The following is a 56,379-nucleotide window of genomic DNA, read 5'->3' on the forward strand; positions in this document are numbered from 1 at the left end:
CGTGCGCGCCCTGCTCGATGATCCCGGCCATTCCGATCGCCCGCCGCTCGAAATCGGCGGATGAATCTCACGGATCTCTCACCTTCATGAATAGCAAACGTATCCTGGCGGCCCTCGTGGTCGCGATTGCCGCGACGATCGGCGGTTTCTACGCGGGCCACTACTTCACCGGCGTCGATACCGAAGCCGCCACGCCGAACACCGGCGCAGTCGATCAGTTGTGGAAGATCACGCCGCCCGCCGCCGCCGGCACGTCGCGGCCGCTCGCGGCCTTCAAGGGCAAGCCGGTCGTCGTCAATTTCTGGGCGTCGTGGTGCGGCCCGTGCGTCAAGGAAATGCCGACGCTCTCGGCCATCCAGCGCGAGTATCAGAAAAAAGGCATCACGTTCATTGGCCTCGGCGTGGACAGCGAAAAGAACGTCAACGACTTCCTGAAGAAAGTCCCGGTCGACTATCCCGTCTACGTCACGGGATTCGGCGGCGCGGATCTTGCGCGGAGTTTCGGCAACAACGCGGGCGGGCTGCCATTTACCGTCGTCATCGACGCAAAAGGCGCCGTTCGGTCGACAAAACTCGGCGAAGTCAACGAAGCGGAGCTGAAGCGCACGCTCGACGCGCTGTAAAAAATCACCGCTGATTGGCGCGTGTTTTGCATAAGTAAGCAGCAACTTAGCGTGCTTTTGCGGGAACTTCGTCCTACAGGCGTGACAATGGCGGTAAATTGTCCCGTCGCGTTTTCGACGTCCGCACGGTAAAACTAGACAAAATTCTCTAAACGGCGCTAAAGTGCGCCGAATTCCGCACAACCCGAAGCGACCATGATCATTCCGCCGGTGCCGAAAGGCCATGCAGCCGAAGTAGCCGATAGCCGCGCAAGCGGCCCCGGCTGCCGCGCCGCGTGCGATGTGACTGCTCGCGTGCCGTTCGGGCGCGCGCTTCAAAGCGATCACGCGGAAACGTTCACGCTGAACGCTTCCGACGTGCCGATCGACTCCGCCGATTTTGTCGCCGGCGCATGGACGGGCGCATCGATGCGCCGCGCGCATGCGTACGCCGCACGGCTGGCCGCGCCGGCTCGCGGCTGACAGTCAGAACACCCACAAATCAAGTCAAGCACCGGGCAGTCCCGGTCTCCAAGTATTGAAAGGGGATTTTTCGATGGACCTTCGTAAACTGAAAACGCTGATCGACCTCGTCTCGGAATCCGGCATCTCTGAGCTGGAAGTGACGGAGGGCGAAGGCAAGGTTCGCATCGTCAAGAACGCAGCACCGGTCTACATGCAGGCGCCGCAGCAGTACGCGCCGCAAGCCTCGGCTCCGGTCGCGCCGAGCATTTCCGCCGGCGTCGATGCCGGCGCGGGCGCGCCCGCGACGCCCGCCTCCGCTGCGCCGCAAGGCCACATCGTGACCTCGCCGATGGTCGGCTCGTTCTACCGCGCGCCGTCGCCGGGTGCGGACCCGTTCGTCCAGGTCGGCGATACGGTGAAGGAAGGTCAGACGATCTGCATCATCGAAGCGATGAAGCTCCTGAACGAGATCGAAGCCGACAAGTCCGGCGTCGTGAAGGAAATCCTCGTCGAGAACGGTCAGGCGGTCGAATACGGCCAGCCGCTCTTCGTGATCGGCGACTAAGCGCGTCGGGCCGTGCGCCGGACGCGTCGCTCCGGTCCGCCCGGCTTCACCGCGCCGGCGCACGCCATCCGGAAAACAGCCGGACGCGCGCGCCGCCGATTCGAATCCCGAGGGCCGCTCGCGCGTGCCCGTTGATGAGCCGACCCACAGCCATGTTTGAAAAAATCCTTATTGCGAACCGCGGCGAAATCGCGCTTCGCATCCAGCGCGCGTGCCGCGAACTGGGCGTCAAGACCGTCGTCGTCTATTCGGAAGCCGACAAGGAAGCCAAGTACGTGAAGCTCGCCGACGAAGCCGTGTGTATCGGACCGGCGCCGTCGAACCTGTCGTATCTGAACATGCCGGCGCTCATCAGCGCCGCCGAAGTCACCGACGCCGAAGCGATCCATCCCGGCTACGGTTTCCTTTCCGAGAACGCCGACTTCGCCGAGCGCGTCGAGCAATCGGGCTTCACGTTCATCGGGCCGCGCCCCGAAACCATTCGCCTGATGGGCGACAAGGTCACCGCCAAGCAGACGATGATCAAGACCGGCGTGCCGTGCGTGCCGGGCTCGGAAGGCGCGTTGCCCGACGATCCGAAGGAGATCGTGAAGATTGCGCGCGCGGTCGGCTATCCCGTCATCATCAAGGCGGCGGGCGGCGGCGGCGGACGCGGCATGCGCGTCGTGCATACGGAAGCGGCGCTCGTGAACGCGGTCAACATGACGCGCGAAGAAGCGGGCCGCGCGTTCGGCAATCCGCAGGTCTACATGGAGAAATTCCTGGAGAACCCGCGGCATATCGAAATTCAGGTGCTGTCGGATTCGTTCCGCAACGCCATCTGGCTCGGCGAGCGCGATTGCTCCATGCAGCGCCGCCACCAGAAAGTGATCGAGGAAGCGCCGGCGCCGGGCATCGCGCGGCGGCTGATCGACCGCATTGGCGACCGCTGCGCCGACGCGTGCAAGAAGATGGGCTATCTCGGCGCGGGCACGTTCGAATTCCTGTACGAGAACAACGAGTTCTACTTCATCGAAATGAACACGCGCGTGCAGGTCGAGCATCCGGTGACGGAGCTGATCACGGGCGTCGATATCGTGCAGGAGCAGATTCGCATCGCCGCCGGCGAGAAGCTCGCGTTCCGCCAGAAGGACATCCAGTTCCGCGGCCACGCGATCGAATGCCGCGTCAACGCCGAAGATCCGTTCAAGTTCACGCCGTCGCCGGGGCGCATCACGTCGTGGCACGCGCCGGGCGGGCCAGGCATCCGCGTCGATTCGCACGCGTACAACGGCTATTTCGTTCCGCCGAACTACGATTCGATGATCGGCAAGCTGATCGCGTACGGCGCGACGCGCGAGCAGGCCATCAACCGCATGCGCATCGCGCTGTCGGAAATGGTCGTGGAAGGCATTTCGACGAACATTCCGCTGCATCGCGAATTGATGATCGACGCGAAGTTCGTCGAGGGCGGCACGAGCATCCACTACCTCGAGAACAAGCTGGCCGCGCGCCAGGCGGCGGTCGCCGAAGAGTCCTGAGTTCGATAGAGACACGAGCATGAGTTACCGGGAACTGATCGCCGAGCTGGACCGCGAGCACGCCGAAGCGCTGTCGGATGCGCTGCTTGAAATCGGCGCGCTGTCGGTGTCCGTCGAAGACGCCGACGCCGACACGCCCGACGAGCAGCCGCTCTTCGGCGAGCCCGGCCTCACGCCGGAGCGAAGTGCGTGGAAGCGCTCGCGCGTCGTCGCCCTGCTCGCGGAAGACGCCGATCCCGCCGTGCTGCTCGCCGCAGCCGCCAACGAGATCGGCCTGAACGCGACGCCCGCGTTCAGCGTGCGCGAAGTCGAGGAGCAGGACTGGGTGCGTCTGACGCAGGCGCAGTTCGAGCCGATTCCCATCGGCCAGCGCATCTGGGTCGTGCCGTCGTGGCACGACGCGCCGGATCCGTCCGCGCTCGTGCTCGAACTGGACCCCGGCCTCGCGTTCGGCACGGGCAGCCATCCGACCACGCGTCTCTGCATGGAATGGCTCGAGCAGTCGGTGCAGCCGGGGCAGTCGCTGCTCGACTATGGCTGCGGCTCGGGCATCCTCGCGATCCTCGCGAAAAAGTGCGGCGCCGATCCGGTATTCGGCATCGACATCGACCCGCAGGCGGTCGAGTCCGCGCGCCAGAACAGCGAGCGCAATCGCGCGGAAGTCACCTACGGCCTGCCCGATGAATGTCCCGAAGGCGAGTTCGATATCGTCGTCGCGAACATTCTCTCGAATCCGCTCAAGCTGATGGCCTCGATGCTTGCCGCGAAGGTCAAGCCGGGCGGACGCATCGCGCTGTCGGGCATCCTCGCGCGACAGGCCGACGAGGTCGCGGCCGTGTATGCGCGCTGGATCGATATCGGCGTCTGGCGCGAGCACGAAGGCTGGGTCTGCCTCGCCGGGACGCGGCGCGAAAGCCTTTAGAATAGCGCCATCGTTCACGACGCGGCCGCAAGGCCATTGGCACTTTCATATGGCGCTGGCAACCCGCTGCCCACACTGCGAAACCGTATTCAGGCTCGATCCGCATCTGGTCGCGCCGCATGATGGCCGTGTGCGTTGCGGCCATTGTCAGGAAGTATTCGATGCCGCGCATCATCGCTTCGAGCTTCCCGACGACGCGGCCGCAGCGGGCGAAGCGCAGCACGCCGCCATCATCGACGATGAAGTCGCGGTCGGCCCGTCCACGTTGTCGCCCGGAAATAACGCCGAAGCGGAACCGCCCACGCTCGTCGTGCCCCGCTCGCTCGAACTGGGCAACCGCGCCGCGAGCAAGCCGCCCGCGCCCCCTCCCGCCGACGAAGACGACGATCCCACGCTTCGTGCGAACACGCCGGCATTCGCTGGTGCGTCGTCGCGTCCTGCGCGCAACGATGCCGCCAACGAACCCGCCGTGCAGCCGCCCGCCGACGATCGGCGCAAGCCGTTCGTTCGCGTGAGCCCGCCGCACGACGATCCCGCGAAGCGTCCGCCGCCGCGCCCCGAGCCGCCGCCGACGACGCGCTTCGTGAATCCCGTCGACGATCGAGCGGAACCGTTCATCGGACCGGCTCACGGCAACGCCGATGCACCGCCCGCGCGTCCCGCCCCGCCGCCCGAGCCCGCTCCCGCATGGCGTGACGACGACGAGCCCGGCTTCGGCGCTAGGCCGTCCGCACCCGGCGCGGCCCACGCGCCGAGTGCCAATGAAGCCTTCCCGGTGATGCGCGAACCGCGCCCCGCAGCACAGCGGCCGAGCCCTGGGCGCAAGGGATTGATCGCCGCCGGCTACGTGCTGGTGGTCGTGCTCGCGCTGTTGTTCCTCGTGCAACTCGCGTGGTGGCAGCGCGAAGCGGTCATGGTGTACATGCCCGGCACGCGCGCGCTATACGCCAAGGTCTGCATCGAAACCGGCTGCACGTTCTCGCCGCCGCGCTATATCGCGGGGCTGCAGATCGAAAGCTCGGGGTTGCGTCAGGTCGACGGTCCGCACAAGCTCGAACTCAAGCTGATGCTGCGCAACCGCGCGGACGTCGCGCTCGCGTATCCGGCGCTGGAACTCACGCTGCTCGACGACAAGAACGAGGTCGCCATCCGCCGCGTGCTGTGGCCGCAGGATTACGCGCGACCGGGTACGATATTCGCCATCGGCCTTCCGCCGCAAAGCGCGCAACCGGTCGTCGTGCGGCTCGATACCGGCGACGCCGTCGCCGCGAATTACCGCGTTCAGGTCTTCTATCCGTGATCGCGCATCGGCGTATCGTCGCCGACGCGCACGCGATGCCAAGTGCATTTTCCCGTCAGCATCTGACACCTCTCTGGAGCGCAACATGAGTCAAGTTACCCTCGGCGGCAACCCCATCGAAGTCAGCGGCACGTTCCCGAGCGCAGGACAGCAGGCACCCGAATTCACGCTCGTCGGCACGGACCTCGGCGACATCTCGCTCGCGAGCTTCGCGGGCAAGCGCAAAGTGCTGAACATCGTGCCGAGCCTCGACACGCCGACCTGCGCCACCTCGACGCGCAAGTTCAACGAATCCGCCGGCAAGCTCGACAACACGGTCGTGCTCGTCGTCTCAGGCGATCTGCCGTTCGCGGCCAAGCGCTTCTGCACGACGGAAGGCCTCGCCAACGTGGTGACGGCATCGACATTTCGCGGACGCGATTTTGCGCAGGCGTACGGCGTCGACGTGACGAGCGGCCCGCTCAAAGGACTGACGGCACGCGCGGTCGTCGTGCTCGATGAGAACAACAAGGTGCTGCACTCGGAACTCGTGCCGGAAATCAAGAACGAGCCGAATTACGACGCAGCATTGTCCGCACTGAAGTAATCGCAAGACCGGACCGCCACGGCGGTCCGCATACGGGGCGCGGCAACGCTTCGAATCTGGAAGCATCCGCCGCCGCGCGCCGTATGCGCCTCATCTTCCTCGGCACCTAAACTAAAAGGACGTTCGCCTTGGCTACGCTCATCTGCGGCTCGCTCGCCTACGACAACATCATGACCTTCCAGGGCCGCTTCGGCGACCACATCCTGCCGGATCAGGTGCACATGCTGAACATCAGCTTCCTGGTGCCGACGATGCGGCGCAACTTCGGCGGCTGCGCGGGCAACATCGCGTATGCGCTGAAGCTGCTCGGCGGCGATCCGAAGATCATGGCGACGCTCGGCGAAGCGGACGCGCAGCTCTACATCGACCGGCTCGATGCGCTCGGTTTGTCGAAGGAATACGTGCGCGTGCTGCCCGAGCAGCATTCGGCGCAATGCTTCATTACCACCGATCTCGCGAACAACCAGATCACCGCGTTCCACCCCGGCGCGATGATGGAATCGCACCTCAACCGCGCCGACGAAGCACAGGGCATTTCGCTCGGCATCGTGGCTCCGGACGGCGCCCGCGGCATGCGCGAGCACGCCGACGGCCTGGCGCGCGCGGGCGTTCCTTTTGTCTTCGATCCGGGTCAAGGATTGCCTATTCTTGAAGGTGTAGAGCTTTGTCGCATGATTGAACTTGCCACATACGTGGCGGTCAACGATTACGAAGCCAAGTTGTTGAGCAACAAGACCGGCTGGTCGATCGAAGACATCAAGAGCCGTGTAGATGCGCTCATCGTGACGCGCGGCGAACATGGCGCGCAGATTTATCATGAAGGCGGCGTGCTCGAGGTGCCGGCGGTGAAGGCGCAACAGGTCGTGGATCCGACCGGTTGCGGCGACGCGTTCCGAGGCGGGTTGCTGTACGGCATCGAGAATAAGCTTGGCTGGGAAAAGACGGGGCGTCTCGCGAGTCTGATGGGTGCGTTGAAGATCGAGCATCAAGGCCCGCAAACCTACGCGCCGACGCGCACCGAAATCGAAGAACGGTTCAGGCAGGCGTTTGGAAGCAGCCTGTCGTGACTGCGTGGATGATTGGAGTAAAGGGATGAAAACGGTAAGTCGCATCGTGCTGGCAGCAGCGCTCATCGGCTCAGTCGCGCTGACGGGCTGCGCCTACAACAGCAGTTCGCCCGATGTCTACACGGCGTCGCAGGCGCAGCGCGAAGAAACGGTGCGCATGGCGACCGTCGAAAGCGTGCGCGGCGTGAAGATCAGCTCGAACAACGGGCAGCCGACGGGCCTCGGCGCCATCGGCGGCGGCGCGCTCGGCGGCGTCGCGGCGGGCAGCGCGATCGGCGGCGGCAACGGGTCGATCATCGCGGGAATCATCGGTGGCCTCGCGGGCGCGGTCGCGGGGAATGCGGTCGAGAACAGCGTCGCGACGAAGAACGGGCTGGAAATCACCGTGCGCCTCGACAACGGCGACATGCGCGCGATCACCCAAACGTCGAACGGCGAAGTGTTCCAGGCGGGCGAGCGCGTTCGCCTGCTGTCGAGCGGCGGCGTGACGCGCGTGACGCACTAGGCATCGAGGTATTCAGCCGAAGAATCCGCAGCGAATCTTTGGTGGCTCACAGAAGCGCATGTGTCGAAAGACGCATGCGCTTTTTCTTTGCGATGCGCGTTCAAGCGCGAAGCAGAGTCGCTTCGTTCGCCGAAGCGAAAAACCCGCCGCCGGATTGCCCCGGCGGCGGGTTGAGGCCGGGTAGGCCTACCCGGTCTTAAGGCACATCGAAGTGTGCCGTGGCGATGCGTACCGTTTGTGCCGACGCTTACGGGCGGCTGCCCGTCGGGAACGGCCATGCCGCTGCCGGGTTCAGCGCCGTCTTGACCGCAGCGGCCGGAGCAGCCGGAGCGGGCGTCGAGACGGTCGTTGCCGTCGTTGCAGGAGCGGCAGCCGTCGTCTTCTTTGCAGCAGCAGCCTTCTTGGCCGGAGCCTTCTTTGCAGCAGGCGCGGCCTTCTTCGCTGCGGGAGCAGCCGCAGGAGCGGAAGCCGAAGCGGGAGCAGGCGCAGCGGGCGCAGGAGCGGAAGCGGACTTCGCCGCCGCCTTCTTCGCGGGGGCCTTCTTCGCAGCAGCCTTTTTCGCGGGGGCCTTCTTGGCGGCAGCCTTCTTCGCGGCCGCTTTCTTCGCAGGCGCCTTCTTCGCGGCAGCCTTCTTCGCCGGCGCTTTCTTCGCGGCGGCCTTCTTGGTCGCTACTTTCTTGGTGGCGACCTTCTTCGCTGCGGCTTTCTTAGCGGGCGCCTTCTTCGCTGCGACCTTCTTGGCAGCGGCCTTTTTCGCCGGCGCCTTCTTCGCTGCGACCTTCTTCGCGGCTACTTTCTTGGTGGCCACTTTCTTCGCTGCGGCCTTCTTGGCCGGCGCTGCCTTCTTCGCGGCGACCTTCTTCACTGCGACTTTCTTCGCAGCAACCTTCTTCGTGGCGACCTTCTTCGCTGCTACTTTCTTCGCCGGAGCGGCGGCCTTCTTGGCGGTGACTTTCTTAGCTGCAGCCTTTTTCGCGGCGGGTTTCTTCTTGGCAACTGCCATGGTTTTCTCCTTCAGGTTTTCAGATGAGAGTCAGTTCAAACAACACCCTTCGTCAAAACCCGCTTCCCGCGTGGAGGCTCTCGGGGCACACGCTACGAAGCGGATTATTCATCGGCGTACGCTGATCCCACCTGCTTACGCTAATGAATACGGCAAGGCGCGCCGTGCCCCAAGGCACCGCGCGCCAAATTAAGTCAGCGCAAATACCGCGCGCCGCCCATCGCTTGATCGAGCCAGCGAGCTTGCCGCTGGCGTTTTCCGGGGGGAAGTTTGCCCATCCCTTTGAAGGGAACGCAAAACGCCTGTCTTCAGATCGGACCACTCGGTCCGCCAGTTCAGTAGGCGCACTTTGCATCAGGCGACCGTTCTCCTAAACCTTGTCGGCCAGGCGCGCGTGAGTGTCACGCCGCTGCCGGGCCGTCCCATCGATTTCGTCTGCAACACGTCCTGGGCTTGTTGTTATTCCCAGGTCAGCGCGCCGCCGGTTTGATACTCAATCACGCGTGTCTCGAAGAAGTTGCGTTCCTTCTTCAAGTCGATCATTTCGCTCATCCACGGGAACGGGTTTTCCTCGTTCGGGTAGAGCGGGTCCAGGCCAATCTGCTGGCAACGCCGATTGCAGATGAAGCGCAAGTAGCTCTTGAACATCGACGCATTCAGGCCGAGCACCCCGCGCGGCATGGTGTCTTCAGCGTAGCGATATTCGAGTTCCACCGCTTCCTTGAAGAGCTCGCGGATGTCGGCCTTGAAGTCGGCGGTCCACAGTTGCGGCTCTTCCAGCTTGATCTGGTTGATGAGGTCGATGCCGAAATTGCAGTGCATCGATTCATCGCGGAGGATGTACTGATACTGCTCCGCCGCGCCCGTCATCTTGTTCTGGCGACCCAGCGCCAGAATCTGCGTGAAGCCCACATAGAAGAACAGTCCTTCCATGATGCAGGCGAACACGATCAACGACTTGAGCAATTTCTGGTCCGCTTCCAGCGTGCCCGTGGTAAAGGCCGGGTCGGTCAGCGTCTGGATGAACGGGATGAGGAACTCGTCCTTGTCGCGAATCGACTTGACTTCGTGATACGCGTTGAAGATCTCGCTTTCGTCGAGACCGAGCGATTCGACGATGTACTGATACGCATGCGTGTGGATCGCCTCTTCGAACGCCTGGCGCAGCAGGAACTGGCGGCACTCCGGAGCGGTGATGTGACGATACGTGCCGAGCACGATGTTGTTCGCGGCGAGCGAGTCCGCCGTCACGAAGAAGCCCAGGTTGCGCTTGACGATGCGGCGCTCGTCGTCGGACAGGCCGTTCGGATCTTTCCACAGGGCGATGTCTCGCGACATGTTCACTTCCTGCGGCATCCAGTGGTTCGCGCAGCCGGCGAGGTACTTTTCCCACGCCCACTTGTACTTGAACGGGACCAGCTGATTGACGTCGGTCTTGCCGTTGATGATGCGCTTGTCGGCGACATTGACGCGCGCTTCGCTCTGCGCGGCGATGGCGCCTGCGGAGGGCGTGGCGGCTGCCGGAGGCACGAAGCCATCCGAGAAGATGTTCGTCGAGTTCGACTGAGCAGTCTGATGGGTTGCTTGATGAGCAGCAGCATGCGCCGCTTGCGTACCGAAAGTCGTGCCTTGAGCGTTGCGCAACGGGTTCTGTTGCGAAGCGCTCGAGGGAGCTACGGCAGTGGTCTCGTCATCCCAGTTGAGCATAAATTCTCACCATCAATTTAGATCGGTTTGTACCATCTTTTCATGAGCGATAAAAGAGCTTGCTCATGAAAATTCTCGTTTTCTATCGTTTGAGGTTCAGCGTTGCTACCTGCATACAACACTTGGCTCGAAGCTATGTGTGCGACGCGTGTTGCGAGCATCGATGAGACGAGTGTGAAGCGGTCCTCATCGACTGTCATCGAAGGCTTCGATGCGTGCTTTATTGCGTGCTCTACTGGGTTGCATCGATGCTTCGACAGCCTTGCCGCGCGAGGCTTCGCGGCCGGTGACCGGAATGCTTCGAAGCGAAGGTGCGAACGCAAGAGAAACATGTGTCGACGTGCGGCTCGTGATGATTCGCATGCTTGATCGACGCGGTGACGCTCATGCGACTTCGCTTCGTGATTCATGCGATGTCATCGACGATGAAGCGACATGTCCCACGCGCCATATTCGATTGCCTTCGAGCGCACTCGCACACGTCGCGCGAGTGACTAAAGCACGTCACTTGATTGGCCGCCGCGTGCTTCGAATTCGTTGCCGAAGTTTAGCATCCGCGCGCCGCTTTCTACAAGATATTGTGTCCCTCGTTGCGGCCCCATACAACCTATAGCGTCGATGCGCAAGCACGAAAAAGCATCACTGTCGCAGCGGATCGAGCAGAGAACGCAGATTGTTGTGATCGATCTCGTGCATGAGCGCGAGCAATACGCCGAGCTTGCCTGCAGGAAAACCCTCACGTGCGAACCATGCGAGATAGTGGCCGGGCAAGTCGGCGAGAAGCCGGTCCTTGTACTTGCCGTAGGGCATCGTCTGCGTGACGAGACGTTGCAGGTCTTGCGGGTCCATCGTTGCTTCACTCCTCGTGTATGTTCATCGCATCACATAGCGCGGCGCGCGTGGTCAACATGTGCTCCATATCGGTGCCATAATCGCCGCTCCTCCCGCCATGATGATCGCGCTCCCTGATGCCGCTCGCCGTCAAAGCTTTCATTGCCCCTCTCATCGTCGCGTGTGCGATGTTCATGGAAAGCGTCGACGCGAATGTCATCGTTACTGCGATTCCTGAAATGGCCCGCGCGTTCGGACGCGATCCCGTCACACTCAAGATTGCCGTCACGAGCTATGTGCTCGGCCTCGGCGTGTTCATTCCCATTTGCGGCTGGGTGGCCGACCGCTTCGGCGCACGCGTCGTGTTCCGCACGGCCATCGGCATCTTCGTGGTGGGCTCGCTGCTGTGCGCGGCGTCGACGTCGCTTGGCGCCTTCACCGTCGCGCGTTTCATTCAGGGCGTCGGCGGCGCGATGATGGTACCCGTCGGACGCATCATCATCTTTCGTTCGGTGCGCCGCTCCGAGTTCATTCGCGCGATGAACTACCTGTCGGTGCCCGCAATGCTCGGACCCGCCGCCGGTCCGTTGCTGGGCGGCTTCATCACGACGTATCTGCACTGGCGGCTGATCTTCTTCATCAACATTCCGATCGGCATCGCGGGCATCTACCTGACCAATCGATACATCGCCGACACGCGCGAGGAGCATCCGGGCCGGCTCGACTGGTTCGGCTTCTTTCTTTCGGCGAGCGCGGGCGTGTTGCTGCTGCTCGGGCTGTCGCTGGTCGGCGGCGAGCTGGTGTCGCAGAGCGTCGCCTTCGCGATGTGCGCCGTCGGCGCGCTGATGGTCGTCGTGTACGTCCTTTACGCGCGACGCGCCGAACGTCCGCTGCTCGACTTGCGTTTCTTTCGCGTGCCGACGTTTCAGGCGAGTGTCGGCGGCGGTTCGCTCTTTCGTATCGGGCTTGGCGCCGTGCCGTTTCTTCTGCCGCTGGCGTTGCAGGAAGGGCTTGGCATGACGGCGTTCAAGTCCGGCGCGATCACGTGTGCTTCGGCGTTCGGCGGCATGTTCATGCGATCGCTGGCGTCGCGGGTGCTGCATCGATTTGGCTTCAGGCAGACGCTTTTGTACAACGCGGCGTTGTCGGGGATCGCGATTGCCGCGTGCGGCGCGTTCTTCCCCGGCACGCCGACGTGGGTGATCTGGTCGGTCGTGCTGCTCGGCGGGTTCTTTCCTGCGCTGCAGTTCACTTCGCTCAACTCGCTCGCTTATGCGGAGATCGAGACGCGCGATGTCGGGCGGGCGACGAGTCTTGCCAGCTTCGTGCAGCAGGTATCGCTGGGGCTCGGCGTCACCATCGCGGGGATTACGCTCGAGCTTTCGCAATCGCTCAATGGACATGCGTCGGTGCGATGGTCGGACTTTTGGCCTGCGTTTGCTGTCGTTGGGCTTTTTTCGTTTCTCTCGATGCCGGTTACGGCGCGGCTGGCGCGTGATGCAGGACATGAGATTTCGCGTGGCACGCGGGGATGAACGGGGTTTTTTTGCCGTGCGGCGTTGGGGCGGGTTTGTTTGCTTCGCTCTTCGGGGAATTTGTATTCGCGTCGGTCTATTTGCGTTGCCCCTGTGCGGGGCGGGGGTTACTTTCTTTGCTGCTGCAAAGAAAGTAACCAAAGAAAGCAGCTTTTCGCCCGCACTTCGTTTTCTGATGGTGCACTTCGTAGAACCACGTTGGCACTCAGCTTGAATCAGCCCTGAATCACCTTCCGCGCCCGCTGAGCGCCACGTCCTCCGAGCCCCTCGGCTCGATAACACCATCGGGCACTACCGCCTTCGCAAAAAGAACGACTCCACGCGGCAACGGCACTCAGAGCTGCGCCACGAGCGATAGGTCACGCGCGAGAATCGGCGCGTGGCAAGTCACGTTCGATTCATTGCTGGCGGTGAACTTCTGCTGTCGCGTGGCGCGTTGCGCACCGAAGGTTTTGTCGAGCCCGGGGGCTCGCATGGGGTGGCGCTCAGCGGGCGCGGAAGGTGATTCAAGGCTGGATCAATCTGAGTGCCAATCTGGTTCTACGGAGTGGTCACGCAGTCAGTGCTTCGGGCCCAAAAAGCTGCTTTCTTTGGTTACTTTCTTTGCAGCAGCAAAGAAAGTGACCCCCGCCCCGGGGAGGGGCGTGCTAATAGACCGACGCGACTAAACGAAGAAACGAAAAAAAGAGAAGACCGGCACCGAGTCCACACTCCGACCACGGTAACCGGCCTAACCGCTCCGGGGAGAAGCCCCCGGGGCAGCGCACAGCTGAAAAAAACCTTACTGACAGGCTTCGCACTCGTCGAACCCAGGATCCCCCGGACGCATCATGCAAACCGGCCCATCGGCTTCCGGCGCAGCCGCAACCTGTGCGGCATTGAAACCACCGCCCGCCGCCGAGGCCGAAGAAGCCCCAAAACCGCCGTTAGCACCCGACGACGAAGCACCGCCGTCGCCCGAAGAAGGCACCGCATTGAGCGCACCGTGCGCAACGGTCGACTTCTCGACGTGCGTCGCTGCCATCGTGCGGAGGTAGTACGTCGTCTTCAGGCCACGCAGCCATGCGAGCTTGTAGACCTCGTCCAGCTTCTTGCCCGACGCGCCCGCCATATAGATATTCAGCGACTGCGCCTGATCGATCCACTTCTGACGACGCGACGCCGCCTCGACGAGCCACTTCGGATCGACTTCGAACGCCGTCGCGTAGATCGCGCGCAAGTCCGCCGGAATGCGATCGATGCGCGACAACGTGCCGTCGAAATACTTCAGGTCCGACACCATCACCTCGTCCCACAGGCCGCGCGCCTTCAGGTCACGCACCAGGTAGTCGTTGACCACCGTGAATTCGCCTGACAGATTCGACTTCACATACAGGTTCTGGAACGTCGGCTCGATACACGCCGACACGCCGATGATGTTCGAAATCGTCGCCGTCGGTGCAATCGCCACGCAGTTCGAATTGCGCATGCCGTGCGCCGCGATGCGCGAACGCAGCGCCGACCAGTCCATCGTCTCGGACGTATCCACTTCGACGTAACCGCCACGCGCTTCAGCCAGCAGCTTCAGCGTGTCTTGCGGCAGGATGCCGCGATCCCACAGCGAGCCGCGATACGTCGCGTAACGGCCGCGCTCTTCCGCCAGTTCCGTCGATGCGTAGTACGCGTAGTAGCACACCGCTTCCATCGAACGATCCGCGAACTCCACCGCCTCCTGCGACGCGTACGGCGTGCGCAGCAAGTGCAGACAGTCCTGGAAGCCCATGATGCCCATGCCCACCGGACGATGCTTCAGGTTCGAATTGCGCGCCTTCGCCACCGCGTAATAGTTGATGTCGATCACGTTGTCGAGCATGCGCATCGCCACGCTGATCGTGCGCTTCAACTTCGCGTGATCCAGCGCGAGCGTGCCGTCGGCCTGCTTCGTCAGGTGCGCGACGAGGTTCACGGAGCCGAGGTTACAGACGGCGATTTCCGTGTCGCTCGTGTTCAGCGTGATTTCCGTGCACAGGTTCGACGAGTGGACGACGCCCACGTGCTGCTGCGGCGAACGCACGTTACACGGATCCTTGAACGTGATCCACGGATGACCCGTCTCGAACAGCATGCCCAGCATCTTGCGCCACAGTTGCGCGGCCGGCACCTTCTTGAACAGCTTGATCTCGCCGCGGGCCGCCTTCTCTTCGTAAGCAACGTACGCCTTCTCGAATTCCGCGCCGAACAGGTCGTGCAGATCCGGGCAGGTGGCCGGCGAGAACAGCGTCCAGTCGCCGCCTTCGTGAACGCGCTTCATGAACAGGTCGGGAATCCAGTTCGCCGTGTTCATGTCGTGCGTGCGGCGACGGTCATCGCCCGTGTTCTTGCGCAGCTCGAGAAATTCCTCGATGTCCAGGTGCCACGTCTCCAGGTACGCGCACACCGCGCCCTTGCGCTTGCCGCCCTGATTCACCGCGACGGCCGTGTCGTTCACCACCTTCAGGAACGGAACCACGCCCTGCGACTTGCCGTTCGTGCCCTTGATGTGCGAGCCGAGCGCACGCACGCGCGTCCAGTCGTTGCCGAGGCCGCCCGCGAATTTCGAGAGCAGCGCGTTTTCCTTCAGCGCTTCGTAGATGCCGTCGAGGTCGTCGGCGACGGTCGTCAGGTAGCACGACGACAACTGCGAGCGATGCGTGCCCGAGTTGAACAGCGTCGGCGTCGACGACATGAAGTCGAACGACGACAGCACGTTGTAGAACTCGATGGCGCGCGCTTCGCGGTCGATTTCGTTCAGCGACAGACCCATCGCGACGCGCATGAAGAACGCCTGCGGCAACTCGATGCGCGTGCCGTCGACGTGCAGGAAGTAGCGGTCATACAGCGTCTGCAGGCCGAGATAGCCGAATTGCAGATCGCGGTTCGCGTCGAGCGCGGCGCCCAGGCGCTTGAGGTCGAACTGTTGCAGCTTCTCGTCGAGCAGGCCGGCTTCGACGCCGCGCTTGATGAACTGCGGGAAGTACTCGGTGTAACGCTCGCCCATCTCGGCTTGCGTCACTTCTTCTTCGAGAATCTCGCGGCGGATCGTGTGCAGCAGGATGCGCGACGTGACCTGGCTGTACGCCGGGTCCTTTTCGATCATCGTGCGCGCGGCGAGAATGGCCGAGTCGTAAACCTGCGCCATCGGCACGCCGTCGTACAGATTCTTCACCGTTTCGGCGACGATCGGATCGGCGGAGACGGCATCGCCCAGATTCGCGCAGGCGGACACGATCAGCGCTTTCAGCGCTTCGAGATCGAGCGGACGCGTGACGCCGTTGTCCGTCACATTGATGACGCCGCCGTCATGCGACTGCGCGTTCTGCCCGGCCGAACGCTCTTGCGAACGCTGCTGCGTGCGCTTCTCGCGATACAGCACGTAGGCGCGCGCGACGTTGTGCTCGCCGCCGCGCATCAGCGCGAGTTCGACCTGATCCTGAATGTCTTCGATATGGAACGTGCCGCCGTGCGGACGGCTGCGCACGAGCGCGCGCACGACTGCTTGCGTCAGTTGCTCGACCTGCTCGCGCACGCGGGCCGAAGCCGCGCCCTGCCCGCCATTGACGGCGATGAACGCCTTCGTCACGGCGATGGAGATCTTCGACGGCTCGAACGACACCACGCTTCCGTTGCGACGGATGACCTTGTAGTCGGCAAACGTCGTGTTGGGCGCGAGCGCCGGCGCGCCCGGAACCTGCGCACCGCCTGCGGGCTGTGCGGATGCGCCTTCGAAGGAAGTCGTGGCGTTTTCGGTGGTTTGCATGTGCAAAACTCCTGGTGTTCGAATGGTGCGGATGATCCGCGGATTTATCACTTGTGCCGCGCGTGCCGCGCCGTTGCATGACGACGATGACCGCGCGGTGTTTTTGCGGTGAAGCCGAGCCGTGAAGCCAGCAAGCCCTGAACGCGATTCGCGGCGATGCGGCCCGCACTGTTCTTGGCGTCGCGTGCGGGGCCCGCGTTGGCGCGCGGTTATCGGTCGACGCGACTCGCATTCACTTGCATGCGTTCTTCACGGTGCTGCTTGCTGGCGCTCGGTGCGCCAAGGCGTTTCCATGCTGCAAAACCGCCTTGCACACCGCCCCGGGCCAGCGAAACTTCTCTTACTCCGGAAAGCCAACGGCGCCGGCTCATGGGAGCGGGCGCCGCCTCAACAACACAAGATATAGTGCAAGGTACGTCTTTCGGCACCAAGTATAGTGGAACTTCGCACGGTCTCAAAAAGGTTTTTTTGCTGACGAAACGCGCCGCCGGGGTTGACTTCTGTGGCGGCAAAGCGCGACAAGGCCTCGCGCGCAAAGCTGCCGCGCTGCAGCGAGAAAGACCTTACGCGGCGCTCACTCGCGGCTCGGCGGTTGCTCAGATGCTGGGCTGAAATGGAAAAAACGATGGCGGCAGCGCGCTGTCGTGACGCAGGCGCGACCAGTCGAAGTGCGGACCGGGATCGGTCTTGCGGCCCGGCGCGACGTCGGAATGACCGGCGAGCGCATCGATCGGATAACGCGCCACGAGAACGCGAACGAGCGCGGCGAGCGCGTCGTATTGCGCGTCTTCGAACGGCACGCGATCGCTGCCTTCCAGTTCGACGCCGATCGAAAAGTCGTTGCATCGCTCGCGCCCGCAGAACGACGAAACGCCCGCGTGCCACGCGCGGTCATCGCAGGAAACGAATTGCTGCACGCCCCCGTCGCGCCGGATGACGAAGTGCGCCGACACGCGCACGCCGCGCAGGTGATCGAAGTACGGATGCGCGTCGTGATCGAGCGTGTTCTGGAAGAACCGGGCGATGGAATCGGTGGTGAAGTCGTCGGGCGGCAGGCTGATGTTGTGAATCACGATCAGCGTCGGCGCGATATCTCCCGGGCGCGCTTCGAAGTTCGGCGACGGCAGGCGCGTCGCGTGAGTGAGCCAGCCTTGCGCGTCGATGTGCGGATCGCGCGCGGACGACGTGTTCATCTCGCGTCGCGGCCGGTCGGGCGGGCCGCGTAACGGCGTGCGTGCTCGTTGCAGCAGAAGCGCTCGCCCGCCACGACGATCGACTCGCTGCGCGGCGTATGCACGCCGCATTGCGTGCAGCGGATGAGCGGATCGGGGAGCTGCGGGGCATCGGTGGCGCCGTTGCGCGCACGCGTCGAGTTCGTCGATCTTGCGCCGTCCGCCGCGTCGCGCGCGCCTGCTTGCGCACGCTCATTCGCGCGGCGCAGCTTCTTGAGCAGCCACTGCGTGACGAAGAACAGGAAGATGAGAAGAATGAAGTTTCGCATCGGCTAGAGAAGTGATTCGCCTTCAGATGACCGCGCGATGCAGCAGCACTTCGAACACGAAGCGGCTGCCGACATACGCGAGCAGCAGCGCCACGAACGACGCGAGCACCCAGCGCAGCGCGGCGCGACCGCGCCAGCCGGAGATGCGCCGCGCGGTGAGCAGCGCGCCGAACATCAGCCAGGAAAGGAAAGCGAAGACGGTCTTGTGATCGAAGCGCAGCGCGCGATCGACCAGTTGCTCATTGAACGCGATGCCCGACACGAGCGTCAACGTCAGCAGCACGAACCCGGCGCCGATGAGCCGGAACAGCAGCTTTTCGAGCGTGAGCAGCGGCGGCAACGTGTCGAGCCAGCTAGCGAGCCAGCCGTTGTTGCCGGAATGACGCATCGCGAGGCCGCGCATGCGCTGCAGGCGGCGTTCGAGCATCAGCATCAAAATGGCGTGCAGCGCGGCGATGGCGAACAGGCCATACGCGATGTTCGCGATCAGAAAATGCAGCTTGAACATCGGCGCGGCGGAATACGAGAGCACGCGCACGCCGCCGAAGACGAGCGGCATCAGCGACGCCAGGCACGCGAGCGGCAGCACGAGCAGACGCAGGCCGTCGAGCGGGAAGAAGAAGCTCTCGATCCAGTAGATGCCCGCGCCGAGCCAGAACATCGCGGAGAGCGCGAACGCGAAGCCGAAGACCATCGCGTTCTGCGGGAAGATGGTCGTGTGCAGCAGGAGGCCGTGAACGACCAGCGCTATTAATAATAGAGCGCGCCCGACGCCGCTCATTCCCGACGCTTTCGATGCGACCGCCGGCGGCGCGACGACGCCCGCCGGCACGCCCGCCAGCGCCGGCTCGACAGCCGTATGACGATGCGCGCGCCAGCCCGCCACGGCCAGTCCGCCGTAGAGAAGCGCAGTGAGGGCATACAGTACAATATCCATGTTCGAAGTTTACACTAGGCCCGGAACCCGCGACGTCTTCCCCCTTGCGCCGGAATAGAGCGCATCGCCTGAAGCCGCGTGCGCGTCGCGGGAAAACAAGGGCCGCATTTTCTACATTCCCCATGCTCGACAACCTCACTCAACGGATGGCGCGCGTCGTCAAGACGCTGCGCGGCGAGGCCCGGCTCACCGAGGCCAACACGCAGGAGATGCTGCGCGAAGTGCGCCTCGCCCTGCTCGAAGCCGACGTGGCGCTGCCGGTCGTGCGCGAGTTCATCGCGAAGGTGAAGGAAAAGGCGCTCGGCGAGGAAGTGCTTTCGAGCCTGTCGCCGGGTCAGGCGCTCGTCGGCGTCGTGCAGCGCGAATTGACCGCGGTCATCGGCGGCGACTATGAAGGCAAGGCCGCCGAACTCAATCTCGCGGTCACGCCGCCCGCGGTCATCCTCATGGCCGGTTTGCAGGGCGCGGGTAAGACCACGACGACCGGCAAGCTCGCCAAGCTCCTGCGCGAAAAGCAGAAGAAAAAGGTGCTGACGGTTTCGGTCGACGTTTACCGCCCCGCCGCTATCCGCCAATTGCAGACGGTGACCGAGCAGGTCGGCGCGGACTTTTTCCCGTCGGAGCCGGATCAGAAGCCTGCGGATATCGCGCGCGCGGCGATCGACTGGGCGAAGCGGCATTATCACGACGTCGTGATCGTCGATACGGCCGGCCGTCTCGGCATCGACGAAGCGATGATGACCGAGATCAGCCAGTTGCACGCGCTGCTCAAGCCCGCTGAGACGCTGTTCGTCGTCGACGCGATGCTCGGTCAGGACGCCGTCAACACCGCGAAGGCGTTCAACGACGCGCTGCCGCTCACGGGCGTCGTGCTCACGAAGCTCGACGGCGATTCGCGCGGCGGCGCGGCGCTCTCGGTGCGGCACGTCACCGGCAAGCCGATCAAGTTCGTCGGCGTCGCGGAAAAGCTCGATGGCCTCGAAGTCTTCCATCCGGATCGCATGGCGAACCGGATTCTCGGCATGGGCGACATTCTCGCGCTCGTCGAGGAAGCGCAACGCGGCGTGGATACCGCCGCCGCGCAGAAGCTCGCCGACAAGGTCAAGAAAGGCGGCGATTTCGACCTGAACGACTTCAAGGCACAGCTTTCGCAAATGAAGAAGATGGGCGGGCTGTCGTCACTCATGGACAAGCTGCCCGCGCAGTTCCAGCAAGCCGCGCAAGGCGCGGACATGAACAACGCCGAAAAGCAGATGCGCCGCATGGAAGGCATCATCAATTCGATGACGCTGCAGGAACGCGCGAAGCCCGAGCTTATCAAGGCGGCGCGCAAGCGTCGTATCGCGGCGGGCGCGGGCGTGCATGTGCAGGAAGTGAACCGCATGCTGAATCAGTACGAGCAGATGCGCGGCATGATGAAGAAGCTGAAGGGCGGCAATTTGCAGAAGATGATGCGCGGCATGAAGGGCATGATGCCGGGCATGCGCTGACACGCATTTTTATTGAACCCGCGTTCTCTTCGGGCGTGCGACTCGGAAGAAACGCGGGTTTATCATATTGCGCACGCCGCTTTTTTTTTCACACTGAGAAGTCCGCCTCCCCCGCTTTCCTATGAACCGCGAAGAAGCTCTCCATATTTTCAGCCACTCCGAAGAGATTGTGTCGGCTGACGAAGTCAACGCATCGATCGGACGCATGGCCGCGGCCATCAAGGCGGCGACGAGCGAAGATTTCCCGCTCGTGCTTTCGGTCATGGGAGGCGCGGCCGTTTTCACCGGCATGCTCCTGCCGCACCTCGACTTCCCGCTCGAATTCGACTACATCCACCTGACGCGCTATCGCAATGCCATCAAGGGCGGCAGCGAGATGCAATGGCGTGTGGCGCCGGCGGAATCGGTGAAGGATCGCGTGGTGCTCGTGCTCGACGACATCCTCGACGAAGGCGAAACCATGGCCGCCATCCGCGACCGCATCATGGCGATGGGCGCGAAGCAGTTCCTGTCGGCGGTGCTGTGCGAGAAGATCATCCCGAAGGCGAAGCCGCTGCGCCCGGATTTCTGCGGATTCGAAGTGCCGGACCGCTATGTGTTCGGCTGCGGGATGGACGCGAAGGGATACTGGCGGAATCTGCCGACGATCCGGGCGTTGACGGAAGGGGCGTGATCTTTCCGCCCGACATGAAAAAAAGCGGCCGAGGCCGCTTTTTTTTTCACAACTGATGCACGAAAGTCCGTATCCCTTCGAGCATCATCTCGACGGAAATCGCGACCAGCACCAGCCCCATCAAGCGCTCGAACGCCGTTACCGCGCGTTCGCCGAGCCACTGCTGAATCTTTTCCGCGAGAATCAGCACGACCGCGCAGACGATCATCGTCACCGTGAGCGCGCCGATCCACTCCAACATCTTCCCCGGCGCCTGCGATGTCAGCAGCATCACGGTCGCGAGCGCCGACGGCCCCGCGAGCGCCGGAATGGCGAGCGGCACGATCAACGGCTCGCCGCCGCGCGAGTCGCCGCCCATCGGGCCGTCCGGATGCGGAAAGATCATCCGCAGCGCGATCAGGAACAGCACGATCCCGCCGCCGATCCGCAGCGACAAATCCGTCAGATGCATCGCGCGAAGAAACCGGTCGCCGGCCAGCATGAACAGCAGCAGGATGCCGAACGCGATCGCCACTTCGCGCAGAATCACGACGCGGCGCCGCGCACTCGCGACGCCCCGCAGCGCATTGATGAAGATCGGAATATTGCCGAGCGGATCGGTGATCAGCAGCAGCAGCACCGTCGCCGACAGGAAGTTGTACTGCATTACTTCCCGAGTGCCGCGCGAATCTTGCCCGTCACGACGCCCGCCGCTTCTTCCACCGGCAGCAGCGTGGCTTCGGTATCGCGGCGGCCCTGATATTCGAGCTTGCCTTCCTTCAGCCCGCGATCGCCGATCACGATGCGATGCGGCACGCCGATCAGTTCCCAGTCCGCGAACATCACGCCGGGACGCTCGCCGCGATCGTCGAGGATCACGTCGATGCCCGCTTGCTGCAGCGTCGCGTAGAGCTTGTCGGCCTGCTCGCGCACGGCGTCGCTGCGGTCGTAGCCCATCGGGCAGATCACGATTTCGAACGGCGCGATGGCTTCCGGCCAGATGATGCCCTTGTCATCGAAATTCTGTTCGATCGCCGCGCCCAGCACGCGCGTCACGCCGATGCCGTAGCAACCCATCTGCATCGGCGCGGGCTTGCCGTTTTCGTCGAGATACGTCGCGCCCATCGACTCCGAATACTTCGTGCCGAGCTGGAACACGTGACCGACTTCGATACCGCGGCAAATTTCGAGCGTGCCACGGCCGTCCGGCGAAGGATCGCCCGCGACGACATTGCGGATATCCGCCACTTCCGGCTCCGGCAGATCGCGGCCCCAGTTCACGCCGGTCGTGTGGTAATCCACTTCGTTGGTGCCGACGACGAAATCGCTCATGTTCGCCACCGTGCGGTCCGCGATCACGCGCACCGGCTTCTTCGTGCCGATCGGACCGAGATAGCCCGGCGGCGTGCCGAACCATTCGACGATCTCCGCTTCCGTCGCGAAGCGATAGCCCTTGAGACCCGGCAGCTTGCTCGTCTTGATGTCGTTGAGCGAATGATCGCCGCGCAGCATCAAGAGCCAGATGGTCGGTTCCGCGCCTTCGTTGTCGGTGGCGAGGATGATCGACTTGATGGTCTTTTCGAGCGGGATGTTCAGCAACTGCGCGACGGCTTCGCACTTGGCGGCGCCGGGCGTCGGCGTCTTCTTCAGTTCTTCCGTGGGCGCGGCGCGCGTCGCGATGAGCGGCAACGCATCGGCCGCTTCGACGTTCGCGGCGAAGTCCGACGTCGGGCAATAAGCGATGTCGTCTTCGCCCGTTTCCGCGATCACGTGGAACTCGTGCGATCCGCTGCCGCCGATCGAGCCGTTGTCCGCCGCGACCGCGCGGAATTCGAGGCCGATGCGCGTGAAGATGCGCACGTACGCTTCGTACATCTTGCGATACGACTCGGCGAGGCCGGCGGTGTCCTTATCGAAGGAATACGCGTCCTTCATGATGAATTCGCGGCCGCGCATCACGCCGAAACGCGGACGAATTTCATCGCGGAACTTCGTTTGAATCTGATAGAAGTTGACCGGCAACTGGCGATAGCTCTTGATCTCGCGGCGCGCGATATCCGTCACCACTTCCTCGTGCGTCGGGCCGACGACGAAATCACGCTCGTGGCGATCCTTGATGCGCAGCAGTTCGGGGCCGTACTGCTCCCAGCGGCCGGATTCCTGCCACAGCTCGGCGGGCTGCACGGCGGGCATCAGCAGTTCGAGCGCGCCCGCGCGATTCATCTCTTCACGCACGATGGCTTCGACCTTGCGAATGGAGCGCAGGCCGATCGGCATGTAATCGTAGATACCGCCCGCGACGCGGCGGATCATGCCGGCACGCATCATCAGCTTGTGGCTGACGATCTCGGCGTCGGCGGGGGCTTCTTTCAAGGTGCCGATGAAGAAACGGGATGCTTTCATTCAGAAATTTTCCAAAAGCGGCGCGCGCCTCGAAAAGCGTTCGGCTACGAGGCTGGCGAGACAGGTGAACGACGGAAACGGTGAACGGCTCGGCGTGGACCGCAGCCACGCGACTTCGACTGACAAGACGAAGATTCTGCCGCCTTCCCGGTTGCCTGGCAAAGATTCCTCGCGCCGACGCAGCATTTCTGCCCCGGATGACGGCCGCCGCCACGGGTTGAAACCGATGCGCCGGGTCCGTTATCTGTTTATAATCAAAGCAATTTTAAAGGATTCGAAGGTGGTTGTATGCTGGATCGTGAAGGCTTTCGCCCGAACGTCGGCATCATCCTCTTGAACGCGCGCAACGAAGTGTTTTGGGGCAAGCGGCTGCGTGAACATTCCTGGCAGTTTCCGCAAGGGGGTATCAAATACGGCGAAACCCCCGTGCAAGCAATGTATCGGGAGTTACACGAAGAAACCGGCCTGCTTCCAGAGCACGTGAAAGTTGTAGGTCGCACGCGCGACTGGCTGCGTTATGAGGTGCCGGATAAGTTCATCAAGCGCGAAGTGCGCGGACATTATCGCGGTCAGAAACAGATCTGGTTTCTGCTGCGCATGGTAGGACGCGACTGTGACATTTGCCTGCGCGCGACGGACCATCCGGAATTCGATGCTTGGCGCTGGAACGAGTACTGGGTGCCGCTGGACGCGGTCATCGAGTTCAAGCGCGACGTTTATCAACTCGCTCTCACCGAGCTTTCCCGCTTCTTGCGGCGAACCAACGCTCGCGGCGATCGCGCCGCGCATCATGGGCCACGCTATCCGCGCGTCGTCCAGACGATGACGATCGAAGCACCTGCCGTAACCGCCGCTGGCGCCACGGTTCAGGCAGAATGCACGATCAGCGAGGAAGTGCAGATCATCGCGAGGCGTGCCTCGTGCGATTGATTTGCGTCAATCTTCGCTTACTTTGACCACGTTGACACTCGGCACTTTGCAGAACCCGGCACGCGAGCATGGCTCGCTGCGCCGGGCGCTTCGCCGTCCGCGCATCCGTTTTCCGGGAACATCGAATTGAAAGTCATCGTCTCATCCGCGGTAGCCGTCGCCATGCTCGCCGCGCTCGCCGGCTGCTCCAGTTCCAAGGAACCGTCCCAGTCCAACAAGGACGACGGCGTGTTCACCTATCTGCTCGACCGCAAGTCGGAATGGGTCGAAAACAAGATCGATACGCTGCCGCCTTTGCCGCAAGCGTCCAACTTGCTGCCGTTCAACGTGTCGCAGAATACGCCGCTGACGTTCGCCGTCGACAAGACTTCGCTCAGCGTGGGCACCGATGGCGTCGTGCGCTATGTCGTCGTGGCGACGAGTCCGGGCGGTGCGCGCAACGTGAATTACGAAGGCATCCGCTGCGATACCTACGAATGGCGGCGCTACGGCAGCATCAACGACGATGGCACCGGCTGGGATCGCGGCGCCACGTTCGATTTCCGGCGCATCGAGAACGGTGAGCTGAACGCGTATCAGGCGGCGCTGTATCAGGACTATTTCTGCGCGAGCAAGCTGCCGGTCGGCAATGCGAAGCAGATCGTCGAGAACATTCAGTACAAGCGCACGCAAAGCTCGATCAACCTGCGCTGACCGCTGTTTTCGCGCAGTAAAAAGCCCGCTGGCCTTTCGGTCAAGCGGGCTTTTTCATGGACTGCGGGACTTAAACCAGCACCAGGTTATCGCGATGAATCAGCTCGGGTTCGAGCATGTAACCGAGCACCGTTTCGATCTCGCCGCTCGGCCGGCGATGAATCAGCCGCGCTTCCGAACTGCTGTAGTTCGTGATGCCGCGCGCGACTTCCTGCCCCTGATCGTTCACGCACGCGATGACTTCGCCGCGATCGAACGCGCCTTTCACGTCGATGACGCCGATCGGCAGCAGGCTCTTTCCGTCCGCGGTGAGCTTCTGCACGGCGCCATTGTCGATGACGACATGCCCGCGCACTTGCAGATGATCCGCCATCCACTGCTTGCGCGCCGCGATGCGCGCCGTGCGCGCAACGAGTTGCGTGCCGATCATCTCGCCCGACGCGAGCCGCGTGAGCACGTCCGCCTCGCGGCCGCTCGCAATGACCGTGTTCGCGCCGCTGTGCGCCGCGCGCTTGGCCGCGAGAATCTTGGTGAGCATGCCGCCGCGCCCCAGGCTCGATCCCGCGCCGCCCGCCATCTGCTCGAGTTCGGGCGTGCCGGCATCGGCCTGTTCGACGAGCGTCGCCGCCGGGTCCCTGCGCGGATCAGCGGTGAAAAGGCCGCGCTGATCGGTGAGGATGACGAGCGCATCGCCTTCGATCAGATTCGCGACGAGCGCGCCGAGCGTGTCGTTGTCGCCGAACTTGATTTCGTCGGTGATGACGGTGTCGTTCTCGTTGATGATCGGCACCGCGCCCAGTCGAAGCAGCGTCAGCAGCGTGGAGCGCGCGTTGAGATAGCGCTCGCGGTCGGCCAGGTCCGCGTGCGTAAGCAGAATCTGCGCGGTGCGGATGCCGTGCGCGCCGAAGCTGCTTTCGTAGACCTGCGCGAGCCCCATTTGCCCGACGGCGGCGGCGGCCTGCAGTTCGTCGATTTCGCGCGGACGCTTGCTCCAGCCGAGCCGATGAATGCCCTCCGCGATCGCGCCCGAACTGACGAGCACGACTTCCTTGCCCTGCTCGCGCAGCGCCGCGATCTGCGACGCCCATCGGGCGATGGCCGCGTGATCCAGTCCGCGCCCGTCGTTCGTGACGAGACTGGACCCCACTTTCACTACGATTCGCTTCGCAGCGGCGATGACCGAACGCATCGTGCGCTTTCTCCTCGTGGTTGCTTTTATTCCTTCGTTGCGTCGTCGTCGCGGAAACGCACGTCGGCGGCGAGGTCTTCCGCTTCCGCCGCCCGCGATGCATCCGAATGCTGCGAGATGTAATCGAAGATGGCGTAGGTCAGCGCCTCGCAGCCCTGGCCGGTCAGCGCGGAAATCTCGTACACCGGGCCGTCCCATTCGAAACGTTCGATGAAGTCCTTCACGCGCGCCTGCCGCTCGTCCTCGGGCACCATGTCGAGCTTGTTCAGCACGAGCCAGCGCGGTTTTTCGTACAGCGCCTCGTCGTACTTGCGCAATTCGCCGACGATCGCTCTCGCTTCGGCGACCGGATCGACGTTTTCATCGAACGGGGCGAGATCGACGAGATGCAGCAGCACGCCGGTGCGCTGCAAGTGCCGCAGGAAGCGATGACCCAGCCCCGCGCCCTCCGCCGCACCTTCGATCAGCCCGGGGATGTCCGCGATCACGAAGCTCTTGCTCGGCCCGACGCGCACGACGCCCAGATTGGGCGCGAGCGTGGTGAACGGATAATCCGCGATCTTCGGCCGCGCGTTCGACACCGACGAAATGAACGTCGATTTCCCCGCGTTCGGCATTCCGAGCAGCCCGACATCCGCGAGCACTTTCAGCTCGAGCTTGAGCATGCGGCGTTCGCCCGGCTTGCCGTCGGTTTTCTGACGCGGCGCGCGGTTCGTGCTCGACTTGAAGTGCAGGTTGCCGAGGCCGCCCGCACCGCCCTGAGCGATCAGAACCTGCTGATTGTGCTCGGTCAGATCGGCGATGATCTCGCCCGTTTCCTGATCCGAAATGATGGTGCCGACCGGCATGCGCAGCGTGATGTCTTCGCCGCCCTTGCCGTAGCAGTCCGCTCCGCGCCCGTTTTCGCCGTTGCGCGCCTGATGCTTTTTCGCAAACCGGTAGTCGATCAGTGTGTTGATGTTGCGATCCGCGACCGCGTAGACGCTGCCGCCGCGCCCGCCGTCGCCGCCGTCCGGCCCGCCGAACGGGACGAACTTTTCGCGGCGCATCGACGCGCTGCCATCTCCCCCGTCGCCGGCGATGACTTCGATCCTCGCTTCGTCAATGAACTTCATGCGTTGCTCCGTCCCGTGTTTCCGCGCGATGAGGCTGGTTCCGGCGATGACGCCGCGCCAGCCGACACGCTATTTTGCCGTGACCAGCGGACGCCGGTCACCGATAACCTTGAATTCTGATTCTGACGGCGCGCCTTTTTCGCGCACCAATGAAAAAGGCCCCGCGAACTTCGCGGGGCCTTTTCGGGCATTCACCCTTTTGCGGTCCTGAAGCCCGTGCAGTGAACCTTACGCTGCCGGGACGACGACGACCGTGTGCTTCTTCGCTGCGCCCTTCGTCGTGAACTGGACGTGGCCGTCGGTCAGCGCGAACAGCGTGTGGTCCTTGCCGATGCCGACGTTTTCACCCGGGTGCATGCGCGTGCCGCGCTGGCGAACGATGATGCCGCCTGCATTGATTGCCTGGCCGCCGTAAACCTTCACGCCGAGGCGCTTCGATTCGGAATCGCGGCCGTTGCGGGAAGACCCGCCTGCTTTTTTGTGTGCCATTTGCTATAGCTCCTTTACCGTTGCGCGACGCTTAAGCGTTGATCGCGTCGATGCGCAGTTCGGTGTAGTTCTGGCGATGGCCAGCGTGCTTTTGGTAGTGCTTCCGGCGGCGCATCTTGAAGATGGTCACTTTCTTGTGACGACCCTGGGACACGACGGTAGCCTTGACGGAAGCCCCACTGACCAGCGGCGTACCGAACTGAATCGATTCGCCTTCGCCTACTGCGAGAACCTGGTCGAGCGTGATTTCAGCGTCAATGTCTGCCGGTATCTGTTCTACTTTCAATTTTTCGCCAACGGCAACTTTGTACTGCTTGCCGCCGGTTTTTATGACCGCGTACATTGAGAACCTCACTCAGAATTTCGTTTTTCCACGCACCACGCGGGGAAAACACGAGATTATACATAGGGTTAGCCGGCGCGTCAAAAGGCATTGACATTTGCCGCATGCACGCGGCACGCGGGCGCAAGCCGCCATCCGCACACGGCCCGCGCCCGATCCCCAACGATTGCGCCCGTCCGCGTGACCGTCAGGCGTTCCCGCCGCCCGTGACCGGTCGGATTCGCCTTATAATCCGCCGCATTACCTAATTTGCCGATCATGTCGTCCACCGCCACTTCCTCCCCCAACGCCGCCGCTTTGCTTGCCCCGATCGCCGAGGACATGCAGCAGGTCAATCGCGTCATCCGGCAGCGCCTGGCATCAGAAGTGATGCTGATCAATCAGATTTCCGAGTACATCATCGGCGCGGGCGGCAAGCGGCTGCGTCCGGCGCTGCTGCTCCTGGTTGCCGGCGCGCTGGGCGATACGACCGGGCATCGTCATGAACTCGCGGCTGTCGTGGAATTCATCCACACGGCGACGCTGCTGCACGACGATGTCGTCGACGAATCCGATCTGCGCCGTGGCCGCAAGACTGCGAACGCGCTGTTCGGCAACGCGGCGAGCGTGCTCGTCGGCGACTTTCTGTACTCGCGCTCGTTCGAGATGATGGTGAGCGTCGGCAAGATGCGCGTGATGGAGATTCTGTCGGTCGCGACCAACATCATTTCCGAAGGCGAAGTCCTGCAACTGCTGAACATGCACGATCCGGACGTCGACGAAGCGCGCTACATGCAGGTCATCCGCTACAAGACGGCGAAGCTGTTCGAAGCGGCGGCGCAGTTGGGCGCGGTGCTGTCGGGCGCGGATGCGCGCACCGAAGCGGCGGCGGCGGAATTCGGCCGGCGCATCGGCACGGCGTTTCAGATCATGGACGACTGGCTCGATTACACGGGCACGCCCGAATCGATGGGCAAGAACGCCGGCGACGATCTGCGCGAAGGCAAGCCCACGCTGCCGCTCATTTATTTGATGGAGCACGGTACGCTGGAACAGGCGGCGCTCGCGCGCGAAGCGATCGAGCAAGGCGGCACCGACCGCTTCGACACAATTTTCCACGCAATCACCACGTCGGGCGCGCTCGACCACACGCTTCAATGCGCGCGGAACGAAGCTCAGGCCGCCGCCGACGCAATTTCTTCATTTCCCGGTTCCATTTTCAAAGAGAGCCTGCTAGAATTATGTTCTTACTCGACGTCGAGACAGTCTTAAACGAGACTTCAAAGCGCAAGATGTCCAAGTAAGTCGAATTCGGGGTGTAGCTTAGCCTGGTAGAGCGCTACGTTCGGGACGTAGAGGCCGGAGGTTCGAATCCTCTCACCCCGACCAGAATTGCAAAAAAACCCGCATGGTTCGCCATGCGGGTTTTTTCTTTTCCGGCCATCCGGTCATCGGCAACTGGCCGAACGGCCGAGGGCAAGGCTGGAAAGTCGTCTGTTATAGTCCATCCATCACCGCCCCTACTCGATCGCCGCGTGGACAACCTTCCCTTATGGGCGCAAATCTGCGCCATCTTCCTGCTTCTTTTCCTCTCCGGTTTCTTCTCGATCTCCGAAACGTCGATGATGGCGCTCAACCGCCATCGGCTCAAATATCTGGCCGGCCAAGGCTCGGTGGGCGCACGCACGACGCAAGCGCTTCTTGCCAAGACAGATCAGCTGCTTTCGGTCATCCTCATCGGCAATAACCTGATCAACACGATCATCCCGGTGCTCACGACATCCATCGCGCTGCACACGTTCGGGCACAACAACGTCGTGCTGTCGGTGACGACGGGCGTCATCGCGTTTCTCATCATCGTGTTCGCGGAGATCGCGCCGAAGATCGTCGGCGCGACGTATCCCGAAAAAGTCGCGCTGCCGGCGAGCCTCGTGCTTGCGCCGCTCATGCGCATCGCGCGGCCGCTCGTGTGGTTCGTCAATCTCTTCGCGAACGCCATTCTCGGCGCGCTGCATATCAACACCAAGGGCAACCGCGATCAGCGCCTTTCGCCCGAAGAGCTGCGCACCATCGTGCTGGAAACGGGCAGCTTCATGCCGACCAAGCACCGCAGCATCCTGTTGAATCTGTTCGATCTCGAAAACATCTCCGTCGATGACGTGATGATTCCGCGCCGCCGAATCGAAGCGCTCGATTTCGATGCGCCGTTCGACCAGATCCTGCATCAGCTCGAAACGTGCTATCACAACAAGCTCGTCGTTTATCAGGGCGACATCGACCGCGTGCTCGGCATTCTGCATGTGCGCAAGACGCTTTCTGCGCTGCATAACCAGGAACTCGAGCGCGAGACGCTGCGCGAGTTGCTCACCGAGCCGTACTTCGTGCCGACCGGCACGCCGGTCTTCCAGCAGCTTCAATATTTTCAGGAAAGTGGTCACCGTATCGCGATCGTGGTCGATGAATACGGCGAACTGCAAGGGCTCGTGACGCCGGAAGACATCATCGAGGAACTGATCGGCGAATTCACGACGACGATCCCGCGCGGCGCGGGTTCGCGCGGCTGGGATGAGAACGGCGAGTGCATCGTCGCGGGCAGCATGCCGCTGCGCGAACTCAATCGCTGGCTCAAGATCAGCTTGCCGACGGACGGCCCCAAGACGCTCAACGGTCTCATCCTCGAAACGCTCGAAGAAATTCCGGACGGCGACGTGTCCGTGCGCATCGCGGGCGTGCATTTCGAAGTCCTGCGCAGCGACGATCAGGCGATCCGCACCGTCAAGATCTTCCGTCCGCCGACGCCGGGCAAGCGCGCGCTGCGTTAGCCATTCGGACGAGTAGGCGCGCGTGAGCGGGCGCGTGATGATCGAATCATCTCGACCACACCCCGCTCGCCCCGATGATCTCCGCCTTCCGCGCCGCCGAACCGCCCTTCGATACCGCCTCCGATCGCGACGCGCCCGCCGTCTCGCTGCTCGCCGATACCTTGCGCGAGGCCGCCGAGCGCGGCGCATCCGATATTCACGTCGAACCATCCGAGCATGAATGGCGCATCCGCTTGCGCGTCGACGGCGCGTTGCACGTGCTGCGCCGCCCGCCGCCACATCTGCGCGATGCCTTCGTCACGCGCATCAAGGTGCTGGCGCGCATGGATATCGCCGAGCGGCGCGTGCCGCAGGACGGGCGGCTGCGGCTCGCGCTCGGCGGCGGACGCATCGGCGACTATCGCGTGAACTCGCTGCCGACGCTCTTCGGCGAAAAGCTCGTGCTGCGCCGGCTGGATGCGTTGCCGCCCGATTTGTCGCTCGACGCGCTCGGGCTGGACGAAGCGCAAGGGCGCATCGTCGAATCGGCGATACGCGCGCCGCATGGCCTCGTGCTCGTCACCGGACCCACGGGCAGCGGCAAGACTTTATCGCTGTACTGCTTTCTGCAAATGCTCAACGCGGAAGCGCGCAACATCTGCTCGGTGGAAGATCCGGCGGAAATCCAGCTCGCGGGCATCAGTCAGGTGAGCGTGCGCGAAAAGGCCGGCCTCAGCTTTGCCGTGGCGCTGCGGGCGTTCATGCGGCAGGATCCGGACGTCATCATGGTCGGTGAAATTCGCGACGCCGAAACCGCCGATGTCGCCGTGAAGGCAGCGCAAACGGGCCACCTCGTCCTCTCGACGCTGCATACCAACGACGCGCCCGCCGCCATCGCACGCCTGATCGACATCGGCGTGGCGCCTTACAACCTCGCGTCCGCGCTGCGGCTGGTGACCGCGCAACGCCTCGTGCGCAAGCTCTGCGGCGTGTGCCGCGCGCCGTCCGCCCTTTCGCTCGACGACGGCTTCCGCCCGTTCGAGCCGCGCGGCTGTCCCGCGTGTCATGGCATCGGGTATCGCGGACGAATCGGCGTGCATCAGTTGATGCCGGTATCCGATGCGATGCGCGAGCTCATCGTCGGCCGGACGGCGACGCACGCCATCGCGCGGCTCGCGCAATCCGAAGGCATGCCCGCCTTGCGCGATGCGGCGTTCGCCCGCGTGCGCGAAGGCGTGACGAGCGTCGCCGAAGCGGTCGAAGCGACGGAGATCGCATGAGCGCGCAGGGAACGTCGGAAATCCGCTTTGCGTGGCGCGGCGTCGATTCCGAAGGCGCGCGCAAGAGCGGCAAGCTGATTGCCGCCGATGCCGCATCGGCGCGCGCGTCGCTGCGGCGCGACGGCGTGATCGTGCTCGAACTCGAAGCGCGGGGCGACGCGCCGCCAGCGAAAGCGTCGGCGGCGGATGTCGGCATCTTCACGCGCCAGCTCGCCGGCCTCCTGCGCGCGGGCCTGCCGCTCGCGGGTGCGCTGGAGATGCTCGGCAACGCGGGCGGGCGTGGCGGGCTGCCGCGCATCGTGCGCTCGCTCGCGCGCGACATCACGCGCGGCGTACCGTTTTCGGCGGCGCTCGCGTCTCATCCATCGGCGTTCGGCGCGCTGTATTGCCAGCTCGTCGCGGTCGGCGAGGTGGCGGGCGCGCTGCCCGCCGTGCTTGCCCGGCTCGCCGACGATCGCGAGCGCGCCAGCGCCCAGCGCGCGAAGCTGCGTGCCGCGCTGGCTTATCCGGTGATGGTGCTGCTGCTGTCGCTGGCGATCACGGCGGGACTTCTGATCGGCGTGGTGCCGACATTCAAGACGATCTTCGACGGGTTCGGCGCCGCGCTGCCCGCGCCGACGCGCTTCGTGCTCGCGTTGTCCGATGCGGTCGCGCGTCACGGCCTGCCGTTCGTGGCGGTGTGCGTCTGCGCGGGACTCGTCGGCGCGCGCTGGATCAGGCGATCCGCGGAAGCACGCGAGACCGCGGACCGCATCACGCTGAAGCTGCCCATCGTCGGCGCGCTTTTGCGCTCGCTCGCCGTCGCCCGATGGAGCCGCGCGCTCGGCACGCTGCTAGCCGCCGGCACCCCGCTCTCGGACGCGTTCGACTCGCTCGCGCACGCGACCGGCAACCACGTCTTCGACCGCGCGACCGTGGATATCGCAGCGCGGCTGCGCAACGGCGAGCGGCTTGCTGCCGCGATGCGCGCGCTCGGCTGTTTCCCGCAGGACGTCGTGCAGCCGATTGCCGTCGCCGAGGAATCCGGCTCGCTCGACGCGATGCTGCTCGATCTCGCCGCGCTCGCCGATCGTCAGGTGGACGAACGCATCGGCGCATTCGCGAGCCTGTGCGAGCCGCTCGTCATCACGGTGCTGGGCGCGCTCGTGGGCGGCCTCGTCATCGCGATGTATCTTCCGATCATCCAGCTCGGCAACGTGGTGTAGCATCGCGGGCCAAAGACATCCATCCATATCATGCAGCTTCCGTTCGATCCGTCCGCCGCGCATCACGCGAGCGCCTATCTGGCGCCGTTCGCGGCGCTGCCCGTCGCCGCGCAGTACGCGTTCGCCGTCGTGTTCGGGCTCGTGATCGGCAGCTTCCTGACGGTCGTCGTGCATCGCTTGCCGGTCATGCTGGAACGCGCCTGGCGCGCGGAATTCGAAGCGGAGTTTCACCCTGATTCCGATAGCGCCGACGCCGCCAAACCGCCCGCCGACGCTTATCCCGCGCGCTTCAATCTCGCCGTGCCGCGCAGCGCCTGTCCGCATTGCGGGCATGTGCTGCGTGCGTGGGAGAACTTTCCGGTCGTGAGTTATGTCGCGCTGAGAGGCCGCTGTGCGCAATGCGGCGCGCGCGTGAGCCCGCGCTATCCGCTCATCGAATTGGCGACCGCCGCGCTCGCCGCGCTTTCGCTCTACGCCTACGGTCCGGACTGGCCCGCGCTCGCCGCGTTCGGACTCTGCGCGACCTTGCTGGCCGCGAGTCTCGTCGATTACGACACGCGCTATCTCCCCGACGTGCTGACGCTGCCATTGCTGTGGACGGGACTCATCGTCAATCTGGGCGAAGGCGGATTCGCGACGCTGCACGACGCGGTAGTCGGCGCGATCGCGGGCTATCTTTTCCTGTGGTGCGTGTACTGGCTCTTCAGGCTCGCGCGCGGCGTGGAAGGCATGGGCTATGGCGATTTCAAGCTGCTGGCCGCGATCGGCGCGTGGCTCGGCTGGGCGTCGCTCGCGCAAGTGGTCCTGATTTCGGCGGTGGCTGGCGCGGTCTTCGGTATCCTCGCGACGTGGCGCGGCCGCATGCGCTTCGAAGAGCCGTTGCCGTTCGGACCGTTCCTCGCGGCGGGCGGCGCGATCACGCTCTTCGTCGGCACGCCGCTTTACGCATTGTTCGGATGAAAAGAAGGAGCAGCGGATGTTCAGCATCGGGCTGACGGGCGGCATCGGCAGCGGGAAGAGCACGGTCGCGGACCTGTTCGCGGCGCGCGGCGTGCCGCTCATCGATACGGACGTGATCGCGCATCAGATGACCGCGCCGGGCGGCCTCGCCATGCCGCTCATCGGAAGCGAATTCGGCAGCGCGTTCATCGCGCCGGACGGCTCGCTCGATCGCGCCAGGATGCGCGAACTCGTCTTCGCCGACGACACCGCGAAAGCGCGTCTCGAAGCCATCCTGCATCCGTTGATTCGCGCGGAAACCGAGCGGCAACGGCACGCGGCGGGCGGTGCGTATCACATCGTCGTGGTGCCGCTATTGGTGGAATCGGGAAATTGGGCGTCGCGGGTGTCGCGCGTGCTGGTCGTGGATTGCCCCGTCGAGACGCAGATTGCACGCGTCATGCAGCGCAATGGCTTCTCGCGCGAGCAGGTGCTGGCGATCATCGCGAAGCAGGCATCGCGCGAAATGCGGCTCGCGGCAGCAGACGACGTCGTCCTCAACGACGACATCGCCACGCTCGAAACGCTCGGTAGTCAGGTCGACGAACTGCACGCGCGCTATCTTCAGCTCGCACGCTGACGGCCGTGGAGCCGGAAACATCGAAAAAGTTGCAAATTTCGCTTGGAAAAGCCGTAAAAGCAGCGCGAATGGTGCCCGATTTGCTAGGGTTCGGATGCAGCATTAGAATGTGCTGACTTCCGCTCATGGAAGCAACCGACCCACGCCGAGGCGAGCGCTTGATCCTTTACGAGTATCCCTTCAACGAGCGAATCCGGACGCTGCTGCGTCTCGAAGACTTGTTCGAGCGCTTCACGTTCTTCCTGACGCAGGAAGATCCCCGGGAGCATCACGTGGCGCTGACGACGCTCTTCGAAATCGCCGAAGTCGCGGGGCGCACGGATCTCAAAGCCGATCTGATGAAGGAACTGGAGCGGCAACGCCAGACGCTCGCGCCGTTTCGCGGCAATCCGGGCATCGAGCAGGAAGCGCTGGAAGCCGTGCTCGGCGAAATCGAGCAGACGCTCGCCGGGCTGGGCGACATGCACGGCAAGACCGGCCAGCATCTTGCGGACAACGAATGGCTCGCGAGCATCCGCAGCCGCACGATCATCCCCGGCGGCACCTGCAAGTTCGACCTGCCCTCGTATTACGCCTGGCAGCAGTTGCCCGCCGAGCAGCGCCGTCAGGACATCGCCAGCTGGGTCATGCCGATGCTCGCTTTGCGCGACGCGGCCGCCATCGTCCTCAGGCTCGCGCGCGAGTCGGGGCAGGCGTCGAAGGTCATGGCGATGCAGGGCAGCTATCAGCAGATGCTGTCAGGCCGCACGTACCAGCTCATGCAGGTGCGCGTGTCGCCCGAAGTGCGCGTCATTCCGGAAGCGAGCGCCAACAAGTACATGCTGTGGGTGCGCTTCACCGTGCAGGACGGTGACCTGAAACCGCGCGCCGTCGATGTCGACGTCCCGTTTCATCTGACGCTTTGCAGTCTTTGAAGCGGGCGATTCGTCCTTATATGATCGACTGTTGATCAACGCCGGCTCAATTCGTCACGCCTCACCGTCATGACCACTGTCGTCAAATGTCCGACCTGCGCCAAGGAAGTGCGCTGGGTCCCGGAAAACCGCTTTCGCCCGTTCTGCTCGGAGCGCTGCAAGCAGATCGATCTCGGCGCCTGGGCGACCGAGAAATACAAGATCGCGGGTAACTCGCAGGAAACGCCGCCGGACGACGACTCGCACGGCGGCCTGAACTAAACTCGCCTACTGCTCCGCTTCCGCCGCAAGCCATGCCAGCACGGGAATCGCGGCGGGCAGAAGCGGCGCGACTTCCACCGGAAGCGCCTGCCACGCGATAGCCTGTCCTTCGCGGCCTAGCGGCGTGCCGGTCCAGCCAGTTACCTTGCAGAAGAAAAGACGCACGTACGCATGCGGGTAATCGTGCTCGAGCGTCCGCCAGACTTCGCACGCGTTCACGTCGATGCCCAGTTCTTCGTGCAATTCACGCGCGAGCGCCGCTTCGACGCTCTCTCCCGCTTCCAGCTTGCCGCCCGGAAACTCCCAGTAGCCCTCGTACGGCTTGCCGTCGGGCCGCTGCGCCAGCAGATAGCGGCCATCCGGCTGCACCATCACGCCGACGGCCACTTCGGTCACCTTGCGGCCATCGGGTGCGACATCGCGTCGCATATCCGTCGTGGCGCTCATTGCTTGCGGCCCGACCAGTCGCGCGCGAACTGCCACGCCACGCGCCCCGAGCGCGAACCGCGTTCGAGCGCCCACACGAGCGCATCGCCACGAGCGGATTCGATTTCGGCGGCATCGACGCCGAAGTGACGGAGCCAGTGCCCGACGATCGTCAGATAGTCGTCCTGCTTGAACGGATAGAAGCTGACCCACAGCCCGAAACGCTCCGATAGCGAAATCTTCTCTTCGACGACTTCGCCCGGGTGAATCTCGCCATCGGGCATGTGCTTGTACGTCTCGTTGTCGCTCATGTACTCGGGCAACAGATGACGGCGATTCGACGTCGCGTAGATCAGCACGTTGTCCGACTGCGCGGCGACGGACCCGTCGAGCGCCACCTTCAGCGCCTTGTAACCCGATTCGCCTTCCTCGAACGAGAGATCGTCGCAGAACACGATGAAGCGCTCGGGCCGCATCGAGATCAGATCGACGATATCGCCGAGATCGTGCAGATCGTCCTTGTCGACTTCGATCAGGCGCAGGCCGTCCTTCGCGTAGGCGTTCAGGCACGCCTTGATGAGCGACGACTTGCCCGTGCCGCGCGCGCCCGTCAGCAACACGTTGTTCGCGGGCAGCTTGTTCACGAACTGCCGCGTGTTCTGTTCGATCAGCCCTTTCTGGCGATCGATGTTCTGCAGATCATCGAGCGAAATATGCGAGATAGACGGCACCGGTTGCAGAAAGCCGCGCCCCTGGCGCTTGCGCCAGCGGAACGCCACCGCGGATTGCCAGTCGATGTCGGGCGCCGCCGGCGGCAGCATGCCTTCGATGCGCGCCAGCACCGCTTCGGCGCGCGTGAGAAATTGTTCGAGTTTGTCCATGTCCATTTCTTTGCGCGCCGGTCGAGCGCGCGTTACGAGCGGTAATCGGCGTTGATGCTGACGTAATCGTGCGAAAGGTCGCACGTCCAGACGGTTGCTTCCGCGCTGCCACGTCCGAGCTTCACGCGGATCGCGATTTCGCTCTTCTTCATCACGCGCTGGCCGTCTTCTTCGCGGTAGTCGGGGTTGCGGCCGCCCGCCTTCGCGACGAGCACGTCGTCGAGATAAAGATCGATCTTGCCGACGTCGAGATCCGTCACGCCCGCATAGCCGATGGCGGCAAGAATGCGGCCGAGGTTCGGATCGGACGCATAAAACGCGGTCTTCACGAGCGGCGAATGGCCGATCGCGTAGGCAATCTGCCTGCATTCAGCAACATCCTTGCCGCCTTCGACCGTGACCGTCATGAACTTGGTCGCGCCTTCGCCGTCGCGCACGATCAGTTGAGCGAGTTCTTGCGCCACGGCCGTGACCGCGTCGCGCAGGGCGGCGTACGCGGGCGAATCCGTCGACGTGATCGCGGGCAGGCTCGATTTGCCCGACGCAATGAGGATGAACGAATCGTTCGTGGACGTATCGCCGTCGATCGTGATGCAGTTGAACGAGCGATCCGCCACGTGCTTCACGAGCGCGTCGAGCACGGGCTGCGCGACAGCGGCATCGAAGGCGAGGAAGCCGAGCATCGTCGCCATGTTCGGCTTGATCATGCCCGCGCCCTTGCTGATGCCGGACAGCGTGACCGTGTGGCCGTCGATCTGCACTTGCCGCGACGACGCCTTCGGCAGCGTGTCCGTCGTCATGATGGCTTGCGCAGCATCGAACCAGTGCGCCGGCTGCTGATTCGCGAGCGCGGCGGGCAGGCCCGCCTTCAGGCGATCGATCGGCAGCGGCTCCAGAATCACGCCGGTCGAGAACGGCAGAATCTGCTGCGCATCGAGGCCCGTGAGGCGCGCCAATTCCGCGCAGGTCTCTCGCGCGTGGGCCATGCCCGGCTCGCCCGTGCCCGCGTTCGCGTTGCCGGTGTTGACCACGAGCGCGCGAATGCCCTTGCCACCCGCGCGCACGGCATCGAGATGCTCGCGGCACACGGTCACCGGCGCCGCGCAGAAGCGGTTCTGCGTGAACACGCCCGCGACGGTCGCGCTTTCATCGACGCGAATCACGAGCACATCCTTGCGATTGGGCTTGCGAATATTCGCTTCGGCCCAGCCTAGCGTGACGCCGGCGACGGGATGTAGCGCGGCGGGATCGATCGAAGGGAAGTTGACAGCCATGTTCGCGACTCGCTGAAGGTGGCGAGTGCCGGCCCGATGCGCCGGCACGCTGTGGAAGACTGACGCCGCTCCGTAATTCGGGCGGCGCCGTGAAACGCTCGGGCGCGCAGCGCGGCCCTCGGTGAGACCTGCAAAGACAAACGACGCATCGCTGCGTCGCTTGTCCGTTCGTCGATCAGAAAGCTCTTAGGCGAGCTTGCCGTGACAGTTCTTGTACTTCTTCCCGCTGCCGCACGGGCACGGGTCGTTGCGTCCGACCTTCGGCACTTCATCGGACGGGCGCGTGGCGACGGTGATGTCGTCGTTCGTGGCCATTGCCTGGCTGACCATCTGCGCCGTGGCGGTCGCGGCGGCTGCCGCTGCGGGCGTGGCCGTCGGCGCGGCGGGGGCGCTGTAGTCCGCGTGCGTGAACGACACGTTCTCCAGATGGCTGCCCTTCTCTTCGTACTGCTCGGCGGCTTCTTCCAGCTGCTCAGGCGACTGGATCTGCACGTTCATCACGACGCGCGTGACTTCCTGCTTCACGGCATCGAGCATGGCGGCGAAGAGCTCGAACGCTTCGCGCTTGTATTCCTGCTTCGGATTCTTCTGCGCATAGCCGCGCAGATGGATGCCCTGACGCAGATGATCGAGCGCCGCAAGATGCTCGCGCCAGCGGCTGTCGAGCGTCTGCAGCATGATCGAGCGCTCGAACGCGCTGAACGATTCGCGGCCCACGAGCGCGACCTTCGCTTCGTACGCTTCGTCGGCGGCGGAGAGCACGGCTTCGCAGATTTCCTCGGCGTCGATCGAATTCGACTCGTTGATCATCTCCTGAATGGCGAGGTCCAGCGACCATTCGTTGCGCAGCACTTCTTCCAGCTCGGGCGCGTCCCACTGCTCTTCGATGCTGCCCGCCGGAATGAACGTGCGCACGAGATCGGTGATGACGCTGTGGCGCATCGCGGCGATGGTTTCCTGCACGTCGTGCGCTTCGAGCAGTTCGTTGCGCTGCTGATAGATCACGCGGCGCTGATCGTTCGAGACGTCGTCGTATTCGAGCAGTTGCTTGCGGATATCGAAGTTGCGCGCTTCGACCTTGCGCTGCGCGCCTTCGATCGAACGCGTGACCATGCCCGCTTCGATCGGCTCGCCTTCCGGCATCTTCAGGCGATCCATGATCGCGCGCACGCGGTCGCCCGCGAAGATGCGCAGAAGAGGATCGTCCAGCGAGAGATAGAAGCGCGACGAGCCCGGATCGCCCTGACGGCCCGCGCGGCCGCGCAGCTGATTGTCGATACGGCGCGATTCGTGGCGCTCGGTACCGATGATATGCAGCCCGCCCGCCGCCTTCACGTGGTCGTGCAGCGCCTGCCATTCGTCGTGCAGCTTCTGGATGCGCGCCGCTTTTTCGTCCTCGGGAATCGAAAGATCCGCCTCGATGAACGACGCCTGCTTCTCGACGTTGCCGCCGAGCACGATGTCCGTGCCGCGGCCCGCCATGTTCGTCGCGATGGTCACGACGCCCGGCCGCCCGGCTTCCGCGACGATGGCCGCTTCACGCGCGTGCTGCTTCGCGTTGAGCACCTCGTGCTTGACACCCTGCTGGCTCAGCAGGCCGGACAGCAGCTCCGACGCTTCGATCGACGTGGTGCCGACAAGCGTGGGCTGCCCGCGCTCGACGCAGTCGCGGATGTCGCGAATGACCGCGTCGTAACGTTCCTTCGACGTCTTGTAGATCTGATCCTGCTTGTCGACGCGCTTCGGCGGACGGTTCGTCGGAATCACGACCGTTTCGAGGCCGTAAATTTCCTGGAACTCGTAGGCTTCCGTATCCGCCGTGCCGGTCATGCCGGACAGCTTCGCGTACATGCGGAAGTAGTTCTGCAGCGTGATCGAGGCGAGCGTCTGGTTCTCGGCCTGAATCTGAACGTGTTCCTTCGCTTCGACGGCCTGATGCAAGCCGTCGGACCAGCGGCGGCCGGTCATCATGCGGCCCGTGAATTCGTCGACGATCACGACTTCGCCGTTCTGCACCACGTAATGCTGATCGCGATGGAAAAGCGTATGCGCGCGCAGGGCGGCATAGATGTGATGCATCAGCGTGATGTTCTGCGGCGCGTAGAGACTTTCGCCCTCGCCGATCAGGCCCCACTCGGCGAGCAGACGCTCCGCCTTTTCGTGGCCCGATTCGGTCAGGAACACCTGACGCGCTTTCTCATCGAGCGTGTAGTCGCCCGGCTTTTCGACGCCCGTGCCGTCCGCCTTCTCCTCGCCGATCTGCAGTTCGAGCAGCGGCGGCAGCGCGTTCATGCGCACGTAGAGGTCGGTGTGATCTTCGGCCTGACCGGAGATGATGAGCGGCGTACGCGCTTCGTCGATGAGAATCGAGTCCACTTCGTCGACGATCGCGAAATTGAGCGGCCGCTGCACGCGCGCATTGGTCTCGTAGACCATGTTGTCGCGCAGATAGTCGAAGCCGAATTCGTTGTTCGTGCCGTACGTGATGTCCGCCGCGTAGGCTTCCTGCTTCTGCCCGTGCTGCATCTGCGACAAATTCACGCCGCAGGAAAGCCCGAGGAAGTTGTAAAGGCGCGCCATCCATTCGGCGTCGCGCTGCGCGAGGTAGTCGTTCACCGTCACGACGTGCACGCCGCGGCCCGACAACGCGTTCAGATACGCAGCGAGCGTGGCGACGAGCGTCTTGCCCTCGCCCGTGCGCATTTCGGCGATCTTGCCGTAGTGCAGGACCATGCCGCCGATCAACTGGACGTCGAAATGGCGCATTTTCAGGACGCGCCGGCTCGCTTCGCGACAGACGGCGAACGCTTCCGGGAGAATCACGTCGAGCGACTCACCGCCGGCGACGCGCTTGCGGAACTCGTCCGTCTTCGCGCGCAACTGATCGTCCGAGTACTTCTCGACGGTCGGCTCGAGGGCATTGATCGCCGCAACGGTCTTTTGGTACTGCTTGACCAGCCGCTGATTGCGGCTGCCAAAAATCTTCTGAAGGAAACCGGTCGTCATCGGATCAGTGTCTGCGTCGCGGCTTCGGACGGACGGCAGCGTCTGCTGCGTCCGGGTGCGGAAAACCTCGGCGACTTAAGTCCATTGGGTGAAATTCGAATCGGGAATTTTAGCACGCGAGTCAAGTAGATCTTGCGTCGGCGTGGCCTGGCGGGCGTCGGTGGAACGCGACAGTCAACCGCTTGAAAGCCGGGCCGCGCGGGCGTCGGAACAAGGCGTCCGCGCGTGCCGGGCGGCGGGCTCGCGGTACAATCGAGGTGTCGCATCAGGCGTCCGTCGATCAAAGAATGAGCCGTTTTTCTACAAATTCAAGGTACGCGCCGCAGCGCTTCGATCCGCGCCGGCCGCAAGCCATAGCCGACGTGCTGGATCGGACGGATGCGTTTCGCGCATTGCGCGCGGGCGTCGAGCAAATGGCGGCGCTTCAGCGCGACCTCACCGCGCTTTTACCCGACTATCTCGCGTCGAACGTCGAACCGGGCTTCATCAAGGATGGCGTGCTGGCGCTCTTCGCTGCGCACAACGCGTTGGCGGCGCGTTTGCGGCATATCGAGCCGCGTCTGCTAGCCGATCTGCAACAGCGCGGCTGGGCCGTCGATTCGCTGAAAATCCGCGTGCGTCCGCAAGCCGTCAAGGAAACCGCGCCGCCGAAGCAGGCGCGCATGTCGGCGGCGGGCGCGTCGGCGTTGCACGATCTGGCGGAAACGCTGGCGCCGTCGCCGTTGCAGGAAGCGCTCGCGCGCATGGCCGCGCGTCATCAGGGGCGCGGGCAAAAAAAATGAGCGGCGCTTTCGCTGCCGCTCACTTCACTTCTTTGGTCTTTGCCGAAGGTCAGGCAAATGCCGTCTGCGTATCGAACGCGAAACCGCGCGGCGCCTTCTGCGTGTCGTCGAACGTGACGATTTCATAAGCGTCTTCGTTCGCGAGCAGTTCGCGCAGCAGCATGTTGTTCATCGCGTGGCCGCCCTTGTACGCCTTGTACGACGCCAGCAGCGGATGCCCCACGACGTACAGGTCGCCGATCGCGTCGAGCATCTTGTGCTTCACGAACTCGTCGTCGTAACGCAGGCCGTCGTTGTTCAGGATGCGGTATTCGTCGAGCACGATCGCGTTGTCCATGCTGCCGCCGCGTGCGAGGCCCAGTTCGCGCATCATTTCGACTTCATGCGCGAAACCGAACGTGCGGGCGCGCGCGATGTCACGTACATACGACGTCGTCGCGAAATCGACTTCCAGCGCCTGGCCCGTCTTGTCGACAGCGGGATGACGGAAATCGATGGTAAAGCTCAACTTGAAGCCGAAATACGGCTCCAGGCGCGCGAACTTGTCGCCGTCGCGGACTTCGACAGGCTTCTTCACCTTGATGAACTTCTTCGGTGCGTTCTGCTCTTCGATGCCCGCCGACTGAATGAGAAACACGAAAGAAGCAGCGCTGCCGTCCATGATCGGGATTTCCTCGGCGGTCACATCGACGTACAGATTGTCGATGCCGAGACCCGCGCACGCCGACATCAAGTGCTCGATGGTCGATACGCGCGCGCCGTCCTTCTGCAGCACGGACGCGAGCCGCGTGTCGCCGATCGCCATCGCGGATGCGGGGATGTCCACCGGCTGCGGCAAGTCGATCCGCGAAAACACGATGCCGGTCCCGGCCGGCGCCGGACGCAGCGTCAAATCGACCTTACGGCCGGAATGAAGCCCGATTCCCACGGTTTTGACGACGGTCTTGATTGTTCGCTGCTTCAACATGATTTTTGTCCGATAACAATTCCCAATAAAGAGAATCAATCGTGCCTTGAATTCTAATAGACCGAATTATACTCCATTCGGCGCACGCCGTCCCAAACCGACAGGTATCAACTGTTTCCCTGTGTTACGCCGGAGCGCAGGGACAGTCAAGTGAAATGGGCCGATGCCCGGAATGGAGGCATTTCCGGTCATCGGCCCCAAGTTGCGCCGCTTGCGAGTGCGTCTGTAAGCGTTGCGTAACCGCAACGCGACGCCGCTGCGATCAGCTCAACGTCGCCAGGATGCTTTGAGCATCGCTGACTTCGAACTTGCCGGGTGCTTCGACAGCGAGCGTCTTGACCACGCCGTTGTCGACCACCATCGCGTAGCGCTGGGAACGGATTCCCATGCCACGCTCGGACAAATCCTGATCCAGTCCGAGTGCCTGAGTGAAACGCGCACTGCCGTCCGCGATCATCTTCACCTTGCCCGCGGCTTGAAGATCGCGTCCCCACGCGTTCATGACGAACGCGTCGTTGACGGAAACGCACCAGATTTCGTCGATGCCGGCGGCGAACAACGCATCCGCTGCATCGATATAACCCGGCACGTGTCTGGCGGAGCACGTCGGCGTGAACGCGCCCGGCAATCCGAAGATCACCACGCGTTTGCCTGCGGTCCGCTCGCGCGCCGAGAACCCGTTCGGTCCCACGGCGCAGCCCTCGCTCGCCACTTCGATGAACTCGAAGAGACGCGCGTCGGGCAACGTTTCACCCACTTCGATCATGCTCGGTCCTTCCCTCGTCAGTGCTCGAACATCCTTGCGATTGACATCGTCCCGCAGTCGCCTCAAGCCTGCTTCGGCGGTGTCGGTTTCATCTGCACATCGGCAGATTCGTGGGGGTCGGCTGGCCACGGCCTGGCGTCGGTCCTCGACGCGGCCTTGGACAGTCGCCCCACGCGAAACCTGCATCGCCGGGCTCACCTCGACGTGCCTGCGGTGGCTGCACTTCGCATGCCAGCTACCGACCAAGCGCGAGGCTCGTCAGTCCGCCTGCTTGCGCAGGAACGCGGGGATGTCGTACGTATCGACGCCCTTCTCCTGCAATGCCTGCACGTGCGATGCCGCGGTTTCACGCGTGGAGCGCCACACTGCCGGCGTGTCCAGTTGACCGTAATCCGTTGCCTGCGCGTGCTGCGGCGCGTAGTTGCCATGCGCGGCGTGCGCGTGCGCGACCGGCTGGTTATCGGTGCCCGTGCGCAGGAGGGTCATCGGCGCCTGCTGCTGCTTCTTCGCCGCGCGGCCCAGGCCCGTTGCCACCACCGTCACGCGCAGCGCGTCCCCCATGGCGTCGTCGTAGACGGCGCCGAAGATCACGGTCGCGTCGTCGGCGGCGTAGGACTTGATGGTGTTCATCACTTCGCGCGTTTCCGACAGACGCAGCGAACGGCTCGACGTGATGTTCACCAGCACGCCACGCGCGCCCGACAGATCCACGCCTTCCAAGAGCGGGCTCGCCACGGCCTGTTCAGCCGCGAGACGCGCGCGATCGACGCCGGCAACCGTCGCCGTGCCCATCATCGCCTTGCCCTGCTCGCCCATCACCGTCTTCACGTCTTCGAAGTCGACGTTGACGAGACCATCGACATTGATTATTTCAGCGATACCCGCGACAGCGTTGTTCAGCACGTCGTCCGCGCACTGGAAGCACTTGTCCATCTCGGCGTCGTCGCCCATCACCTCGAAGAGCTTGTCGTTCAGCACGACGATCAGCGAATCGACGTGATCCTCCAGCTGCTGCGAACCGGCTTCCGCCACGCGCATGCGGCGGCCGCCTTCGAATTCGAACGGCTTGCTCACGACGCCAACCGTCAGAATGCCCATTTCCTTCGCGATCTGCGCCACGACCGGCGCCGCGCCCGTGCCCGTGCCGCCGCCCATGCCGGCGGTGATGAACACCATGTGCGCGCCGCGCAGTGCGTCGGCGATGCGCTCGCGTGCATCTTCCGCCGCTTCCTTGCCCTTCTCCGGCTTGGCGCCAGCGCCCAGACCGGTCATTCCCAACTGCAGGACCGCCGGCGCGCGCGAGCGGGCGAGCGCCTGTGCGTCCGTGTTCATCACGATGAAGTCGACGCCCTGCACACCGCGATTGATCATGTGCTGAACGGCGTTGCCGCCCGCACCGCCAACTCCGACGACCTTGATGATCGTTCCGTTGGTTTCCGTTTCCAGCATTTCGAAATCCATGTTGCCTCCGTCAAGAATGAAGATCGGCGTTATCCGGCAAGAGATCGGGCAACCTCTTGCCGCGCGCTAGCCGCCGGTACCGGCGCGAATTATATTCACTGCTTACATCAATTTGTTAGCACTGCTGTGCTGCGGACGACCTCAGAAGTTCCCGAGGAACCAGTCCTTCATCCGCGTGAGCACCTGTCCCATCGATCCGTTCTGCACCGCGACCTTGCGGCCGCGCATGCGCTGCGAGCGTCCTTCTGCGAGCAGACCCATCGCGGTGGAGTAGCGCGGATTGCGCACCACGTCCGCGAGACCGCCCGCGTACTCCGGCACGCCGATGCGCACTGGCTTCAAGAAAATGTCTTCGCCGAGTTCGACCATGCCGGGCATCATCGCCGCGCCGCCGGTCAGCACGACGCCGCTCGACAGCAGCTCTTCGTAGCCGGATTCGCGCACGACCTGCTGCACGAGCGAGAACAGCTCTTCGACGCGCGGCTCGACGACCGCCGCCAGCGCCTGGCGCGACAGCGTTCGCGGACCGCGTTCGCCCAAGCCCGGCACTTCGATCATTTCGTCCGGATCGGCGAGCGCCTGCTTCGCGATGCCGTAGCTGACCTTGATGTCTTCCGCGTCGGGCGTCGGCGTGCGCAGCGCCATCGCGACGTCGCTTGTGATCTGATCGCCGGCAATCGGGATCACGGCCGTATGACGGATCGCGCCTTCGCTGAAAATGGCGATGTCCGTGGTGCCGCCGCCGATATCGACGAGCACGACGCCCAGTTCCTTCTCGTCCTCGGTCAGCACCGCGAGCGACGACGCGAGCGGCTGCAGAATGAGGTCGTTCACTTCGAGCCCGCAGCGGCGCACGCACTTCACGATGTTCTGCGCCGCGCTCACCGCGCCCGTCACGATGTGCACCTTCACTTCGAGGCGGATGCCGCTCATGCCGATCGGCTCGCGCACGTCTTCCTGACCGTCGATGATGAATTCCTGCGTCAGGATGTGCAGCACCTGCTGATCGGTCGGAATGTTGATCGCCTTGGCCGTTTCGATCACGCGCGCGACGTCGGTCTGCGTGACTTCCTTGTCCTTGATCGCGACCATCCCGCTCGAATTGAAGCTGCGAATGTGGCTGCCCGCGATGCCGGTGAATACGTTGGTGATCTTGCAATCGGCCATCAGCTCGGCTTCTTCGAGCGCGCGCTGAATGGATTGCACCGTGGCCTCGATATTGACCACGACGCCCTTCTTCAACCCCTTCGAGTCGCTCTGACCGAGTCCGATTACCTCGTAGTGGCCTTCGCCCTTCAATTCGGCGACGATCGCGACCACCTTCGACGTTCCGATGTCGAGGGAAACCAGCAGGTCTTTGTAGTCTTTGCTCATAGCGTGCTCATGCCTGTGATGTCTGCTTACTTCTTGGCCTTGTCGGTGTCGTTGATGAAGCGCATGCTGGCGGCGCGTATCGCGAAGCCATTCGGGTAACGCAGATCCGCGTATTCGATCTCCTTGCCCCACCGCCCCGTCACGGAGGGCCACGATGCGACGAACCGCTTGCAGCGGTCGAACAGCGTGTCCTGATTGCGCTCGCGGCCCAGTTCGATCTGCGTGCCGTTCGAGAGCTTCACCGTCCACGCGAAGCGCGGCGACAGCGTCACTTCTTCGGGCTGCGCGTCGAGCGGTGCGAACCACTTCTGGAAGTCGTGGTAACGCGCGACTACTTCTTTCGCCGTGCCTTCGGGACCGTCGAACGCGGGCAGGTCGTCGTCGAGTTCGCCCTGATTCGCGGTGAACAGCTCGCCGTCGACGCTCACCAGTTGATCGCTGCCCCACGTGCCGAGCGGCTTGTATTCCTCGAGCGACACCGCGAGGGCGTTCGGCCACACGCGGCGCACGCTCGCATGGCGCACCCACGGCATCTGCTCGAACGCGGCGCGCGCGGTATCGAGATCGACGGTGAAGAAGTTGCCCTTCAAATGTCCGACCACGCTCGCGCGCACCGTCGGCGTATTGATGTGCGACGTGTCGCCGTCGATCTGAATCTCGCGCAGGCGGAACTCGGGACGCTGGATCGCCCATACGCCCGCGGCGCACAGCAGCATCAGCACGAGCATGGCGTGCAGCGCGCTGGCGGCGAGATTCATCTGGCGAACGTTGTTCCACATGGCTTGCGTTTCGTCTTGTTCCGTTGTTCCTGCGTTAGCTCTTCAGCGTGAGCGACAACACCTTCACCACCAGGTCCTTGTAGCTGATGCCCACCGCGCGCGCGGCCTTTGGCGGCAGCGAGTGATCCGTCATGCCCGGCGCCGTGTTCACTTCGAGGAAGTACGGGTTGCCGTTCGCGTCGAGCATGAAATCGGCGCGGCCCCAGTCGGTGCAGCCGAGCATGTCGAACGCGCGCTGCGTCAACTGCTTCATGCGCGATTCCTCGTCGGCGGTGAGGCCGCAGGGAATCAGGTATTGCGTGTCGTCGGCGATGTACTTCGCGTGGTAGTCGTAGAACTCGCCCGCCGGAATGATCTTGATGACCGGCAGATCGAGATCGCCCGCGATACAGCACGTGTACTCGCCGCCGCCTTCGATGCTCTTCTCGACGATCACGATCTTGTCGAACTGCGCGGCCTGTTCGAGCGCCGGCACGAGCGATTCCGGGCTCTTCACCTTGATGACCGCGACGCTCGATCCTTCGCTCGCCGGCTTCACGAAGAGCGGCAGCCCGAGCTTCGCGATGATGTCCCGCGCGCGCGATGCGAAGTCGTCGCCGCGCACGACGGTTTCGAACGGCGGCGTCGGAATGCCGGTCTGCTGCCACACGAGCTTGGTGCGCAGCTTGTCCATGCCGAGCGCCGAGCCCAGCACGCCGCTGCCCGTGTAGCGGATGCCGTAAAAATCCAGCGCGCCCTGCAACTGGCCGTTCTCGCCATAGCCGCCGTGCAGCGCGATGAACGCGCGCTCGAAGCCCTCGGCTTTCAGATCCGACAGCGGACGCTCGGCCGGATCGAACGGATGCGCGTCGATGCCGGCATCGCGCAGACCTTCGAGCACGAGCCGGCCCGAATTGAGCGAGACCTCGCGCTCCGCGGAATTTCCGCCGAGAAGCACGGCCACTTTGCCGAAAACTTTCGGATCGATGTTGTTCACTGTGTTGCTCATTGCGTCGTTCATTGCTGTCATCACTGCGGCTGGCTCTGCGCGAGCCGCCCGCACACACCGCCGATGGAACCCGCGCCCATCGTGATCACCACGTCGCCGTTGCGCGCGATGGTCGTCACCGCGTCCGGCACTTCATCCACTGTTTCGACGAACACCGGCTCGATCTTTCCGGCGACGCGAATGGCACGCGCGAGCGCGCGGCCATCGGCGGCGACGATCGGCGATTCGCCTGCGGAATAGACATCGGTGAGCACGAGGGCATCGACCATCGACAGCACTTTCACGAAGTCCTCGAAGCAGTCGCGCGTGCGCGTATAGCGATGCGGCTGGAACGCGAGCACGAGACGCCGGTCCGGAAACGCGCCGCGCGCCGCCGCGATGGTCGCCGCCATTTCGACGGGGTGATGACCGTAGTCGTCGATCAGCGTGTACGCGCCTTCGTTGTCAGCCGTCTTCACTTCGCCGTAGCGCTGGAAGCGCCGCCCGACACCGTTGAATTCGGCAAGCGCTCTCTGGATATCGGCATCGGCCACTTCAAGTTCAGTCGCAATTGCAATGGCCGCGAGCGCGTTCTGCACGTTGTGCAGGCCCGGCAGGTTCAGCACGATGTCGAGCGGCGGCGCGTCTTCGCGCATCGTCGTGAAATGCATGCGGCCTTCGCGCGCCTCGATGTTCACCGCGCGCACTTGCGCTTCCGCGCCGATGCCGTAGCGGATGATCGGCTTCGACACGAACGGCAGGATTTCGCGCACGTTCGGATCGTCGACGCACAGCACCGCGATGCCGTAGAACGGCAGCCGGTGCGTGAATTCGATGAACGCCTGCTTGAGCCGCGCGAAGTCGTGGCCGTAGGTGTCCATGTGATCGGCGTCGATGTTCGTGATGACTTCGATCACCGGGAAAAGATTCAGGAACGACGCATCCGATTCGTCCGCTTCCGCGACGATGAAGTCGCCCGTGCCGAGCCGCGCGTTCGCGCCCGCGCTGATGAGCCGCCCGCCGATCACGAAGGTCGGATCGAGCCCGCCCGCGGCCAGCACGCTCGCGACGAGCGACGTGGTCGTGGTCTTGCCGTGCGTGCCGGCGATCGCGATGCCCTGCTTCAAGCGCATGAGTTCCGCGAGCATCACCGCGCGCGGCACGATGGGCACGCGGCGATGGCGCGCGGCGAGCACTTCGGGATTGTCGGGACGCACGGCCGTCGATACGACGACCGCATTCGCGCCTTCGATGTTGTCTTCGTGATGCCCGATCTCGACGCGCGCGCCCAGCGCACGCAACCGTTCGGTGACCGCGTTCTTCGACAGGTCCGAGCCGCTGACCTGATATCCGAGATTGAGCAGCACCTCCGCGATGCCGCTCATCCCTGCTCCGCCGATGCCGACGAAGTGAATGTGCTTGACGATGTGTTTCATGTCCTAATGTGCCTCCCGAGCTTGCGCGTCGAAACGCGCGCCGGCCACGTCGGCGCAGACGCTTGCGACCCGTTCGGTCGCATCCGGCTTCGCCAGCGCGCGCGAGCGCACGGCCATGCCGGCGAGCGTCTCGCGCGTTTGCGCACGCAACCAGCCGGCGAGCCTTTCCGCCGACAAATCGCGTTGTTGTATCAACTCCGCAGCGCCGTTCCTGGCGAGGAACGCGCCGTTGGTCGTCTGGTGATCGTCGACGGCGAACGGGAACGGCACGAAGAGCGCCGCCACGCCGACCGCCGCGATTTCGGAAACCGTCATCGCGCCCGAGCGGCAGATCACGAGATCGGCGGATGCGTAAGCGCTCGCCATGTCTTCGATGAACGGCACGAGCTGCAGGTCGTCGCCGCGCGCGAAACCCGCCGCTGCGTAGTTCGCTTCGAGTGCTTCGATATGCTTCGCGCCCGCCTGATGCACGATGCGCGGACGTTGATCCGCGGGCAGCAGCGCGAGCGCCTTCGGCACCGTTTCGTTCAGCGCGGCAGCGCCGAGACTGCCGCCGACCACCAGCACGTTCAGCTTTCCCGAACGCGCGGCGTAGCGTTCTTTGGGCGGCAATGTCGCGTTAAGTTCCGCGCGAATGGGGTTGCCGGTCCATTCGGCATTCGGCAGCGCATCCGGGAACGCGACGAGCACGCGCTTCGCGAGATGCGCGAGCACCTTGTTCGCGAGTCCCGCGATGGAATTCTGTTCGTGCAGCACGAGCGGGCAGCCCGCGAGCTTCGTCATGACGCCCGCCGGAAACGTGATGTAGCCGCCCATGCCGAGCACGACATCCGGCTTGATCCGGCGCAGCACGCGCAGGCTTTGCGAGCACGCGCGCAGCAGGTTGACCGGCAGCATCAGCTTGGTCTTGATGCCCTTGCCGCGCACGCCGCCGAAGCGCACGTATTCCATCGGCACGCCGTGCTTCGGGACGAGCGTCGCTTCCATGCCGCTCGCGTTGCCGAGCCACACGACGCGCCAACCGTGCGCCTGCATCCAGTGCGCGACGGCGAGACCCGGAAACACGTGGCCACCGGTGCCGCCCGCCATGACCATCAAGGTGCGGTCGCGTTGCGCGGTCATACTTTCCCTCCGCGCATCAGAACCCGGTTCTCGTAATCCACGCGAAGCAGCACCGCCAGCGCGACGCAGTTCAGCAGAATGCCCGAGCCGCCGTACGAAACGAGCGGCAGCGTGAGGCCCTTGGTCGGCAGGAGACCGAGATTCACGCCCATGTTGATGAACGTCTGCGCGCCGAACCAGATGCCCACGCCCTTCGCCATCAGACCGGCGAACGTGCGATCGAGCGCGAGCGCCTGGCGGCCGATCTCGAACGCGCGGCGCACGATCCAGTAGAACAGCAGAATGACGACGATCACGCCGACGAAGCCCAGTTCCTCGCCGATCACCGCGAGAATAAAGTCGGTATGCGCTTCGGGCAGATAGTTGAGCTTTTCGACGCTGCCGCCGAGTCCCACGCCAAACCACTCGCCGCGTCCGAACGCGATCAGCGAGTGCGTCAGCTGATACGCCTTGCCTTGTGCATAACGGTCGTCCCACGGATCGAGGTACGCGAAGATCCGCTCGCGACGCCACGGCGAGAGCCACACGAGCATCGTGAACGTGCCCACCGCCGTCAGCACGAGGCCGCCGAACAGCTTGCCGTTCACGCCGCCCAGGAACAGCACGCCCATCGCGATGGCCGCGATCACCATGAACGCGCCCATGTCCGGTTCGAGCAGCAACAGCGCGCCGACTGCGCCGACCGCGACGGCCATCGGCAGAAAGCCCTTGCCGAAGCTGTGCATGAACTCCTGTTTGCGGACGGTGTAGTTGGCGGCATAGATGGTCACCGCGAGCTTCATGATTTCCGACGGCTGCATGTTCGTGATGCCGAGCGGAATCCAGCGGCGCGCGCCGTTCACGCCCTTGCCGATGTGCGGAATCAGCACGATGACGAGCAGCACGAGCGCGAAAAGAAAGAGCTTCGGCGCGTACTTTTCCCAGGTCTTCACCGGAATCTTGAACGCGATGACCGCGCCGACGAGCGCCGTCGCGATGGAAATAAGGTGACGCACGAGGAAGTGGTAGTCGCGATACTGCGCGTACTTCGGCGAATCGGGCATGGCGATCGACGCCGAATACACCATGACGATGCCGAGCCCGAGCAACGCGATGGTCACCCACAAGAGCGAATGATCGTAGTCGAGCATGCGCGAGCGCGCGGGACGCACGCCATTGACCGCGCTCGAAATGCCGCCCGCGCCTTCCGTGCGGCCGACGCGCGCGCTCGCACCCGCGCGACCGGCGAGCGAGTCGTTCGCGACCGCGTTGCGCTGGCCGGTCAGTTTCGATCCGAAGCGTTCCGACCAGCTCATAGCATCACTCCCCGCGCTGCGGCGATTTCTTCGACCGCGCCGCGAAACACGTCCGCGCGGTGTGCGTAGTTCTTGAACATGTCGAGGCTCGCGCACGCGGGCGAGAGCAGGACGGCGTCGCCGGCTTCCGCGATTCGTGCCGCCGCGTTGGTCGCGCCTTCGAGCGTCGCGTGATCTTCGAGCGCGACGCCCGTCGATGCGAGCGTCTCGCGAATGCGCGGCGCGTCACGGCCGATCAGCATTACTGCGCGGGCCCAGCGCGCCACCGGCGCTTCGAGCGGCGAGAAATCCTGGCCCTTGCCGTCGCCGCCGGCGATCAGCACCACGCGTTGCGCGAGGCCGTCGAGCGCGGCGACCGTTGCGCCGACGTTGGTGCCCTTGCTGTCGTCGACATAATCGACGCCGTCGATCTGGCCGATCACTTCCACGCGATGCGGCTCGCCGCGATATTCGCGCAAGCCATGCAAGAGCGCCGCGAGCGGCAGGTCGATTGCACGCGCGAGCGCGAGCGCGGCGAGCGCGTTCGCCGCGTTATGCAGACCGCGAATGCGCAGCGCATCCGACGGCATCAGCCGCTTGGCGACGACATTCGGCGCCGCCGTTTCCTGCTTGCGACGACGCGACGACGTGGGCTCGTCGGCGGCGTCGCGATCGATACCTTGCGCGAGCCACGCGATACCGTTGTCGCGCAGCAAGCCGTAGTCGCCGACCTTCGACGGCTCGTTCAGCCCGAACGTCACCACGCGGTCCTGCGCGACGTTGACGGCGAGCGCCATCGTGCGGGCGTCGTCGCGATTGAGCACGCGCGTCGTGCGCGGGCCGAAGATGCGGCCTTTCGCGGCGGCGTAGGCATCGAGGCCGCCGTGCCAGTCGAGATGATCCTGCGTGATGTTCAACACCGCGGCGGCATCCGGCTCGAAGGTGTGCGCGGTCTCGAGCTGGAAGCTCGACAGTTCGAGCACCCAGACGTCCGGCAGCGCGGTCTGATCGATGGCTTCGGCGAGCTTGTCGAGCATCGCCGGGCTGATGTTCCCCGCGACCGCGACGCGCTTGCCCGCGCGCTCGCACAGAAGACCGGTGAGCGCGGTTGTCGTGGTCTTGCCGTTCGTGCCGGTGATGGCGAGCACCTTCGGCTGATAGCCGTTCACGGCGAGTCCCGCGAGCGCCTGCGCGAAGAGTTCGAGCTCGCCCCACACTGGAATGCCGCGTTCCCTGGCAGCCGCGACGAGCGGCGCGAGATCCGGCGCGAGCGGCGACAGGCCCGGACTGACCGCGACGAGTTCGATGCCGCCGTCCAGCAGTTCCGTCGTGAACGCGCCGCCGACGAAATCGGCATCGATGTTATGGATGACGAGTTCGGAGAGATTCGGCGGCGTTTCGCGCGTATCGGCAATCCGCAGGCGGCAACCGTGCCTGGCGCACCAGCGCGCCATCGCGAGGCCGGATTCACCGAGCCCCAGCACGAGCACCATCGGACTTTGCCGACCGGAAAACTTCTCGCCAAACATCGCTTTTACCTTTGATCTAAACCGGAAACGGATGAACCTTCGGACGCTGACGAATCAACGCAACTTCAGCGTCGACAAGCCGAACAGACACAGCATCAACGTGATGATCCAGAAGCGCACCACCACTTGCGTTTCCGTCCAGCCGGACAGTTCGTAGTGGTGATGCAGCGGCGCCATCTTGAAGAAGCGGCGGCCTTCGCCATAACGGCGCTTCGTGAACTTGAACCAGAAGACTTGCAGCATCACGGAAAGCGTTTCCGCGACGAAGATGCCGCCCATGATGAACAGCACGATTTCCTGGCGCACGATCACGGCGATGGTGCCGAGCGCGCCGCCGAGCGCGAGCGCGCCGACATCGCCCATGAAGACCTGCGCGGGGTGCGTGTTGTACCAAAGGAACGCGAGCCCCGCGCCGCCCATGGCCGAGCAGAAGATCAGCAATTCGCCCGCGCCGGGAATGTGCGGGAAGAGCAAGTACTTCGAATAGACCGAGGAACCCATCACGTAAGCGAACGCGCCGAGCGACGCACCGACGAGCACCACGGGCATGATGACGAGACCGTCGAGGCCATCGGTGAGATTCACCGCGTTGCTCGATCCGACGATCACGAAGTACGTCATCGCGATGAAGCCCCACACGCCGAGCGGATACGTGATCGACTTGAGGAACGGCAGCATGAGGTCGGCGCGCGCGGGCAAGCCCATCGAAAGGCCGCTGCGCACCCACGCCATGAAGAGATCGAACACGCGCGCGTTGTTGGCTTCGGACACGCTGAACGCGAGATAAACCGCCGCGAAAATGCCGATGACCGATTGCCAGAAATACTTCTCGCGCGACGACATGCCGCGCGGGTCCTTGTGCACGACCTTGCGATAGTCGTCCACCCAGCCAATCACGCCATAACCGAACGTGACGAGCATCACGATCCACACGAAGCGGTTCGTGAGATCCGCCCATAGCAGCGTGGATACCGCGATGCCGATGAGAATGAGCACGCCGCCCATCGTCGGCGTACCCGACTTGACGAGGTGCGTCTGCGGGCCGTCCTTGCGCACGGCCTGGCCGACTTTCATCGCGGTCAGCTTGCGGATCACCCAGGGGCCGCAGACGAGACCGATCAACATCGCCGTCGCCGTGGCTCCCACGGCGCGGAACGTAATGTAGGTGAACACGCGCATGAAGCTGGCGTCATTCTGGAGCCATTGCGCGAGTGCAAGTAGCATGCTGGGCCTTCTCTTTCTGTGAGTCAGTGTGCTGCGGGCGTGCTGCCCGCGGCGGGTTGTGCGAGGCTCGTCAGGGCGTCCACCACGCGCTCCATCTTCATGAAGCGCGAGCCTTTCGCGAGATACGTTGCGCCGGGTCCGAACCCGGCTTGTTCGAGTGCTTCGATCAAAGCGGCGACGTCGTTGAAATGCACGCCGGTCTGCTTCGATGCCTTTGCGTTGAATGCGTTCACGGAATCGCGGCTGGCGTCGCCGAGCGCGAAGAGCGCATCGATGCCGCGTTCCGCTGCATAAGCGCCCACTTCGCGATGAAACGCCGGTCCTTCTTCACCGACTTCGCCCATGTCGCCCATCACGAGCACACGCGGCGATGCTTGCGCCGCGAGCACGTCGATGGCCGCGCGCATGGAATCGGGATTGGAGTTGTACGTATCGTCGATGACCGTCGCGCCCGCGAGCGCGCCCACCACCGCGCGCTTCACCTGCAAGCGGCCCTTCACCGGCTGGAAGGCTTCGAGCCCGCGCTTGACGGCATCAAGCGAAACGCCCGCCGCAAGCGCCGCAGCCGTGGCCGCGAGCGCATTGCGCGCGTTGTGTTCGCCGAGCGCGGAAAGCGCGACATCGATCGCGCCTTGCGGCGTGCGCACGTGCACCGTGGTGCCTTCGAGCGTGCCGGTGACGGCGGCCTTCGATTCATCGCCGGTGAGCGCGAAATCCATGACCGGATTGCCCGTCGCGGCGACGCGCCAGATGCTCGCGTAGTGATCGTCGGCGGGGAACACGGCGGTACCGGTTTCGCCGAGCGCATGAATGACGGACGCGTGTTCGAGTGCCACGGCTTCGACCGTCGCCATGAATTCCTGATGCTCGCGCTGCGCGTTGTTGACGACCGCGACCGTCGGCGCGGCGATCTTGCCGAGCACGTCGGTTTCGCCGGGATGATTCATGCCGAGTTCGACGACCGCCA

At 63.8% G+C, this 56,379-nt stretch carries 55 protein-coding genes, 1 tRNA gene and 1 pseudogene (2 of these 57 running past the window's edge); 26 read left to right on the top strand and 31 right to left on the bottom strand.

What is annotated here, in order from left to right; translation table 11 throughout:
• From AWB72_RS20055 to AWB72_RS20100, 10 genes are all read left to right on the top strand, one after another.
• Positions 1–64: the 3' end of a hypothetical protein gene (locus tag AWB72_RS20055; RefSeq protein ID WP_040051203.1), read on the top strand. The gene continues 593 nt to the left of window position 1, outside the view; the window shows 64 of its 657 coding nt (coding positions 594–657); the start codon falls outside the window, past its left edge; its stop codon occupies positions 62–64.
• A 22-nt stretch (positions 65–86) separates the two neighbouring features.
• Positions 87–623 (top strand): TlpA family protein disulfide reductase, encoded by a 537-nt coding sequence (locus AWB72_RS20060; RefSeq protein ID WP_087128624.1) that lies wholly within the window; start codon positions 87–89, stop codon positions 621–623.
• Positions 624–818: 195 nt separating this feature from the next.
• Positions 819–1,085 carry a hypothetical protein gene (locus AWB72_RS20065; protein WP_040051205.1) on the top strand — a complete coding sequence of 89 codons (267 nt, stop codon included), beginning with the start codon at positions 819–821 and terminating at the stop codon, positions 1,083–1,085.
• 73 nt (positions 1,086–1,158) lie between these two features.
• Positions 1,159–1,632: an acetyl-CoA carboxylase biotin carboxyl carrier protein gene (gene accB, locus AWB72_RS20070; protein WP_040051206.1), complete on the top strand. Its 474-nt coding sequence runs from the start codon at positions 1,159–1,161 to the stop codon at positions 1,630–1,632.
• Between the two features lie 152 nt (positions 1,633–1,784).
• Positions 1,785–3,152 (top strand): acetyl-CoA carboxylase biotin carboxylase subunit, encoded by a 1,368-nt coding sequence (accC, locus tag AWB72_RS20075; RefSeq protein ID WP_087128626.1) that lies wholly within the window; start codon positions 1,785–1,787, stop codon positions 3,150–3,152.
• 19 nt (positions 3,153–3,171) lie between these two features.
• Complete coding sequence (gene prmA, locus AWB72_RS20080; protein ID WP_040051208.1) at positions 3,172–4,074, top strand: 50S ribosomal protein L11 methyltransferase; 903 nt, start codon at positions 3,172–3,174, stop codon at positions 4,072–4,074.
• 49 nt (positions 4,075–4,123) lie between these two features.
• Positions 4,124–5,374 carry a DUF3426 domain-containing protein gene (locus AWB72_RS20085; RefSeq protein WP_087128628.1) on the top strand — a complete coding sequence of 417 codons (1,251 nt, stop codon included), beginning with the start codon at positions 4,124–4,126 and terminating at the stop codon, positions 5,372–5,374.
• Positions 5,375–5,459: 85 nt separating this feature from the next.
• Positions 5,460–5,960 carry a thiol peroxidase gene (tpx, locus tag AWB72_RS20090; protein WP_040051210.1) on the top strand — a complete coding sequence of 167 codons (501 nt, stop codon included), beginning with the start codon at positions 5,460–5,462 and terminating at the stop codon, positions 5,958–5,960.
• Positions 5,961–6,088: 128 nt separating this feature from the next.
• Positions 6,089–7,027 carry a carbohydrate kinase family protein gene (locus AWB72_RS20095; RefSeq protein ID WP_040051211.1) on the top strand — a complete coding sequence of 313 codons (939 nt, stop codon included), beginning with the start codon at positions 6,089–6,091 and terminating at the stop codon, positions 7,025–7,027.
• A gap of 25 nt (positions 7,028–7,052) precedes the next feature.
• Positions 7,053–7,532 carry an outer membrane lipoprotein gene (locus AWB72_RS20100; protein WP_040051212.1) on the top strand — a complete coding sequence of 160 codons (480 nt, stop codon included), beginning with the start codon at positions 7,053–7,055 and terminating at the stop codon, positions 7,530–7,532.
• 247 nt (positions 7,533–7,779) lie between these two features.
• On the opposite strand, the gene AWB72_RS20105 is transcribed toward AWB72_RS20100, so the two are convergent.
• The 5 genes and pseudogenes from AWB72_RS20105 to AWB72_RS29200 form a co-directional block, all read right to left on the bottom strand.
• Entirely contained in the window at positions 7,780–8,535 is a 756-nt protein-coding gene (locus tag AWB72_RS20105) for a histone H1-like repetitive region-containing protein (RefSeq protein WP_040051213.1), read from the bottom strand.
• Between the two features lie 30 nt (positions 8,536–8,565).
• A pseudogene (locus AWB72_RS29755) lies at positions 8,566–8,890 on the bottom strand (hypothetical protein).
• 104 nt (positions 8,891–8,994) lie between these two features.
• Positions 8,995–10,242: a ribonucleotide-diphosphate reductase subunit beta gene (locus tag AWB72_RS20115; RefSeq protein ID WP_040051214.1), complete on the bottom strand. Its 1,248-nt coding sequence runs from the start codon at positions 10,240–10,242 to the stop codon at positions 8,995–8,997.
• Between the two features lie 639 nt (positions 10,243–10,881).
• Positions 10,882–11,091: a DUF3820 family protein gene (locus tag AWB72_RS20120; protein WP_040051215.1), complete on the bottom strand. Its 210-nt coding sequence runs from the start codon at positions 11,089–11,091 to the stop codon at positions 10,882–10,884.
• 7 nt (positions 11,092–11,098) lie between these two features.
• Complete coding sequence (locus AWB72_RS29200; RefSeq protein WP_167550968.1) at positions 11,099–11,236, bottom strand: hypothetical protein; 138 nt, start codon at positions 11,234–11,236, stop codon at positions 11,099–11,101.
• On the opposite strand from AWB72_RS29200, the gene AWB72_RS20125 reads away from it, so the two are divergent.
• Positions 11,211–12,608: an MFS transporter gene (locus AWB72_RS20125; protein ID WP_040051216.1), complete on the top strand. Its 1,398-nt coding sequence runs from the start codon at positions 11,211–11,213 to the stop codon at positions 12,606–12,608. The genes AWB72_RS29200 and AWB72_RS20125 overlap by 26 nt on opposite strands.
• A gap of 781 nt (positions 12,609–13,389) precedes the next feature.
• On the opposite strand, the gene AWB72_RS20135 is transcribed toward AWB72_RS20125, so the two are convergent.
• The 4 genes from AWB72_RS20135 to AWB72_RS20150 all read right to left on the bottom strand — a co-directional run bounded on the left by AWB72_RS20135 (position 13,390) and on the right by AWB72_RS20150 (position 18,821).
• On the bottom strand, positions 13,390–16,383 hold the full coding sequence (locus tag AWB72_RS20135) for a ribonucleoside-diphosphate reductase subunit alpha (RefSeq protein WP_040050529.1): 2,994 nt from the start codon (positions 16,381–16,383) through the stop codon (positions 13,390–13,392).
• A gap of 596 nt (positions 16,384–16,979) precedes the next feature.
• Positions 16,980–17,576, bottom strand: a complete 597-nt coding sequence (gene ampD, locus AWB72_RS20140) for a 1,6-anhydro-N-acetylmuramyl-L-alanine amidase AmpD (RefSeq protein WP_040050528.1) — start codon at positions 17,574–17,576, stop codon at positions 16,980–16,982.
• Positions 17,573–17,884 carry a PP0621 family protein gene (locus tag AWB72_RS20145; protein ID WP_040050527.1) on the bottom strand — a complete coding sequence of 104 codons (312 nt, stop codon included), beginning with the start codon at positions 17,882–17,884 and terminating at the stop codon, positions 17,573–17,575. Before AWB72_RS20145 ends, ampD begins: the two co-directional genes overlap by 4 nt.
• Positions 17,885–17,906: 22 nt before the next feature.
• Positions 17,907–18,821 (bottom strand): cytochrome C assembly family protein, encoded by a 915-nt coding sequence (locus tag AWB72_RS20150; RefSeq protein WP_040050526.1) that lies wholly within the window; start codon positions 18,819–18,821, stop codon positions 17,907–17,909.
• A gap of 122 nt (positions 18,822–18,943) precedes the next feature.
• On the opposite strand from AWB72_RS20150, the gene ffh reads away from it, so the two are divergent.
• Both ffh and AWB72_RS20160 read left to right on the top strand, forming a co-directional pair.
• Positions 18,944–20,311 (top strand): signal recognition particle protein, encoded by a 1,368-nt coding sequence (gene ffh, locus AWB72_RS20155; protein WP_040050525.1) that lies wholly within the window; start codon positions 18,944–18,946, stop codon positions 20,309–20,311.
• 121 nt (positions 20,312–20,432) lie between these two features.
• Positions 20,433–20,984 (top strand): hypoxanthine-guanine phosphoribosyltransferase, encoded by a 552-nt coding sequence (locus tag AWB72_RS20160; protein ID WP_040050524.1) that lies wholly within the window; start codon positions 20,433–20,435, stop codon positions 20,982–20,984.
• 46 nt (positions 20,985–21,030) lie between these two features.
• Here AWB72_RS20160 and AWB72_RS20165 read toward each other — a convergent pair whose 3' ends face one another.
• Both AWB72_RS20165 and AWB72_RS20170 read right to left on the bottom strand, forming a co-directional pair.
• Positions 21,031–21,630, bottom strand: coding sequence for a MarC family protein (locus AWB72_RS20165; RefSeq protein WP_040050523.1), 600 nt, complete (start codon positions 21,628–21,630; stop codon positions 21,031–21,033).
• Complete coding sequence (locus AWB72_RS20170) at positions 21,630–23,366, bottom strand: proline--tRNA ligase (protein WP_040050522.1); 1,737 nt, start codon at positions 23,364–23,366, stop codon at positions 21,630–21,632. Before AWB72_RS20170 ends, AWB72_RS20165 begins: the two co-directional genes overlap by 1 nt.
• Here AWB72_RS20170 and AWB72_RS28605 point away from each other — a divergent pair.
• From AWB72_RS28605 to AWB72_RS20185, 3 genes are all read left to right on the top strand, one after another.
• On the top strand, positions 23,344–23,703 hold the full coding sequence (locus tag AWB72_RS28605; RefSeq protein ID WP_143754653.1) for a hypothetical protein: 360 nt from the start codon (positions 23,344–23,346) through the stop codon (positions 23,701–23,703). The two genes, AWB72_RS20170 and AWB72_RS28605, sit on opposite strands and share 23 nt — an antisense overlap.
• Positions 23,655–24,296, top strand: a complete 642-nt coding sequence (locus AWB72_RS20180; protein WP_040050520.1) for an RNA pyrophosphohydrolase — start codon at positions 23,655–23,657, stop codon at positions 24,294–24,296. Before AWB72_RS28605 ends, AWB72_RS20180 begins: the two co-directional genes overlap by 49 nt.
• Before the next feature lie 162 nt (positions 24,297–24,458).
• Positions 24,459–24,989, top strand: coding sequence for a CNP1-like family protein (locus AWB72_RS20185; protein ID WP_084592876.1), 531 nt, complete (start codon positions 24,459–24,461; stop codon positions 24,987–24,989).
• A gap of 70 nt (positions 24,990–25,059) precedes the next feature.
• Here AWB72_RS20185 and proB read toward each other — a convergent pair whose 3' ends face one another.
• The 4 genes from proB to rplU form a co-directional block, all read right to left on the bottom strand.
• A complete protein-coding gene (proB, locus tag AWB72_RS20190; protein WP_040050518.1) occupies positions 25,060–26,178 on the bottom strand; it encodes a glutamate 5-kinase in 1,119 nt (372 codons plus the stop codon).
• 26 nt (positions 26,179–26,204) lie between these two features.
• Positions 26,205–27,293, bottom strand: a complete 1,089-nt coding sequence (cgtA, locus tag AWB72_RS20195) for an Obg family GTPase CgtA (RefSeq protein ID WP_040050517.1) — start codon at positions 27,291–27,293, stop codon at positions 26,205–26,207.
• A gap of 228 nt (positions 27,294–27,521) precedes the next feature.
• Positions 27,522–27,782 (bottom strand): 50S ribosomal protein L27, encoded by a 261-nt coding sequence (gene rpmA, locus AWB72_RS20200; protein ID WP_035966833.1) that lies wholly within the window; start codon positions 27,780–27,782, stop codon positions 27,522–27,524.
• Between the two features lie 31 nt (positions 27,783–27,813).
• Positions 27,814–28,125 carry a 50S ribosomal protein L21 gene (rplU, locus tag AWB72_RS20205; RefSeq protein ID WP_008342953.1) on the bottom strand — a complete coding sequence of 104 codons (312 nt, stop codon included), beginning with the start codon at positions 28,123–28,125 and terminating at the stop codon, positions 27,814–27,816.
• 258 nt (positions 28,126–28,383) lie between these two features.
• Between rplU and AWB72_RS20210 the strand changes: the two genes are divergently transcribed.
• From AWB72_RS20210 to AWB72_RS20250, 9 genes are all read left to right on the top strand, one after another.
• Positions 28,384–29,376 (top strand): polyprenyl synthetase family protein, encoded by a 993-nt coding sequence (locus AWB72_RS20210; protein WP_040050516.1) that lies wholly within the window; start codon positions 28,384–28,386, stop codon positions 29,374–29,376.
• A gap of 40 nt (positions 29,377–29,416) precedes the next feature.
• Positions 29,417–29,493: transfer RNA gene (locus tag AWB72_RS20215), tRNA-Pro, on the top strand.
• A gap of 146 nt (positions 29,494–29,639) precedes the next feature.
• Positions 29,640–30,926: an HlyC/CorC family transporter gene (locus AWB72_RS20220; protein ID WP_040050515.1), complete on the top strand. Its 1,287-nt coding sequence runs from the start codon at positions 29,640–29,642 to the stop codon at positions 30,924–30,926.
• Positions 30,927–31,000: 74 nt separating this feature from the next.
• Positions 31,001–32,185, top strand: coding sequence for a GspE/PulE family protein (locus AWB72_RS20225; RefSeq protein WP_040050514.1), 1,185 nt, complete (start codon positions 31,001–31,003; stop codon positions 32,183–32,185).
• Positions 32,182–33,390, top strand: a complete 1,209-nt coding sequence (locus AWB72_RS20230) for a type II secretion system F family protein (RefSeq protein WP_040050513.1) — start codon at positions 32,182–32,184, stop codon at positions 33,388–33,390. The genes AWB72_RS20225 and AWB72_RS20230 overlap by 4 nt, the downstream gene beginning before the upstream one ends.
• A gap of 30 nt (positions 33,391–33,420) precedes the next feature.
• Positions 33,421–34,350 carry a prepilin peptidase gene (locus AWB72_RS20235; RefSeq protein WP_040050512.1) on the top strand — a complete coding sequence of 310 codons (930 nt, stop codon included), beginning with the start codon at positions 33,421–33,423 and terminating at the stop codon, positions 34,348–34,350.
• A 16-nt stretch (positions 34,351–34,366) separates the two neighbouring features.
• Positions 34,367–34,969, top strand: a complete 603-nt coding sequence (gene coaE / locus AWB72_RS20240) for a dephospho-CoA kinase (RefSeq protein ID WP_040050511.1) — start codon at positions 34,367–34,369, stop codon at positions 34,967–34,969.
• A gap of 158 nt (positions 34,970–35,127) precedes the next feature.
• Complete coding sequence (zapD, locus tag AWB72_RS20245) at positions 35,128–35,883, top strand: cell division protein ZapD (RefSeq protein ID WP_040050534.1); 756 nt, start codon at positions 35,128–35,130, stop codon at positions 35,881–35,883.
• 69 nt (positions 35,884–35,952) lie between these two features.
• A complete protein-coding gene (locus AWB72_RS20250) occupies positions 35,953–36,144 on the top strand; it encodes a DNA gyrase inhibitor YacG (RefSeq protein ID WP_040050510.1) in 192 nt (63 codons plus the stop codon).
• A gap of 6 nt (positions 36,145–36,150) precedes the next feature.
• Here AWB72_RS20250 and AWB72_RS20255 read toward each other — a convergent pair whose 3' ends face one another.
• From AWB72_RS20255 to secA, 4 genes are all read right to left on the bottom strand, one after another.
• Entirely contained in the window at positions 36,151–36,591 is a 441-nt protein-coding gene (locus AWB72_RS20255) for an NUDIX domain-containing protein (RefSeq protein ID WP_040050509.1), read from the bottom strand.
• Positions 36,588–37,451: an ATP-binding protein gene (locus AWB72_RS20260; RefSeq protein ID WP_040050533.1), complete on the bottom strand. Its 864-nt coding sequence runs from the start codon at positions 37,449–37,451 to the stop codon at positions 36,588–36,590. The genes AWB72_RS20255 and AWB72_RS20260 overlap by 4 nt, the downstream gene beginning before the upstream one ends.
• 32 nt (positions 37,452–37,483) lie before the next feature.
• The gene (argJ, locus tag AWB72_RS20265) at positions 37,484–38,725 is read right to left on the bottom strand and encodes a bifunctional glutamate N-acetyltransferase/amino-acid acetyltransferase ArgJ (protein ID WP_040050508.1); all 1,242 of its coding nucleotides are present in this window, start codon (positions 38,723–38,725) and stop codon (positions 37,484–37,486) included.
• Positions 38,726–38,911: 186 nt separating this feature from the next.
• A complete protein-coding gene (gene secA, locus AWB72_RS20270) occupies positions 38,912–41,731 on the bottom strand; it encodes a preprotein translocase subunit SecA (protein ID WP_040050507.1) in 2,820 nt (939 codons plus the stop codon).
• 287 nt (positions 41,732–42,018) lie between these two features.
• On the opposite strand from secA, the gene AWB72_RS20275 reads away from it, so the two are divergent.
• Positions 42,019–42,513: a DciA family protein gene (locus tag AWB72_RS20275; RefSeq protein ID WP_040050532.1), complete on the top strand. Its 495-nt coding sequence runs from the start codon at positions 42,019–42,021 to the stop codon at positions 42,511–42,513.
• Between the two features lie 49 nt (positions 42,514–42,562).
• On the opposite strand, the gene lpxC is transcribed toward AWB72_RS20275, so the two are convergent.
• From lpxC to AWB72_RS20335, 12 genes are all read right to left on the bottom strand, one after another.
• Entirely contained in the window at positions 42,563–43,480 is a 918-nt protein-coding gene (lpxC, locus tag AWB72_RS20280) for a UDP-3-O-acyl-N-acetylglucosamine deacetylase (protein ID WP_040050506.1), read from the bottom strand.
• A gap of 262 nt (positions 43,481–43,742) precedes the next feature.
• Positions 43,743–44,246: a peroxiredoxin gene (locus AWB72_RS20285; protein WP_040050505.1), complete on the bottom strand. Its 504-nt coding sequence runs from the start codon at positions 44,244–44,246 to the stop codon at positions 43,743–43,745.
• A 258-nt stretch (positions 44,247–44,504) separates the two neighbouring features.
• Positions 44,505–45,707, bottom strand: a complete 1,203-nt coding sequence (gene ftsZ / locus AWB72_RS20290) for a cell division protein FtsZ (protein ID WP_040050504.1) — start codon at positions 45,705–45,707, stop codon at positions 44,505–44,507.
• 141 nt (positions 45,708–45,848) lie between these two features.
• Entirely contained in the window at positions 45,849–47,081 is a 1,233-nt protein-coding gene (gene ftsA / locus AWB72_RS20295; RefSeq protein WP_035966862.1) for a cell division protein FtsA, read from the bottom strand.
• A 26-nt stretch (positions 47,082–47,107) separates the two neighbouring features.
• On the bottom strand, positions 47,108–47,860 hold the full coding sequence (locus AWB72_RS20300) for a cell division protein FtsQ/DivIB (protein ID WP_040050503.1): 753 nt from the start codon (positions 47,858–47,860) through the stop codon (positions 47,108–47,110).
• A 34-nt stretch (positions 47,861–47,894) separates the two neighbouring features.
• The gene (locus tag AWB72_RS20305; protein WP_040050531.1) at positions 47,895–48,836 is read right to left on the bottom strand and encodes a D-alanine--D-alanine ligase; all 942 of its coding nucleotides are present in this window, start codon (positions 48,834–48,836) and stop codon (positions 47,895–47,897) included.
• A gap of 32 nt (positions 48,837–48,868) precedes the next feature.
• Positions 48,869–50,263, bottom strand: coding sequence for a UDP-N-acetylmuramate--L-alanine ligase (gene murC / locus AWB72_RS20310; RefSeq protein ID WP_040050502.1), 1,395 nt, complete (start codon positions 50,261–50,263; stop codon positions 48,869–48,871).
• Between the two features lie 3 nt (positions 50,264–50,266).
• Positions 50,267–51,385 (bottom strand): undecaprenyldiphospho-muramoylpentapeptide beta-N-acetylglucosaminyltransferase, encoded by a 1,119-nt coding sequence (gene murG / locus AWB72_RS20315; RefSeq protein WP_040050501.1) that lies wholly within the window; start codon positions 51,383–51,385, stop codon positions 50,267–50,269.
• A complete protein-coding gene (gene ftsW, locus AWB72_RS20320; RefSeq protein WP_040050500.1) occupies positions 51,382–52,680 on the bottom strand; it encodes a putative lipid II flippase FtsW in 1,299 nt (432 codons plus the stop codon). The genes murG and ftsW overlap by 4 nt, the downstream gene beginning before the upstream one ends.
• Positions 52,677–54,188 carry a UDP-N-acetylmuramoyl-L-alanine--D-glutamate ligase gene (gene murD / locus AWB72_RS20325; protein ID WP_040050499.1) on the bottom strand — a complete coding sequence of 504 codons (1,512 nt, stop codon included), beginning with the start codon at positions 54,186–54,188 and terminating at the stop codon, positions 52,677–52,679. The genes ftsW and murD overlap by 4 nt, the downstream gene beginning before the upstream one ends.
• Before the next feature lie 54 nt (positions 54,189–54,242).
• Complete coding sequence (gene mraY / locus AWB72_RS20330; RefSeq protein WP_040050498.1) at positions 54,243–55,412, bottom strand: phospho-N-acetylmuramoyl-pentapeptide-transferase; 1,170 nt, start codon at positions 55,410–55,412, stop codon at positions 54,243–54,245.
• Positions 55,413–55,435: 23 nt separating this feature from the next.
• On the bottom strand, positions 55,436–56,379 hold the 3' portion of the coding sequence (locus tag AWB72_RS20335; protein WP_040050497.1) for a UDP-N-acetylmuramoyl-tripeptide--D-alanyl-D-alanine ligase. Its footprint extends 487 nt past the window's final position; 944 of the gene's 1,431 nt are visible here — the last part of the coding sequence; its start codon lies beyond the right edge, outside the window — the gene reads right to left on this strand; its stop codon occupies positions 55,436–55,438.

It is taken from the genome of Caballeronia concitans, assembly GCF_001544615.1.
Taxonomy (GTDB): Bacteria; Pseudomonadota; Gammaproteobacteria; order Burkholderiales; family Burkholderiaceae; genus Caballeronia; species Caballeronia concitans.

Bases quoted from the DNA above. Each gene is read 5' to 3' on its own strand.
- AWB72_RS20060 (WP_087128624.1), top strand. From the start codon at position 87: ATGAATAGCAAACGTATCCTGGCGGCCCTCGTGGTCGCGATTGCCGCG.
- AWB72_RS20065 (WP_040051205.1), top strand. From the start codon at position 819: ATGATCATTCCGCCGGTGCCGAAAGGCCATGCAGCCGAAGTAGCCGAT.
- accB (WP_040051206.1), top strand. From the start codon at position 1,159: ATGGACCTTCGTAAACTGAAAACGCTGATCGACCTCGTCTCGGAATCC.
- accC (WP_087128626.1), top strand. From the start codon at position 1,785: ATGTTTGAAAAAATCCTTATTGCGAACCGCGGCGAAATCGCGCTTCGC.
- prmA (WP_040051208.1), top strand. From the start codon at position 3,172: ATGAGTTACCGGGAACTGATCGCCGAGCTGGACCGCGAGCACGCCGAA.
- AWB72_RS20085 (WP_087128628.1), top strand. From the start codon at position 4,124: ATGGCGCTGGCAACCCGCTGCCCACACTGCGAAACCGTATTCAGGCTC.
- tpx (WP_040051210.1), top strand. From the start codon at position 5,460: ATGAGTCAAGTTACCCTCGGCGGCAACCCCATCGAAGTCAGCGGCACG.
- AWB72_RS20100 (WP_040051212.1), top strand. From the start codon at position 7,053: ATGAAAACGGTAAGTCGCATCGTGCTGGCAGCAGCGCTCATCGGCTCA.
- AWB72_RS20105 (WP_040051213.1), bottom strand. From the start codon at position 8,535: ATGGCAGTTGCCAAGAAGAAACCCGCCGCGAAAAAGGCTGCAGCTAAG.
- AWB72_RS20115 (WP_040051214.1), bottom strand. From the start codon at position 10,242: ATGCTCAACTGGGATGACGAGACCACTGCCGTAGCTCCCTCGAGCGCT.
- AWB72_RS20120 (WP_040051215.1), bottom strand. From the start codon at position 11,091: ATGGACCCGCAAGACCTGCAACGTCTCGTCACGCAGACGATGCCCTAC.
- AWB72_RS20125 (WP_040051216.1), top strand. From the start codon at position 11,211: ATGCCGCTCGCCGTCAAAGCTTTCATTGCCCCTCTCATCGTCGCGTGT.
- AWB72_RS29200 (WP_167550968.1), bottom strand. From the start codon at position 11,236: ATGAAAGCTTTGACGGCGAGCGGCATCAGGGAGCGCGATCATCATGGC.
- AWB72_RS20135 (WP_040050529.1), bottom strand. From the start codon at position 16,383: ATGCAAACCACCGAAAACGCCACGACTTCCTTCGAAGGCGCATCCGCA.
- ampD (WP_040050528.1), bottom strand. From the start codon at position 17,576: ATGAACACGTCGTCCGCGCGCGATCCGCACATCGACGCGCAAGGCTGG.
- AWB72_RS20145 (WP_040050527.1), bottom strand. From the start codon at position 17,884: ATGCGAAACTTCATTCTTCTCATCTTCCTGTTCTTCGTCACGCAGTGG.
- AWB72_RS20150 (WP_040050526.1), bottom strand. From the start codon at position 18,821: ATGGATATTGTACTGTATGCCCTCACTGCGCTTCTCTACGGCGGACTG.
- ffh (WP_040050525.1), top strand. From the start codon at position 18,944: ATGCTCGACAACCTCACTCAACGGATGGCGCGCGTCGTCAAGACGCTG.
- AWB72_RS20160 (WP_040050524.1), top strand. From the start codon at position 20,433: ATGAACCGCGAAGAAGCTCTCCATATTTTCAGCCACTCCGAAGAGATT.
- AWB72_RS20165 (WP_040050523.1), bottom strand. From the start codon at position 21,630: ATGCAGTACAACTTCCTGTCGGCGACGGTGCTGCTGCTGCTGATCACC.
- AWB72_RS28605 (WP_143754653.1), top strand. From the start codon at position 23,344: ATGAAGAAACGGGATGCTTTCATTCAGAAATTTTCCAAAAGCGGCGCG.
- AWB72_RS20170 (WP_040050522.1), bottom strand. From the start codon at position 23,366: ATGAAAGCATCCCGTTTCTTCATCGGCACCTTGAAAGAAGCCCCCGCC.
- AWB72_RS20180 (WP_040050520.1), top strand. From the start codon at position 23,655: ATGCTGGATCGTGAAGGCTTTCGCCCGAACGTCGGCATCATCCTCTTG.
- AWB72_RS20185 (WP_084592876.1), top strand. From the start codon at position 24,459: ATGCTCGCCGCGCTCGCCGGCTGCTCCAGTTCCAAGGAACCGTCCCAG.
- proB (WP_040050518.1), bottom strand. From the start codon at position 26,178: ATGCGTTCGGTCATCGCCGCTGCGAAGCGAATCGTAGTGAAAGTGGGG.
- cgtA (WP_040050517.1), bottom strand. From the start codon at position 27,293: ATGAAGTTCATTGACGAAGCGAGGATCGAAGTCATCGCCGGCGACGGG.
- rpmA (WP_035966833.1), bottom strand. From the start codon at position 27,782: ATGGCACACAAAAAAGCAGGCGGGTCTTCCCGCAACGGCCGCGATTCC.
- rplU (WP_008342953.1), bottom strand. From the start codon at position 28,125: ATGTACGCGGTCATAAAAACCGGCGGCAAGCAGTACAAAGTTGCCGTT.
- AWB72_RS20210 (WP_040050516.1), top strand. From the start codon at position 28,384: ATGTCGTCCACCGCCACTTCCTCCCCCAACGCCGCCGCTTTGCTTGCC.
- AWB72_RS20225 (WP_040050514.1), top strand. From the start codon at position 31,001: ATGATCTCCGCCTTCCGCGCCGCCGAACCGCCCTTCGATACCGCCTCC.
- AWB72_RS20230 (WP_040050513.1), top strand. From the start codon at position 32,182: ATGAGCGCGCAGGGAACGTCGGAAATCCGCTTTGCGTGGCGCGGCGTC.
- AWB72_RS20235 (WP_040050512.1), top strand. From the start codon at position 33,421: ATGCAGCTTCCGTTCGATCCGTCCGCCGCGCATCACGCGAGCGCCTAT.
- coaE (WP_040050511.1), top strand. From the start codon at position 34,367: ATGTTCAGCATCGGGCTGACGGGCGGCATCGGCAGCGGGAAGAGCACG.
- AWB72_RS20250 (WP_040050510.1), top strand. From the start codon at position 35,953: ATGACCACTGTCGTCAAATGTCCGACCTGCGCCAAGGAAGTGCGCTGG.
- AWB72_RS20255 (WP_040050509.1), bottom strand. From the start codon at position 36,591: ATGAGCGCCACGACGGATATGCGACGCGATGTCGCACCCGATGGCCGC.
- AWB72_RS20260 (WP_040050533.1), bottom strand. From the start codon at position 37,451: ATGGACAAACTCGAACAATTTCTCACGCGCGCCGAAGCGGTGCTGGCG.
- argJ (WP_040050508.1), bottom strand. From the start codon at position 38,725: ATGGCTGTCAACTTCCCTTCGATCGATCCCGCCGCGCTACATCCCGTC.
- secA (WP_040050507.1), bottom strand. From the start codon at position 41,731: ATGACGACCGGTTTCCTTCAGAAGATTTTTGGCAGCCGCAATCAGCGG.
- AWB72_RS20275 (WP_040050532.1), top strand. From the start codon at position 42,019: ATGAGCCGTTTTTCTACAAATTCAAGGTACGCGCCGCAGCGCTTCGAT.
- lpxC (WP_040050506.1), bottom strand. From the start codon at position 43,480: ATGTTGAAGCAGCGAACAATCAAGACCGTCGTCAAAACCGTGGGAATC.
- AWB72_RS20285 (WP_040050505.1), bottom strand. From the start codon at position 44,246: ATGATCGAAGTGGGTGAAACGTTGCCCGACGCGCGTCTCTTCGAGTTC.
- ftsZ (WP_040050504.1), bottom strand. From the start codon at position 45,707: ATGGATTTCGAAATGCTGGAAACGGAAACCAACGGAACGATCATCAAG.
- ftsA (WP_035966862.1), bottom strand. From the start codon at position 47,081: ATGAGCAAAGACTACAAAGACCTGCTGGTTTCCCTCGACATCGGAACG.
- AWB72_RS20300 (WP_040050503.1), bottom strand. From the start codon at position 47,860: ATGTGGAACAACGTTCGCCAGATGAATCTCGCCGCCAGCGCGCTGCAC.
- murC (WP_040050502.1), bottom strand. From the start codon at position 50,263: ATGAAACACATCGTCAAGCACATTCACTTCGTCGGCATCGGCGGAGCA.
- murG (WP_040050501.1), bottom strand. From the start codon at position 51,385: ATGACCGCGCAACGCGACCGCACCTTGATGGTCATGGCGGGCGGCACC.
- ftsW (WP_040050500.1), bottom strand. From the start codon at position 52,680: ATGAGCTGGTCGGAACGCTTCGGATCGAAACTGACCGGCCAGCGCAAC.
- murD (WP_040050499.1), bottom strand. From the start codon at position 54,188: ATGTTTGGCGAGAAGTTTTCCGGTCGGCAAAGTCCGATGGTGCTCGTG.
- mraY (WP_040050498.1), bottom strand. From the start codon at position 55,412: ATGCTACTTGCACTCGCGCAATGGCTCCAGAATGACGCCAGCTTCATG.